This is a genomic window from Castellaniella sp. S9 (genome assembly GCF_027257175.1).
Classification (GTDB): Bacteria; Pseudomonadota; Gammaproteobacteria; order Burkholderiales; family Burkholderiaceae_B; genus Castellaniella.
This window is the reverse complement of the sequence record NZ_JAPFGD010000008.1, coordinates 167235-224905: the sequence shown is the minus strand read 5'-3', so window position 1 is coordinate 224905 and position 57671 is coordinate 167235. Positions and strand designations below refer to the sequence as shown.

The window sequence follows — 57671 nt, the reverse complement described above, 5'->3', positions numbered from 1 at the left end:
AGGCGCCGGCCACCGGCCTGCCGCAGTATGTCGGCACGGCCTTGCCGCAAGGCTATGCCATTGTTCGCGTCGACGAGGTCCAGGCAGGCACCGCCGACAATCCCGCGCTGGATGGGCTGGGTGCGCAATTGGCGCAGGTCTGGGCCGGCACCGAGGAACGGGCCGTCATGGCCAGCCTGCGCCGGCAACTCGGCGTCAAGATCACCGAGGACGGCACCCAACTGATCGAGGGCGAGGAACAGCGCTGACGATCCGCGCCGCCCTCAGCCCTTGGCCCGGACGATCTTCTGGACTTGCGGCACGTGGCGGATCGAGCGGATCACCTGGGCCAGGTGTTTGCGGCTGTCGACCTGGATCGTCAGGTGGATCAGGGCGGTGGAAGCCGCCTCGTCGGGCATCGAGAGCTGGACGATATTCGAGTCGGCCTCGGTGATCTCGGCCGCCAGTCGGCCCAGCACGCCGCGTTCGTTGAGAACGGTGATGTCCAGGCGGGTGGTCAGGTGCCGCGCGGTATTGGCGTCCCACACCACGGGTATCCAGCGCTCGGGCTCGCGCGTCTTCTGGCGCAAGGCGACCGGGCAGTCGGCCATGTGCACCACCAGGCCATGCCCCAGGCGGATGCCGCCCGTGATGGCGTCGCCCGGCAGCGGGCCGCAGCAAGGCGCGAGTTGCACCGCCTGCCCTTCGTTGCCGTGGATGACGATGGGCGCGCTGGTGACCGAATTGAATTCGTCGACCGCGGCCGCGGTGGTGGCCAGCAAGGCGTTTTCGGGGGCGAAGCGGCGGGCGACGACGGCGGCCAGGCGCTTGCCCAGGCCGATGTCGGCCAGGATCTCGTTGCGCGAGGCGGCGCCGGAGCTTTTGGCCAGGCGCTCCCATTCGGCGTCATCGTCGCGCGGGTAGGTCAGGCCCAATTGGTCGAAGGCCTGTGCGAGCAGGCGGCGGCCGAAGGCGACGGATTCCTCATAGCGCTGGGTGCGCAGGTAGTGCCGGATCTCGGATCGCGCGCGTCCCGTGCGCACGTAGTTCAGCCAGTGCGCGCTGGGCCGCGAGGCCGCCGAGGTGATGATCTCGACCGAGTCGCCGCTGCGCAGTTCCGAACGCAGCGGCGAGAATTCGCCGTTGATCTTGCAGGCGACCGCATGGTTGCCCACGTCGGTGTGGATGGCATAGGCGAAGTCGACCGGCGTCGCGCCGCGCGGCAGTGACAGGATCTTGCCCTGCGGCGTGAAGACATAGACCGCGTCCGGAAACAGGTCCACCTTGACGTGCTCGAGGAACTCGCCCGAGTCTCCGGTCTGGCTCTGGATGTCGAGCAGGGATTGCAGCCATTGGTGGGTGCGCTTTTGCAGGTCGTTGAGCGAGGTGGCGTCGTCCTTGTAGAGCCAGTGCGAGGCGACGCCTTCCTCGGCGACGTGATCCATGTCGCGCGTGCGGAACTGGAATTCCACGGGCGTGCCGTAGGGGCCGATCAAGGTGGTGTGCAGGGACTGGTAGCCGTTGATCTTGGGAATGGCGATGTAGTCCTTGAACTTGCCGGGCACGGGCCGGTAGAGCTGGTGCAGCGTGCCCAGTGCCAGGTAGCATTCCGGCAGAGTGTGGACCACCACCCGGAAGCCGTAGATGTCGAGCACGTCGGAGAACGACTTTTTCTGCTCGACCATTTTCTTGTAGATGCCGTAGAGGGTCTTTTCGCGACCGGTGACCTCGGCGTCCAGGCCCGCCGCCGGCAAGGCCACGCGCACGGCCTCGGCGATGCGCGAGATCACTTCGCGGCGATTGCCGCGCGCGGCCAGCATCGCCTTGTGCAGGACCGCATAGCGGTTCGGGTGCATGGCCTTGAAGCATCGATCCTGCAGTTCGCGAAACAGCGCGTTGAGCCCCAGGCGATGGGCGATGGGGGTATAGATGTCCATGGTCTCGCGTGCCACGCGCCGGCGCTTTTCCGGCGAGACCGCATCCAGCGTGCGCATGTTGTGCAGGCGGTCGGCGAGCTTGATGAGAATGACGCGCACGTCGCGCGCCATGGCCAGCAGCATCTTGCGGAAGGATTCCGCCTGCTGCTCGGCCTTGGTGGCGAATTCGAGGCGTTCGAGCTTGGACAGGCCGTCGACGATCTCCGCGACCTCGGTGCCGAATTTCTCGGCGAGTTCCTGTTTGGCGATCCCTTGGTCCTCGATGACGTCGTGCAGCAAGGCGGCCATCAGGGAATCGGCGTCGAGCTTCCAGCCGGCGCAGATTTCGGTGACGGCGATCGGGTGCGAGATGTAGGGTTCGCCGCTGGCGCGGAACTGGCCCAGGTGGGCGCTGTCGGCAAAGCGGTAGGCCTCACGCACGCGCTCGATGTCGCGGGCGCTGAGGTAGGTGCCGATGATGCGGGTGAGCTCGGCGAGCGAGGCGACTGGACTGGGGGGCGTTTCGGGTGCCGGGGCGGATGCCGCTGCGCGCGGCTTGCGGCGCCTGAGCCGGGGGCCTTTTTTCAGGACCGCCAGCAGGCCGGAGGAAGCGCCGCGTAGACCCGGAAACGCCATGGGCCGCCTCCGGTCAGGTCGGGACCTTGCGCAGCATCTCGGTCCCGACCAGGCCCGCGGCGATCTCGCGCAAGGCGGTGACGGTGGGCTTGTTGTGGGTTTCGATGCGGGATTCGTGGCCTTGGGCCAACTCGCGCGCACGGTAGGTGGCGACCAGCGTCAGGTCGAAGCGGTTGGGGACTTGTTCGAGGCAGTCTTCTACGGTGATGCGGGCCATAAGTGTCTTGTCAGGGGTTGGTTGAGGGCAAGGGCGTCTTGCGGATGCCCAGTTGGGTGAAGAGCTCGGCATGGCGGGCGGCCTGCGTGGCATAGCGCAGCCGGGTGGCGGCGACGATATGGCAAAGCTGCTCTACCGCAAGGCTAAATTCTTGATTAATAATAACATATTCGCAATCGGACGCATGCGCCATTTCGCCTCCGGCCGCCAGCAGGCGGCGTGCAATGACTTGGGGGGCGTCCTGCCCGCGTGTCTTGAGGCGCGTCTCGAGGGCTTCGATCGACGGCGGCAGGATGAATATGCCGACCGCCTGCGGATAATGGTCGCGGATCTGGCGCGCGCCCTGCCAGTCGATCTCGAGGATGACGTCCGTGCCGGCCGTCAGCGCGCGTTCGACGGGCTCGCGCGGCGTCCCATAGAAGTTGCCGTGGACCTCGGCCCATTCGAGCATGCCGCCCTCATCGCGCAATGACTGGAATTCTCCGTGCCCGACGAATAAATAATGGCGCTTGTCCTGCTCGCCGGGCCGCGGCGTGCGTGTGGTGCAGGAGATCGACAGCGCCAGGGATTCGTCCCGGGCGAGCAGGGCGTTGACCAGGCTGGATTTGCCGGCGCCGCTAGGGGCGACGATCATGAAAATGTTGCCGGAGCGCTGCGTCATGAGGAGGCGTTCGGTGATTGGAAGGGAGGGTGCGTCACGCCCAGTTCCGCCAGCGCGTCGCGGTAGGCGTCGGGGCCGGTGCACAGAAAGACGATCGTATCGCCCGGGTTCAGGTTGAACAGCACGTCCTGGATTTGTTCGGAGGCGTCGTCATCGTCATCGATCGCAGCCACGTGCACGTCGCCGTCCCGCTGGAATCGTTCCGGCGGCACGAGGCCGGCGACGTGCTCGACGTCGGCCTCGCGCAAGGCGACGTAGACGCGGAAATCCAGGTCTTCGAGGGTGATGTCGAGTACATAGCCCTGGTCGATGCGGTCGACCAGGCGGCTGTCCAGGGGCATGGGTCTGTCTTTTGCGGCGGCGATGCGTGGAAATTATAACGGCGTGGGGCGCCTCGTGTAGGCGCGGCGCGTGTCGCGGCCCGCCGCAAGGGCCGCGCGCGGTCAGGGGATGGCGAACTCCGCGATCACCGGCGCATGGTCCGAGGGCTTGTCCCAGCCCCGCGGCGCCTTGTCGACGACGCAGGATCGGCATTGCGGCGCGAGGGAGTGCGAGGCGAGGATATGGTCGATGCGCAGGCCCGCGTTGCGCCGGAAGGCGAAACGCCGGTAATCCCACCAGGTGAAGGCTTTCGGCGGCTGCTCGAATTGCCGGAAGGTATCGGACAGGCCCAGCCCGAGCAGGGCCTCGAAGGCCGCGCGCTCGGGCGCCGACACCAGGACGTCGCCCTCCCAGGCCGCGGGATCGTGGACGTCCTCGTCGGCGGGCGCCACGTTGTAGTCGCCCAGGATCGCGAGGCGCGGATAGCGGCGCAATTCGTCGCCGAGCCAGTCGCGCAGCCGCGCGTACCAGTCGAGCTTGTAGGCGTACTTGTCGCTGCCCACCGACTGGCCGTTGGGGCAATAGGCGCTGATGACCCGCAAGGGCCGGCCGTCCGCGCAGGGCAGGGTGGCGGCGATGATGCGGCTTTGCGGATCGCCGTGGTCGGGCATATTGCGCTGGATTTCGACGCCGGCGGCGCGGCTGACGATGGCGACGCCGTTGTAGGTCTTCTGGCCCACCCAGCAGGCCTGGTAGCCGCGCTGTGCAAAGGCCTCGGCCGGGAACTTCTCGTCGGGCAGCTTCAGCTCCTGCAGGCACAGCGCGTCGACCGGATTGGCGTCCAGCCAGTCCAGCACGTGCTGCAGGCGCACGTTCAGGGAGTTGACGTTCCAGGTGGCGAGTTTCATGGCTTGAAGGATTCTTTTGATGGCGCAGGGGCCACCATGTTATCAGCGCCCGGTCCCTCGCGTCCGGGCGCGGGCGCCCCGCAGCCGGCGGTGGGAACGCCTCTTGCTGCCCGCTGGTTCAATCCGTCAACGCGAGACAGGAGGACACACCATGGCCGCCCCCAGCAAGCGCATCCTGTGGAAAGGCGCCATTTCGTTCGGCTTGGTCCACATACCGGTCGCCCTGCATTCCGCCACCGAGACGCAGTCGATCGATTTCGACTGGCTGGACCGGCGCAGCATGGAACCGGTGGGCTACAAACGCGTCAATAAGGCGACCGGCAAGGAAATCGCCAGGGAAGACATCGTCAAAGGCATCGAGTACGAGGACGGCCGGTACGTGGTGCTGTCGCGCGAAGAAATCGCCGCGGCCTATCCGGAGGCCACGCAGACCGTCGAAATCGAGTCGTTCGTGCCCTTGAAGGACATTCCGTTCGTCTATCTGGATCGGCCCTACTACATGTCGCCCATCAACAAGGGCGCAAAAGTGTATGCCTTGCTGCGCGAGGTGCTGCGCAAGACGAACAAGGTGGGTATTGCCAAAGTCGTGATCCAGACGCGGCAGCACCTGGCCTTGCTGCTGCCTTGCGGACCCGCCCTCATCCTCAATCTGCTGCGCTGGGGCGATGAGATCCGCCCGTGGGAGGACCTCGAGCTGCCGGCCGAAGACAGCCGGTCCACCGGCCTCACCGACAAGGAGATGGCCATGGGCACGCAGTTGGTCGAGGACATGAGCGGGCCGTGGAACCCCGACGCTTTCACGGATTCTTTCAAGGAGCAGATCCTGCGGTTGGTGCAGGAAAAAGTGGAGGCGGGCCAGATCGAAGTCGTCAGCGAGCCCGCAACGCAGGACGCCGGTCCGGGCAGCGCCAAGATCCTGGACCTGACGGAGATGCTGCGCCGCAGCCTCCAGAAGGGCGGCAAGCCGGAGCGTTCACCGGCGAAACCGCAGGCCAGGAAAGCCGCGCCCAAGAAGCCGGCGCCCAAGAAGTCTACCCGGAAAACGTCGACCGCCAAGACCGCCGCGCGCAGCAAGACCGCCAGGAAAGCGGCCGCCAGGCCCGGCAGCAAGGCCGCCTAGGCATGTCGGTCCACCCCGTGCCCAAGGCGGACGCGCTCGCGCATTACAAGGCCAAGCGCGACTTCAGCATGACGGCCGAGCCGGCCGACGGGGGCCGGGCGGACGCGTCGGCCCCATCCTTCGTGGTGCAGAAGCACTGGGCGCGACGCCTGCATTATGACTTTCGCCTCGAACTGGATGACGCCATGAAAAGCTGGGCGGTGCCCAAAGGGCCCAGCTATGATCCGGCGGACAAGCGCATGGCGGTGCATGTCGAGGACCATCCCATCTCGTATGGCGGCTTCGAAGGCGAGATCCCCGCCGGGCAATACGGGGCGGGCAAGGTCGTCATCTGGGACAAGGGCTTCTGGCGGCCGCTGGGCGATGCCCGCGAGGGCTACCGCAAGGGCAAGCTCGTCTTCGAGCTGCATGGGCACAAGCTCAAGGGACGGTGGGCCCTGGTGCGCATGAAAGGCCGGTCCGGCCGCCAGGACAGCTGGCTCCTGATCAAGGAAAAGGACGAGTTCGCGAGGCCGTCGGCGGACTTCAGCGTGGTGGATGAGATGCCCGGCAGCGTGGCGCATCTGCGCAGCCCTCGACCGCCTGCCGCGCGGCGTCGCGATGCCGGGGCCGGTCCGGTCGCGGGCACGAGATCGGCGCTGCCGGCGACGCTGAAACCGCAGCTGGCCACGCTGGCCGACGGCCCTCCCGCCGACGCCGAGGCCTGGCTCTATGAGATCAAGTTCGACGGCTATCGACTGTTGGCGCGCGTCGACACCGGCGGGGCGCGCCTGTTCACGCGCAACGGCAATGACTGGACGGCACGCCTGCCGCATCTGGCCGCGGAGTTCCGGCGCCGCGGCCTGCCCCCCGGCTGGTATGACGGTGAGATCGCCATGCTGGATGCGCACGGACTGCCCGACTTCCAGGCCCTGCAGGGCGCCTTCGATACGGCACGCACCGGCCGCATCGTATATTACCTGTTCGACCTGCCCTACAGCCGGGGGCGCGACCTGCGCACGGTGCCGCTGTCGATCCGACGCGGCATGCTGGCCGACCTGTTGCAGGGGACGGATGGGGACGAGGGTCCCTTGCGATACAGCGCCACGTTCGAGACGGCACCCGCCGACATCCTCGTCTCGGCCTGTCGTCTGGGACTGGAAGGCGTCATCGGCAAACGCAAGGCGTCGCGCTACACCTGCGGGCGCTCGGGCGACTGGATCAAGCTGCGCTGCGGCCTGCGGCAGGAATTCGTCATCGGCGGCTACACGGATCCGCGCGGTGCGCGTGTGGGCATCGGATCGCTGCTGCTGGGCGTGCATGATGCCCGGGGCCGCCTGCTTTACGCCGGCAATGTGGGCACGGGCTTCAATGGCCGCAGCCTCGCGGATATTCGCGGGAAACTGGATGCGCTGGCAGCGGATGTCCGGCCCTTCGCGCAGCCGACCGGCATGGACGGCAAGGCGCACTGGGTCAGGCCGGAGCTGTTGGCCGAGGTTTCATTCGGCCAGTGGACACGCAGCGGACGCATACGCCACGCCGTGTTCCATGGGCTGCGCAGCGACAAGCCGGCCCAAGCCATCATCAGGGAGAACAGCATGCCGATCGCAGCTCAAGGACGCCGGAAGGCATCCGGCGACAATCCACGGGCGGCCGACAGCCCGCTGGGCACCCTCAAGGTCACGCATCCGGAACGCGTCGTCGACGCCGCCACCGGTACGCGCAAGATCGATCTGGTCCGCTATTACGCGCTGGTCGGCGAACTGATGCTGCCGCACTTGAAGGGCCGCCCGGTTTCGCTGGTGCGCACCCCGGACGGCGTGGGCGGCGAGGTCTTCTTCCAGAAACACATGGACGGGCCGGCACTGTCCGGCATGAGGCTGCTGTCGCCCGAGCTGGACCCCGACCACGACCCGCTGATGGAGGTGTCGGCGGCACGGGGCCTGCTGGCGGCGGCGCAAATGAACGTCATGGAATTCCACACCTGGAATGCGAGGAAGACGCGCATCGACAGGCCGGACCGCATGGTCTTCGACCTGGACCCGGGCAAAGGGGTGGAGTGGGCCGCGATGCAGGAGGCTGCCGTGGTGCTGCGGACATTCCTCGAGGAACTGGGCCTTGCCGCCTTTGCCAAGACCAGCGGCGGCAAGGGCTTGCACGTCGTCGTGCCGCTGAAACGCCATCACGAGTGGGATGTGGTCAAGGGCTTTTCGCGGGCGATCGTGCGGCACCTGGCCGGAACCTTTCCCAGGCGTTTTGTCGCAAAGAGCGGCCCGCGCAACCGCGTGGGCAGGATATTCATCGATTATCTGCGCAATGGTTTCGGGGCCACGACGGTGGCGGCGTGGTCCTTGCGGGCCCGGCCCGGCCTGGGCGTGTCGGTGCCGGTCGCCTGGCCCGAAATCGATGGGCTGCAGGGTTCCGCCCAGTGGCACATCCGCAATATTCACGAGCGCCTGGACCGAGGCAACACGCCGTGGCAGGGTTACGAGGGCGCCGCGCGCACGCTGACCGCCGCCATGAAGGCCCTGGATTTCGAGCCCCCGGCATGATTCGCGGCGCCCCGCGCATCGAGGGCGCGCTACTATAGGCCATGAACGCTCCGCCGGCATGCTTCGTGCCGCGCGGGAATCCGCATCTTTTCAGGAGTCTCACCATGCACGACGTCGTCATCGTCCAGGCCTGCCGCACCGCCGTCGGCGATTTTGGGGGCGGCCTCAAGGACGTGTCCCCCTGCGAGCTGGGCGCCACGGTCGTGCGCGCCGTGCTCGAGCGCGGACAGGTGCCCGCCGCCGATGTGGGACACGTGGTGTTCGGCCACGTCATCAACACCGAGCCGCGCGACATGTACTTGTCGCGCGTGGCCGCGCTGGATGGCGGGATCGGCGAGGCGACGCCGGCCTTCAACGTCAATCGCTTGTGCGGCTCGGGCCTGCAGGCGATCGTGTCGGCGGCGCAGGCCCTGCGGCTGGGCGACGCCGAGATCGCCATCGGCGCGGGGGCCGAGAGCATGAGCCGCGCCCCGTATTCCGCGCCCGCCCACCGCTGGGGCGCGCGCATGGGCGACGATCGCCTGGTCGACATGATGGTCGGCGCGCTCTCGGATCCGTTCGAGCGCCACCACATGGGGGTGACCGCCGAGAACGTCGCCCGCCGGTATGGCGTCAGCCGCGAGGAACAGGACGCGCTGGCGCTGGTGTCCCACCAACGCGCGGCCCGGGCCATCGCCGAGGGCCGCTTCGAGGCGCAGATCGTGCCGGTCGTGCGCCGCACCCGCCAGGGCGAGGTCGTGTTCGACCAGGACGAGCATGTGCGCACGGACGCCTCGGTCGAGGGCTTCGGCAAGCTCAAGCCCGTGTTTGCCAAGGACAACGGCACGGTCACCGCGGGCAACGCCTCGGGCATCAACGACGGCGCGGCGGCGGTGCTGATGGCCACCGCCGAGGCGGCGCGCGCCCGCGGCCTAGAGCCGCTGGCGCGCCTGGTCTCGTACGCCCACGCAGGGGTCGATCCGCAATACATGGGCATCGGCCCGGTGCCCGCCACCCGCCTCGCGCTGACGCGGGCGGACCTGTCGCTGGACCAGATCGACGTGATCGAGGCCAACGAGGCCTTTGCCGCGCAGGCCTGCGCCGTGGCACGCGAACTCGGCTTCGATCCGGAAAAACTCAACCCCAACGGCAGCGGCATTGCGCTGGGCCATCCGATCGGCGCCACCGGCGCCATCCTCACCGTCAAGGCCGTGCACGAACTGCGGCGCACCGGCGGGCGCTATGCGCTGGTGACCATGTGCATCGGCGGCGGGCAGGGCATCGCAGCCATCTTCGAGCGTCTCTGACCGTGGCGCGGCGATCGGCGGGGGGCGCGGCGACGGCCGACATCCCCACGCTTTCCGAGGAAGCCGGGATCCGCTACCTGCATCTGGGTTCCGAATGGATCCAGGGCGCGATGCGGATCGGCCGGCCCTCCGAACTGGTCCTGGCGTATACCCAGCAGATGATGGCCTGGCTTTTGTTCCTCGCTCCGCGCGCGCGGGATCAGGTGGGCATCCTGGGCCTGGGCGCGGGCTCCTTGCTGCGCTTCACCCTGGCGCACACGCCCGCGCGCGTGCGCACCGTCGAGTACAACCCCATGGTGACGGCGATGTGCCGCGCGTTCTTCCGCCTGCCCGGCGCGGCGCGCTCGGCGATCGACCACGAGGACGCCCTGGAATGGGTCGCCCGCCCCGAACAGGCCGACCGCTATCGTGCGCTGATGGTCGACCTGTACGACTCGCAGGCCCGGGGGCCGGTATGCGACAGCCTGTCCTTCTACCAGGATTGTCATCGGGCGCTGGCCGATACCGGCGGCATCATGACCGTGAACCTCTTTGGCCGCCACGAGAGCTACGCGCGCAACATACGGCATATTTCCGAGGCCTTCGGCGGCCGCGTGCTCGGCCTGCCGGAGGTCGACGAGGGCAATCTGGTCGTCCTGGCCTTCAAGGGTCCGCCGCTCGAGGTCGGCCGCCAGGCGCTGCTGGACCGGGCCTCCGATCTGGAACGGACTTGCGGCCTGCCGTGCACGCGCTGGGCGCGCGCGCTGCTGGCGGAAGGGGGCGGAAATGCGTCCGGGCACGTTAGAATATGAGCCCGCCCCCCGGAATGCGCGATCGGGCGACGCCGGCAGGGATATCCCCTGAAGACCGTCACGGCCGTCCAGGGGTAGACTGACGCCGGTCCGCGCGGCGACCCGCCGCCGCGGCCAGTGCGCCCTTGTCCACAGGAGCTCTTCCATGACGTTGAACCCTTCCATCCGCAAGCTCGCCGGCGTGGCCGCGATCGCGGGCATGCTGGCTGCGCCGGCCGTTTTCGCCCAATCGGTGGCGGTCACCTCGATCGTCGAGCACCCGGCGCTCGACTCGGTCAAGGACGGCGTCCACGAAGCGCTCGCGGCCGCGGGCTATACCGAAGCCAAGGGTCTCGAGTGGCAATTCCAGACCGCGCAGGGCAATACCGCGATCGCCGCCCAGATCGCCCGCAAGTTCATCGGCGACAAGCCCGACGTGATCGTCGCGATCGCCACGCCCTCGGCCCAGGCGGTGGTGGCCGCCACCAAGGCCGTCCCGGTGGTGTACTCGGCGGTCACCGATCCGGTGGCGGCCCAGCTCGTGCCTACGATGGAGGCCTCGGGGACCAACGTCACCGGCGTGTCCGACGCATTGTCCCTGGAAAAGCAGATCGAACTCATTCAGAAGGTCGTGCCCAACGCCAAGAAAATCGGCATGGTCTACAACCCCGGCGAAGCCAACTCCGTGGTGGTGGTCAAGCGCCTGCGCGAACTGCTGCCCAAGGCCGGCATGACCCTGGTCGAGGCCTCGGCGGCACGCACCGTGGACGTGGGCGCGGCCGCCCGCAGCCTCGTGGGCAAGGTGGACGCCATCTACACCAATACCGACAACAACGTGGTCTCGGCCTACGAGGCCCTGGTCAAGGTGGGCGAGTCGGCCAAGATCCCGCTGATCGCCTCGGACACCGACAGCGTGACGCGCGGCGCCATTGCCGCCCTGGGCGTGAATTACCACGACCTGGGGTTGCAGACGGGCAAACTCGTCGTACGCATCCTCAAGGGTGAAAAGCCCGGCGCCATCGCCTCGCAGACCAGCGACAAGCTCGAGCTCTACGTCAATCCCGGCGCGGCCCAGCGCCAGGGCGCGACGCTGTCCGACGCGCTCATCAAGTCCGCGACCAAGGTCGTCGAATAAGGGCCTGCGCCAGGCCTTCCCGGGGTGGGCCGCCGATGGGGCGGCCCACCCGCTTTGATCTTCCCGGCTCACATGTCCATCTATTCCGTATGGGGCGCCCTTGAAATCGGACTGATATTCGGTCTGGTGGCACTGGGTGTGCTGATTTCGTTCCGCATCCTGAACTTCCCCGACCTGACCGTCGACGGCAGCTTTCCGCTGGGCGGTGCGACTGCCGCCATATTGATCCACAACGGCATGGATCCGTTCCTCGCCACGCTGTGCGCGACATTCGCCGCCGGGCTGGCCGGCATGATCACCGGCTGGCTGAACGTGAGCCTCAAGATCATGGACCTGCTGGCCAGCATCCTGATGATGATCGCGCTGTATTCGATCAACCTGCGCGTGATGGATGCGCCCAACATCCCCCTGATCAATGATCCGACGGTGTTCACGGTGCTGCAGCCCGAAGGGCTCGAGGACTACATCGCGCGCCCCCTGATCCTGCTGGCACTGGTGATCGCGGTCAAACTGCTGCTGGACTGGTTCTTTGCCACGCAGATCGGGCTGGCGATGCGGGCCACCGGTTCGAATCCGCGCATGGCGCGCTCGCAGGGCATCGCCACCGGCAGCATGATCCTGCTGGGCATGGCGATCTCGAACGCGCTGTGCGGGCTGGCCGGCGCCCTGTTTGCGCAATCGCAGGGCGGCGCCGACATCTCGATGGGCATCGGCACCATCGTCATCGGGCTGGCCGCGGTGATCGTGGGCGAGAGCATCCTGCCGTCGCGCCGGCTGGTGGTGGCCACGCTGGCGGTGATCCTCGGTGCGGTGGTCTATCGTTTTTTCATTGCGCTGGCGCTGAATGCCGATTTCATCGGCCTCAAGGCCCAGGACCTGAACCTGGTCACCGCCGTGCTGGTGACGGTCGCCCTGGTGATCCCCTTGCTCAAGCAGCGCCTGCGCCGCAAGGGAGCCTGATGCCATGCTGAGCGCACAGAACCTGCACATCACCTTCAATGCCGGCACGCCGATCGAGACGCGCGCCCTGCGCGGCATGTCGCTGGATATCCCCACCGGGCAGTTCGTCACCGTGATCGGCTCGAACGGGGCGGGGAAATCGACGTTCCTGAATGCGATTTCGGGCGACCAGGCCGTCGACGACGGCCTCATCCTGCTCGACGGCGAGGACGTCACGCGCCAGCCGGTCTGGACGCGCGCCCACAAGGTCGCCCGCGTCTTCCAGGATCCCATGGCCGGCACCTGCGAAAACCTCACCATCGAGGAAAACATGTCGCTGGCCCTTGGGCGCGGCCAGTTCCGCAGCCTGCGCAGCGCGCTGCGCACCGAGATGCGCGATCTGTTCCGCGAGCGCCTGGCCATGCTGGGCCTGGGTCTCGAGGGGCGCCTGACCGACCGCATCGGGCTATTGTCCGGCGGCCAGCGCCAGGCCGTCAGCCTGCTGATGGCGGCGCTGCGGCCCTCGCGCATTCTGCTGCTGGACGAACACACCGCGGCCCTGGATCCGCGCACCGCGCAGTTCGTGCTCGAACTCACGGCGCGTATCGTATCCCAGCACCGCCTGACCACCATGATGGTGACCCACAGCATGCGCCAGGCCCTCGACGTGGGCGACCGGACCGTCATGCTGCACCAGGGGCGCGTCGTGCTCGATGTCGAGGGCGAGGCCCGGCGCGGGCTGGGCGTCCCCGACCTGCTGGCCATGTTCGAGCGCGTGCGGGGTGAGACCATCGCGGACGATACCTTGCTGCTGGGATAGGGCGCCGTCGCGCCGACGGCCGCCGCTGAAAAAATCTAATTGACAAAAAATGCTCAAATTGTCAAAATGATTTTTTCCTTCCATGAACACACCCGATGTCGGCCACGCTCAGCAAGGATGCCAGCGCCGCGAGGCACGCCCAGATTCTCGAGGCCGCGCGCTGGTGTTTCCTGAATTTCGGCTTTTCCAAGACCTCGCTCGAGGACATCGCGCGCCGGGCCGGCATTTCGCGCAGCCTGCTGTATCGCTCCTTCAAGGACAAGGAACATCTTTTCGTCTGCGTCTTCGAGGACTTGCTGATGTCGGGCATGCCCGCGGCCCGCGCCGCGGCCGAGGGGCGGGGTTCGCGCGCCGAACGGCTGCTGGGCGTGTGCCAGGCGGTCCTGCTGCGGCCCTGGGCCGAGATGGCCGGTGCCCCGATGGCCCGGGAATTCCGTGATGCCTGTTCGCGCCTCAGCCCCGAGGTCGCGGCACAGCAAAGGGGCGAAATCCTGCAATGCGTCGACGATATCCTCGAGGACACTTTCGCTTCCCAGGTCTTTCTGGTGGCGCTCGAGGGCTTTCTGGCCGACCAGCCCTCGGCCGACGAACTGGGCCGGCGCGTTGCGGTGCTGGTCGAGCGTTTCGCCGATTTCCAGCCGGATCGCCGGGCATGAGGCGCCATCGGTCCGTCTTTTGGGTGAAGGAATTTGACCTTATACTCACTGATTGCTTTGCCGGGTGGTTGATTCCGTATCCCGCCGACCTCCGTTCGTCGCCGGCGTATCGGTGCTCGTTTTCTCGTTTTTCTCAGAATACTTAAAACTCAGGAGCTTTTTATGGCTTTCTTGCAATCGCCCTCGGGACGGATGTCATGGCCGGTTCTGTTCGTACTGGCCGTCTCGCTGGCGGCCTGCGGCGAAAAACCCCAGGAAGGCGGCATGCAAGGCATGAAGGTTCCGGTCAGCGTCGTCCAGGTCCAGCCGGCCCCCACCCCCGTCTTTACCGAGTTGCCGGGGCGGGTGCAGGCCATCGAGGATGCCGAGATCCGCGCACGGGTCACCGGAATCGTCCAGGACATCGAATTCGAGCAGGGCTCCACAGTCAAGGCCGGCCAGTTGCTGTTCACCATCGACCCCGCGCCCTACCAGGCGGCGCGCGACCAGGCGGCCGCGCAGCTGAAAAGCACCCAGGCGACCGTCAAGACCGCAAAACTGCTGGCCCAGCGGTATGCCAAGCTGATCAAGGAACACGCGATCAGCCGGCAGGAATACGACAATGCGGTGGCGCAGGCCGACGAGGCGAGCGCCGCGGTCGCGGCCGCGCAGGCCGCGCTGGACGCCGCCGAGATCAACCTGGGCTATACCCGCGTGACCTCGCCCATCGACGGCACCACGGGCAAGTCCCTGGTCACCGTGGGCGCTTTGGTCAGTGCCTCCTCGGCGACGCACATGGCGACCGTACAGCGCCTGGACCAGGTCTACGTGGACGTCACCCAGTCGACCACCGAACTGTCCGACATGCGTCGCAGAATCGCCGACGGCGACCTCACCCCCGACGCCAACGGGGCTGCGCCGGCGCAAGTGCTGCTCGATGACGGCGACGTCTACCAGCATGAGGGCAAGCTGCTGTTTTCCGGCGTGTCGGTCGATCCCGGCACCAGCCAGGTCACTCTGCGGGCGCAGTTTCCCAATCCGGACCAGATCCTGTTGCCCGGCATGTATGTGCGCGTGCGCCTGAAGCAAGGCGTCGACGAGCAGGCCCTGACCGTGCCGGCGCAGGCCGTTCAGCGCGGCGGCGACGGACAGAGCGCGCTGATCGTGGTCAAGGACGGCAAGGCGGTGATCACGCCGGTCTCGATCGGGCCCTTGTACCAGGGCCGCTACATCATTTATCGCGGCATCAAGGCGGGCGACCAGGTCGTGGTCGAGGGCTTCCAGAAGATCCGTCCGGGCGCGCCGGTGCAACCCATGCCCTGGAATCCGGACGCCAAGGGCGGCGCGCCGGGGGCCGCGCCAGGCGGCCACGCAGGCCAGCCGGGCGCTCAGGCGCCGGGCGCAGCGGGCCAGGCGGGGCCGCAATCCGGCCAGCAGTCTCAGCAGAACGGTGAATCGGCGGGTTGACGGCCACGCTGACGCATGCGCGACATCAACCTGGATTCATAGCGAGTACTCATGCCACAGTTTTTCATTGATCGACCGATCTTCGCCTGGGTGGTTGCCCTCGGCATTGCGCTGGCCGGCATACTGGCGATCCCCAACATGCCTGTCTCGCAGTACCCCGACGTGGCGCCGCCCACTATTTCGGTGCTGGCGACCTACCCAGGCGCCTCGGCCAGCGAGGTCGCCACCACGGTCGCCAGCGTCATCGAAAACGAGCTCAACGGCGCCAAGGGGCTGCTGTACTACGAATCGGTCAGCGACTCGAACGGCATGGCCGAAATCAGCGTGACCTTCGAGCCGGGCACGGATCCCGACCTGGCGCAGGTCGACGTCCAGAACCGGATCTCGAACGTCACCGCCAAACTGCCGGCGGCCGTGATCCAGCAGGGGCTGAAGGTCAGCCAATCGACGTCGAACTTCCTGCTGGTGGTCACGGTGTCGTCCAAGGACGGCTCGATGAAGGACGTCGAACTGGCGGACTACATCACACGCAACCTGCAGAACCCCATTTCCCGCGTCAAGGGCGTGGGCAAGTTCCAGTTGTTCGCCTCGGCGCGCGCCATGCGGGTCTGGGTGGACCCGCAAAAACTCGTGGGCTACAAGATCAGCATGGCCGAAGTCAGCGCCGCGATCTCGGGCCAGAACATGGTGATTTCCGGCGGCATGCTGGGTTCGCCGCCCAATCCGGATGCGCAGCGGGTGACCGCGCCGTTGGTCGTCAACGGCGAACTGTCGACGCCCGAGGAATTCGGCAACATCATCCTGCGCGCCAATGCCGACGGCTCGGCCGTCCGCATCCGGGACGTGGCCCGCGTCGAGCTCGGCTCGGACAACTATCAGTTCGGCGCCCGCTTGAACGGCAAGGCGACCGCCGCCTTCGCCATTTCCCTGACGCCGACCGCGAATGCGCTCGAGACCGCGAAGCTGGTCAAGGCCAAGATGGCCGAGCTCTCCGAGTTCTTTCCCGACAACATCACCTACGCCATTCCCTACGACACCTCGCCCTACGTCGAGGTCTCGATCGAACAAGTCGTCCACACGCTGATCGAGGCCATGGCCCTGGTGTTCGTGGTGATGTTCCTGTTCCTGCAGAACGTCCGCTACACGCTGATCCCGGCGCTGGTGGTGCCGGTCGCCATCATGGGCGCCTTCGCCGTGATGCTGGGCCTGGGATTCTCGATCAACGTGCTGACCATGTTCGCCATGGTGCTGGCGATCGGGATCCTGGTGGATGACGCGATCGTGGTGGTCGAGAACGTCGAGCGCATCATGGTCGAGGAGGGGCTGCCGCCGCGCGAGGCCACCAAGAAAGCCATGCCGCAGATCAGCGGCGCCATCGTGGGCATCACGCTGGTGCTGACCACCGTGTTCCTGCCGCTGGCCTTCATGTCGGGCTCCGTAGGCATCATCTATCGCCAGTTCTCGGTCGCCATGGCCGTGTCCATCCTGTTCTCGGCCTTGCTGGCGCTGACGTTCACGCCGGCCCTGTGCGCAACGATACTCAAGCCCATCCCCAAGGGCAGCCACGAGGCCAAGCGCGGCTTCTTCGGCTGGTTCAACCGCTCGTTCGAGCGCACCACCAACGGCTATACGGGATGGGTGGGCCGCAGCCTCAAGCGCGGCGGGCGCATGATGCTGGTCTTCCTGGTGCTGGCGGGCGTCATGGCCTGGATGTACATGCGCCTGCCGACCTCTTTCCTGCCCGAGGAGGACCAGGGCTACGTGATCGCCAATATCGAGCTGCCGGCGGGTTCGTCGGCCAACCGCACGATCGAGGTCATCGAGAAAGTCGAGGCCTACTTCCAGCAGCTGCCGCAGGTGGCCAACATCGTCACCGTGCAGGGCTTCAGCTTCAACGGCAACGGCCTGAATTCCGCCATCGCCTTCGTGCCGCTCAAGGATTTCTCGGAACGCCAGGGGGAGGGCGACTCGGCCATGGCGATTTCGGCGGCGGCCATGGGCAAGCTGCTCTTCGGCATTCCGGACGCCATGGTGTTCTCGATCGTGCCGCCGGCGATTTCTTCCCTGGGCAACGCCTCGGGTTTCGACTTGCGCCTCGAGGATCGCGGCGGTATCGGGCATGATGCCTTGCAGGCGGCCACCCAGCAGCTCCTGCAGCTGGCCTCGCAAAGCTCGATCGTCACCGATGCGCGGGTCACCGGACTGGGCGCGGGGCCGCAGCTCAAGGTCTCCATCGACCGCGACAAGGCGGCTGCCCTGGGCGTGGATTTCTCCGAGGCGGCCTCGCTGCTGTCGGCGTCGCTGGGCTCGGCCTATGTGGGCAAGTTCACCAATACGGGGTGGGTGCAGAATATCTGGGTGCAGGCCGATGCCAAGGACCGCATGAACCCCGACGACATCCTCAAGCTCAACGCCCGCAACCAGCAAGGCGACATGGTGCCGCTGTCCGCCTTCGTCTCGATGGAATGGACGCGCGGGCCGGTGCAGGTGGTGCGTTACAACGGCTATGAGTCCATCCGGATCGGCGGATCCGCCGCGCCGGGCTATTCCACGGGCGAGGCCATGGCCGAGATGGAGCGCCTGATCACGCAGCTGCCGCCGGGCCTGGGCTATGAATGGACGGGCTTGTCCTATCAGGAGATCCAGGCGGGCAACCAGACCGCCATCTTGCTGGGGCTGTCGGTGCTGGTGGTGTTCATGGTGCTGGCGGCGCTCTACGAGAGTTGGGCGATTCCGCTGTCGGTCATGCTGGCGGTGCCCCTGGGCATGCTGGGGGCGGTGATGCTCAGCAGCCTGATGGGCAAGGCCAACGATGTGTATTTCCAGGTGGGGATGGTGACCGTGATCGGCCTATCGGCCAAGAACGCGATCCTGATCGTCGAATTCGCCAAGGACTTGTACGCCAGCGGCGCAGGCTTGATGGAATCCGCGGTCGAGGCCGCGCGCCTGCGCTTCCGGCCCATTCTGATGACGTCCTTCGCCTTCATCCTGGGGGTCGTGCCGTTGGTGCGCGCCGACGGTGCCGGCGCCGCGAGCCAGAACGCGGTGGGCCTGGGCGTGCTGGGCGGCATGCTGGCGGCCACGCCGCTGGCCGTGATTTTCGTGCCGACTTTCTTCGTGGTGATTCTGAAAGTGTTCAAGACCAAGCCTAAGCTGCTGGGCCACCAGGCCCCACACATTCCGACACGCGCCGAGGACCGGACGCAAGGGGAGTCGTCATGAGCCGCCTTCGCTATCCGCGTCTGCTGCTGAGCGCGGGCCTGGCCCTGGCGCTGGGGGCCTGCTCGCTGGCGCCGACCTATGAACGGCCCGCCGCTCCCGTGCCCGACCGGTTTCCCGATGCGGGCGCGGCCAGCGCCCCGGCGCTGCCCGAATGGCGGGCGTTTTTCAAGGACGAACGCCTGCACGCCCTCATCGAACTGGCGCTGGACAACAACCGCGACCTGCGCATTGCCGTCGAGCGCATCGAAGAGGCGAGGGCGCAGTACGGCATCACCTCGAGCGACCGCCTGCCGACCATCGGCCTGCTGGGCACCGGCCAGAGCACGCGCAACCCGCCCGACATGCGAAATGGCGGCGTGAATTCGCCGTCGGTCAGCCGGGCCTACATCGCCGGCATCGGCATGACCTCGTTCGAACTCGATTTCTTCGGACGGGTGCGCAACCTCAGCGAGGCGGCCTACGAGCAATACCTGGCGACCGATCAGGCGCGCCGCACGGTACAGATCAATCTGATCGCCCAGGCGGCCGAGGCCTACTTCCGCCTGCGCGCGTCCAACGAGCTGCGCGCCCTGATGGAAAAGACGCTGGAGGCCCGCGAGGGTTCGCTGCGCCTGGTGCAGGCCCGCTTCGACATGGGCGTGGCCTCGGAACTCGATCTGTCGCAGGCGCGCGGGCAGCGGGACACGGTCCAGGCCGACCTGATCGCCATCGAGCGCCAGACGGCTCAGGCCGCCAATGCGCTGCAGCTCATCCTGGGAACGCCGATCCCGGCGAACCTGCCGGCGCCGGCGACCTTCGGGCGCGACCAGCTACTGGCCTCGGTGCCCGCTGGCCTGCCGTCGCAACTGCTGGACCGGCGGCCCGACATCATCGGCGCCGAACATGCGCTCAAGGCCGCCAACGCCCAGATCGGCGCCGCGCGCGCGGCGTTCTTCCCCAATATTTCCATCACCGGCCTGCTGGGCTTTGCCAGCCCCGAACTCAATGCGCTGTTCGGCGGCAGCCACCGGTATTGGCAGTTCTCGCCGCAGATCCAGATGCCGCTGTTTGCCGGCGGCATCAAGGGCAACCTGGATCTGGCCGAGGCCCGACGCAACATTGCCGTCTCGACCTACGAAAAAACCATCCAGACCGCGTTCCGCGAGGTGGCCGATGCCTTGGCGGGCGAGGCCACGTACGCCCGCCAACTGGACGCCTTGCGCGAGACCGAGGCCTCGGCGATCAAGACGCTCGACCTGTCCAAGCTGCGCTACGAGACCGGCGTGGACAGCTTCCTGCAGGTCCAGACCGCCGAGGTCAATCTGTACGGCATCCAGCAGGCCTTCGTCCAGCTCGGCACGGATGCGCTGTTCAATCGCGTCGAGCTCTACAAGGCGCTGGGCGGCGGCTGGCAGCAGGACACCCCGGTCCAGGCGGGGGCTCAAGACGGGCAGGCACCCATGCAGGCCTCATGATGGAACTGGGCGTCAATATCGACCACGTGGCCACGCTGCGCCAGCAGCGCATGACCCGCTATCCGGACCCGGTGCAGGCGGCCCTGCGCGCCGAGGACGCGGGCGCCGATCTCATTACCCTGCATCTGCGTGAGGATCGCCGCCACATCCAGGATGCGGACGTGTGGGCGATACGCCCGGTGCTGCGCACGCGCATGAACCTGGAATGCGCGATCACGCCCGAAATGCTGGACATCGCCTGCCGGCTGCGGCCCGACGATGTGTGCCTGGTGCCCGAGAACCGCCACGAACTCACGACCGAGGGCGGGCTGGACGTGCTTGGGCATTTCGCCGAGGTGCGCGCCGCGGTCGATCGGCTGCACGATGCCGGCGTCCGCGTGTCGCTGTTCATCGATCCCGAGGCTGCGCAAATCGATGCGGCCGCGCGTGCGGGGGCGGGCATTGTCGAATTGCACACCGGCGCCTATGCCGACGCCGCCGAGGACGCGCGCGAGGCGCAGCTCCAGCGCCTGCGCACGGCGGTCGCCGAGGGTGTGCGCCAGGGCCTGCGGATCAATGCGGGCCACGGCCTGCATTACGACAACGTCACGCCTGTCGCGGCCATGCCCGGCATCTCGGAACTCAATATCGGCCATGCGATCGTCGCCCAGGCGGTGTTCGATGGCTGGGAACCCGCCATCCGCCAGATGAAGGCGCTGATGGTGGCCGCGGCCCGCGCCTGAGCGCGGCGCCCGATCGCATCTCCGGAGGACCTTGCATGATTCCCGATACCCTGAACACCCTCTTGTCGCGCCGTTCCGTCAAGTTCGTGCAGGCGCCGGGCCCGACGGACGAGCAACTCGACCTGATCCTGCGCGCCGCCATGCGCGCGCCGGACCATGGCGCCGTGCGGCCCTGGCGCTTCGCCCTGGTGCGTGGCGCCGATGTCCCCGCGCTGGTGGACGTCGCCGTGCGGGCCGGCGAGGCGGCGGGCACGCCGCTGCCCGAGGCCAAGGCGGCCAACGGCCGCAAATGGCTGTCGCGTGTGCCGCTGGTCATTGCGATCGCCTGCGTGCTGGATCATGACGGGCGCATCCCCGATCACGAGCGGATGCTGGCGACCGGCACCGCGGTGGGCAATATGCTGAACGCCGCGCATGCCCTGGGCCTGGGCGCGTTCTGGAGCACCGGCGTGGGCACGTACATCGACGGCGTGGGCGAGGCGCTGGGCTTCGACGCGCTGGATTACCGGTTCATGGGTTATTTGTCCATCGGCACACCCATCGATCCGGTCGAGGCCGTCGAACGGCCCGACTATCGCGATTTCGTATCGGAGTGGCACGCCGCCTGATCCGCCGGCCCCTGCGGCGGGACGGACGATACTAGCGCTAGCGCAGCAGCGGCCGCAGCGCGGCCAGCAAGTCCTCTTGCGATTCGCTGTCCGAAGCCAGCCAGCGCGCGCGGCCCTGCTGGTCGAAGCAATAGATTCCACGGCTGTGGGCGACCTCATAGGGCGCCCCCGGTTCGGTCGAAGCGGGGCGTTCGATCTGATAGGCGACCCGGTAGCGCCTGGCCAGGTCGGCAATCGTCTTTTCGTTGCCGGTCAGGCCGATGGCGTGGGGATCGAACTGATCGACATAGGCCTGCAGGATGTCGGGCGTGTCCCGATGCGGATCGACGCTGACGAACAGAATCCTGACCTGGTCGGCCTGCGGCCCCAGCGCCTCGGTCACCTGGGCCAGTTGCGCCATGGTGGTGGGGCAGATGTCGGGACAACTGGCATAGCCGAAGAACATCAGCACGACCTTGTCGGCGAAATCGGCCTGCGTGACGGTGGCCCCGCCCGCGCCTTGCAGCGTGAACTTCAGGTCGGGCAGGAAGCCGCGCACCGGATGGACCTCGGCGGCGGCGGGACCCAAACCGAGGACCGCCAGGCAGAAGGCGGCGGCGCAGCGCGCCAGCAGGCGGCGGAGGGCGGCGGGCATCATGCCGTCTCCAGGCCGCTGTGGCGCAGCAGTGCCTCGATGCTGGGCGGCCGCCCGCGAAAGGCCTCGAAGGATCGGGCGGCAGGGCGCGAGCCGCCCACCGCGATGATCTCGTCCAGATAGCGCCGGCAGGTGGCGGGATCGAAAATATCGCGCTGCCCCTCCGCATCCCGGGGGGCGGCTTCCTCGAAGGCCGCGAAGGCGTCCGCCGACAGGACCTCCGCCCATTTGTAGCTGTAATATCCCGCACCGTAGCCACCGGCGAACAAATGCGAGAATGCGTGCGGAAAACGGTTCCAGTCCGGCGGGATCAGCAGGGCCACTTCACGGCGCACCGCATCCAGTGTATCCAGCACGCCGCCGATCGGCAGGCCCTCGGCGCGCGTGTGGATGAGCATGTCGAACAACGCGAACTCCACCTGCCGCAGGGTCTGCAGGCCGCTTTGGAAATTGCGGGCGGCCAGCAGCTTGTCGAAGAGTTCCCGGGGCATGGGTTTGCCGGTGTCCGCATGGCGGGTCAGGTTGCGCAGCACCCCCCATTCCCAACAGAAGTTCTCCATGAACTGCGAGGGTAGCTCGATGGCATCCCACTCGACCGCGGCAAAGGCCGAGGCGCCGGGCTCGTCCACCCGCGAGAGCAGGGTATGCATCGCATGTCCGCTTTCGTGGAACAGGGTGATGACGTCGTCATGGCTGAGCAGCGCCTCGCGCCCGCCCTGCGGCGGCGCGAAATTGCAGGTCAGCCAGGCCAGGGGCGTGTGCAGGCGCGCGCCGCGGCGGCGGCGGTCGCGCTCGCTGTCGACCCAGGCGCCGCCTTGCTTGCCGGTGCGCGCGTAGAGGTCCATGCCGAGGCGGCCCAGTTCGCGGCCGTCGGCGTCGCGCACGCTGTAGATCCGGGCGTCCGGATGCCAGACGGGCGCTTCGCAGGCGACCAGGCGCACGCCGAACAGGGTGTGGATGACGCCGAACAGGCCGTCGAGGACGCGGGATTCGGTGAAGTATCGGCGCACCTCGTCGTCCGAATAGGCATAGCGCTGCTCGCGCAGGCGCTCGGAGGCGTAGGCGATGTCCCAGGGCTGTAGGTCCGGGAGGCCGAGTTCGGCGGCGGCGAAGGCGCGCAGTTCCTCCAGATCGCGTTGGGCACTGGGCCGCGCGCGGGCCGCCAGGTCGCGCAGGAAGGCCAGCACCTGCTCCGGGTCATCGGCCATGCGCGTTTCCAGGCGCAGGCCGGCGAAATCGCGGTATCCGAGCAGGCGCGCTTCCTCGGCGCGCAGAGCGAGCAGGGATTCGATTTGCGCGGAGTTGTCGTAGCGGGTGTCGCCCTGGTCCGAGGCGCGCGTGGCGTAGGCGCGATAAAGGTCGTGGCGCAGCTCGCGGTCGTGCGCATGCTGCATGGCCGGCAGGTAGCACGGCATGTGCAGCGTGAGCTTCCAGCCCTCGGCGCCGTCGGCGCGCGCGGCCTCGCGGGCGGCTGCCGTCACATCCGCCGGAATCCCCGCCAGGCGGGCCTCGTCGGCGATCAGCAGCGACCAGTGATCGGTCGCGTCCAGAACGTTCTCGGAAAATTTCTGGGACACCTGGGCCTGGTGTTCGGCATTGCGGGCGTAGGCCTCGCGTGCCTCGCCCTCGAGTTCCACGCCGCTCAGGCGGAAATCCCGCAGCGCCAGATCCACGATGCGGCGGCGCGTCGGGCTGAGGGCCTCGTACGCCGGCCCCGCCGCCAGTTCCCGATAGCGTCGATACAGTCCGGCATGCAGGCCGACCCAGGTCGAAAATTCGCTCATGAGGGGCAGGCAGGCGTTGTAGGCCTCACGCAATTCGGGCGTATTGACCACGCTGTTCAGATGGCCGGCGACCGACCAGGCACGATGCAGGCGCTCGGACGGATCCTCGATCGCCTCGACGAGGTTTTCCCACGTGGGGGGCCGGGTGTCCGCGGCAGCGGCATCGATCGCCGCGCGGGACTCGGCGACCAGCTCGCGCAGCGCCGGCTGGATGTGCTTGGGGCGTACGGCCGCGTAGTCCATGATTGCATCGGCCGGGACGAGCAGGGGGTTTCCGGCGGGAGTGACGGTATTCATGCGGGCAATGATGGGGGCGAGGCCCCGGAATTTCAAGTCGCGGCGCTGCGCTCGGCCGCCTCCAGGGTGTTGACCAGCAGCATGGCAATGGTCATCGGTCCGACCCCGCCGGGCACCGGTGTGATTGCCGAGGCCGCTTGCCGCGCGGATTCGAAGTCCACGTCGCCGGCCAGTGAACCGTCCTCGAGGCGGTTGATGCCGACGTCGATGACGACGGCGCCCGGTTTCACCATGTCGCCCGTGACGATGCCCGGCCGGCCGGTGGCCACCACCAGGACGTCGGCGCGGCGCGTCTGCGCGCCCAGGTCGCGGGTCTTGGAGTTGCACAGCGTGACCGTGGCGCCGGCCGCCAGCAGCAGCATGGCCATGGGTTTGCCGACGATGTTGCTGGCGCCCACGATCACCGCCTCGGCGCCGCGCAGCGCGACGCCTTCCGATTCCAGCATTCGCATCACGCCGTAGGGCGTGCAGGGACGAAACAGCGGCCGCCCGGTCATCAGCAGGCCGGCGTTGCTGACGTGAAAGCCGTCGACGTCCTTGCCGGCGGCGATGGTTTCGATCACCAGGCCGGTGTCGATGTGGCCCGGCAGCGGCAGCTGCACCAGGATGCCATGGATGGCGGGATCGGCGTTCAGGTCCTCGACCACGTTGAGGAGTTCTTCTTCGGGCGTGTCGGCGGCCATGCGGATGACGCGCGAGACCATGCCGGCCGCCTCGCAGGCGGCGGCCTTGTTGCGGACATAGACTTGCGAGGCGGGGTCGTCGCCCACCAGCACCACGGCGAGTCCCGGCGTGACACCCTTGGCCCCCAGGGCCTGGACGCGTTCGCGGACCTGCTCGCGGACCTGCGCCGAGAGGGCCTTGCCATCGATGATGCGTGCGCTCATGGGCTTATTCCTCTTCGGTCTTGGCCAGTGCGATCTTCATCAGATCGGCCACGGTGGTGACTTCGAGCTTTTCCATGATGTTGGCGCGGTGCGCCTCGACGGTCTTGATGCTGATGTTCAGGTCGCCGGCGATCTGCTTGTTCAGCCGCCCCGCGACGATGCGTTCGAGCACTTGCTGCTCGCGGGCGGTCAGCCGGTTGAGCACGGCCTGCTGGTTGCGGTGCGCCTGCGCCTCGCGCACCCGCTCGGCGGCCTGGGCGAGCATGCCGGCGACGATGTTGCGCAGGTCGGCCTCGTTGAACGGTTTTTCGAGGAAGTCGACGGCGCCTTTCTTCATCGTCGACACCGCCATCGGCACGTCCCCGTGCCCGGTGATGAACACAATGGGCAGCGGCGCCTTGCGCGCGATCAGGGCTTCCTGGAGCTCGAGGCCGCTCATGCCCGGCATGCGCACGTCGGCGATCAGCACTCCGACCATCTCCGGATCGTAGGCCTCGAGGAATTCCTCGGCGGCGGCAAAACTGCGGACCTGGTAGCCATTGGCCTCGAGAAGCCAGCGCAGGGAATCCCGGACGGCTTCGTCGTCATCGACAATGTAAATGGTGCTGGGCGCTTGGGCTTGGGTCATGCGTACTGCTCCTCTGTGGTTTCGTCGGGTTGCGGCCTTGGCGGCGCCTTGGGCAGAGTGAAGCGGAAGATCGTCCCGCCCTCTGGATTGGCGCTGGCCCACAGGCGGCCGTGGTGCGATTCTATGATGGTGCGACAGATGTTCAGACCCATGCCCAACCCTTCGGACTTGGTGCTGTAGAAGGGCTCGAACAGCCGTTCGGGGCTGCGCAGGCCGTGGCCGCGGTCGATCACCGCGATTTCGACCTGGGGGTCCTGGTCGGTGACCGTCAGGTGCAGGGTACGATACTCGCTTTGCTCCATGGCTTCCACACCGTTCTTCAGCAGATTCAGCAGCACCTGCTCGATCAGGATCGGATCGGCCAGCACCTCGGGCAGAGGATCGGGCAGGTTCTGGGCGATGTCGATGCGGCGCTTGCGGGCGTCGATGTCGGCGAAGCTGACGGCGTTCTCGAGGATGCGCGCCAGGGCCACCGCCTGGCGCCGGGGCTCGCTGCGCTTGACGAATTCCCGGATGCGGCTGATGATCTTGCCCGCGCGCTCGGCCTGCGCCGAGGCCTTTTCCAAGGCCTCGAGCAGGGCCTCGGGCCGTCCCTTGCCCGATTTCAACATCGCGGCGGCCGCCATATTGTAGTTACTGATGGCGGTCAGCGGCTGGTTCAGTTCATGGGCCAGCGACGAGGCCATCTCGCCCATGGTGGTCAGCCGGCTGGTCAGCTGGGCTTTTTCCTGCTGTACCCGCAAGGCTTCTTCGTGTTTGCGCCGTTCGGTGATGTCGCGCGCCACCTGCAGGCGCACCCGGCGCGAATCGGTCCAGGCCAGCATGCGATGGTGAACCTCGAACCAGCGCTGGGCCGACTGCGAGAACAATTCCATGGTCTCGTCGGTGAAACGGCCCAGGCGCCCGCCCAGCAGTTCGGCGTGGCCGCTGGCCTGGGCGCCGAACAGCCGGCGGTAGGTGCGGTTGGCGAACAGCAGCTCCAGGCCCTCGGGCGTGTCGGCGACCACCGAAATCGCGTCGTCCAGGCCCTCGAGCACCGTCATGAAGCGTTCGTGCGCCGCGGTCAGCGCCTCGCGGATGCGTTTGGGCTCGGTGATGTCGGTCATGGAGGTCATCCAGCCGATCTGCTCGCCGTTGGGGTCGCGCAGCGGCGAGACGTACATGCGGGCGGTGAAGCGCGAGCCATCGCGGCGCTGGGCCTCGATTTCCAGCCCACTGCTGGGGGTGCGTCCGGACAGCAGCTGCGCGAGGACCTCGCGGTGATGATCGTGACGGCCGGGCAGCCAGTACGGAAACGGCGCCGTGCGGCCGATCAGGTCGGCCTCGTTCCAGCCGATCATGCGGCAGAACGCCGGATTCACATAGGCGATGCGCCCCTGCATGTCGAAGACCCGCATGCCGGTGGACATGGAATTTTCCATCGCCCGGCGAAAGCCGGTCTCGGCGATCAGCGCGGATTCGGCCTGCGTGCGGAAACGCGTATAGCGCCAGAGCGCCAGCAGGCTGAACACGATCACCAGGGACAGCGCCGCCACCACCATCAGCAGGCGCTGCTGGCGGGTTTCCTGATCAATGGTCACGAACATCACGCTGTCGCTTTGCAGGCGCTGCAGCCAGATGAAAGCGCCCATCACGCACAGATACAGCACCAGGACGACGACGGGCGTCAGCCAGTACAAGCCCCGCCGGCTGTGACGGGCGTGCTCGTAGAATGTCGTGGGAATCAAGGACTTGCGATTCGGGATGGCCATGGCGGGGAGCTTAGCGCGATTGCGTCATTTTAGTCGGGAAAAGGGCTTCCAATTTTTCACATAATAAAAATTCATATCATAGAATGAAATTTTACTTGTACTATCCGGGGGTGTTTCCTAGAATGACGCAGAGATGCCCGGCAAACCCGCCAGCCGCGGGCGCTGTCGCGCGTTCCTAGGCACCGAATACCAGTCGTCGACGCGATGCGTGGTCGCGTCCTGAATCACTACACCGGAGACACACGATGTCCTCTCTCGACCAAGACAAGGCGGCCGCCACCCCCGCGGACACCGACAAACAGGAAACCCAGGAATGGCTGGACGCGCTGGAAGCGGTGCTCGACCGCGAGGGCGCGGAACGTGCGCACTTCCTGATTGAACGTCTGATCGATCTGGCGCGCCGCTCGGGCGCCCACATCCCGTATTCCTTGAATACGGCTTACGTGAATACCATTCCCCCGGGGCTCGAGCCCCCGCACCCGGGCAATATGGTCCTCGAGGAACGCATCCGCTCCTATATCCGCTGGAACGCCATGGCCATGGTGGTCAAGGCCAACAAATTCGAGCCTGCCGACGGCGGCAGCCTGGGCGGCCACATCGCCTCCTTCGCCTCGCTGGCGACCATGATCGAATGCGGCCAGAACCACTTCTGGCATGCCGAGTCGCCCGACCACGGCGGCGACCTGGTCTACTTCCAGGGCCATTCGTCCCCGGGCATGTATGCGCGCGCCTACCTGGAAGGCCGCCTGACCGAGGAAAACCTCAATTATTTCCGCCAGGAGGTCGGCGGCAAGGGCAAGGGGCTGTCCTCCTACCCGCACCCGAAACTGATGCCGGATTTCTGGCAGTTCTCGACGGTGTCCATGGGCCTGGGACCCATGATGGCCATCTACCAGGCCCGCTTCCTGAAATACCTGCACGCCCGCGGGCTGGCCGACACGACCCAGCGCAAGGTCTGGGTCTTCGTGGGCGACGGCGAGATCGACGAGCCCGAAACCCTGGCCGCCATCGGCCTGGCATCGCGAGAAAAGCTCGACAACCTGATCTTCGTCGTCAACTGCAACCTGCAGCGCCTGGACGGCCCGGTGCGCGGCAACGGCAAGATCATCCAGGAACTCGAGGGTGCGTTCCGCGGCAACGGCTGGAACGTGCTCAAGCTGATCTGGGGCGGCTACTGGGATCCCCTGTTCGCCCGTGACAAGGAAGGCATCCTGCGCCGCGTCATGGAGGAAACCGTCGACGGCGAATACCAGGCCTACAAGGCCAACGACGGCAAGTTCGTGCGCGAGAAATTCTTCGGCAAACACCCCAAGCTGCTCGAGATGGTCAGCCGCATGAGCGACGAGGACGTGTGGCGCCTGAACCGCGGCGGCCACGACCCGCACAAGGTCTACGCCGCCTTCGCCGCGGCCGCCAACCACAAGGGCCAGCCGTCGGTGATTCTGGCCAAGACCATCAAGGGCTATGGCATGGGCCACGTCGGCCAGGCCAAGAACCCCACCCACCAGCAGAAAAAGCTCGACATCGATTCGGTGCGCGAATTCCGCGACCGTTTCAACATTCCCATTCCCGACGACAAGGTCGACGAGATCCCGTACTTCAAGCCGGCCGAGGATTCGCCCGAAATGAAGTACCTGCACGAACACCGCAAGGCGCTGGGCGGCTATCTGCCGCACCGCCGCGTGAAGGCCGACCATTCGCTGCCGGTGCCGCCCCTGGACGCCTTCAAGGCCGTCCTGGAACCCACGGCCGAGGGTCGCGAGATCTCCACCACCCAGGCCTTCGTGCGGGTGCTGAACCAGATCCTGCGCGACAAGGAACTGGCGCCGCGCGTGGTGCCCATCCTGGTCGATGAATCGCGGACCTTCGGGATGGAAGGCCTGTTCCGCCAGATCGGCATCTACGCGCCCGAGGGCCAGAAGTACGTCCCGGTGGACAAGGGCCAGGTGATGTACTACCGCGAGGCCGAGAACGGCCAGTTGCTGCAGGAAGGCATCAACGAGGCGGGCGGCTTCAGCTCGTGGATTGCGGCGGCGACGTCGTATTCCGTCAGCAACTGCATCATGATCCCGTTCTTCATCTATTACTCGATGTTCGGCTTCCAGCGCTTCGGCGACCATGCCTGGGCGGCGGGCGACATGCTGGCGCGCGGCTTCGTGCTGGGCGGCACGGCCGGGCGCACCACGCTGAACGGCGAGGGCCTGCAGCACGAGGACGGCCACAGCCACATCCAGGCGTCGCTGATCCCGAATTGCGTGGCCTACGATCCGGCCTTTGCGCACGAGGTCGCCGTCATCATCCGCAGCGGCCTGCAGCGCATGATGCACGACCAGGAGGACGTGTTCTTCTACATCACGGTCATGAACGAGAACTATGCCCAGCCGGGCCTGAAGGCCGGCGACGAGGAGGGCATCCTCAAGGGCATGTACAAGCTCCAGTCCAGCGCCAAGCCCTCGAAAAAGACCCACGTCCAGCTCATGGGTTCGGGCACGATCCTGCGCGAAGTCCTGGCCGCCCAGGACCTGCTGGAAAAGGACTGGGGCGTGACCTCGGACGTCTGGAGCGTGACCAGCTTCACGGAGCTGCGCCGCAACGGCCTGGACGTGGAGCGCCACAACCTACTGCACCCGGCCGAACCGGCCCAGGACGCCTACGTTACCCGCCAGCTGAAGGACACCCAGGGGCCCATCATCGTCTCGACCGACTACATCAAGGCCTATGGCGACATGATCCGTCCATTCGTGCCCGAGGGGCGCCGCCTCAAGGTCCTGGGCACCGACGGCTACGGCCGCTCGGACTTCCGCTCGGAATTGCGCAAGCACTTCGAGATCGACCGCCACTTCGTGGTGCTGGCCGCCCTGCGCAGCCTGGCCGACGACGGCGTCATCGACATCAAGAAGTGCGCCGAGGCGATTGCCAAATATGGCATCGACGCCGACAAGGCCAATCCGCACTACGCCTGAGGAGGACACAACATGAGCACTATCGTGGAAATCAAGGTCCCCGACATCGGCGATTTCGATGCGGTCGAGGTGATCGAGGTCCTGGTGGCCCCGGGCGACACGATCGAGGCCGAGCAAAGCCTCATCACCGTCGAGTCCGACAAGGCCTCGATGGAAATTCCCGCCTCCGAGGGCGGCGTGGTCAAGACCGTCAAGGTCAAGGTCGGCGACAAGGTCAAGGAGGGTTCCGTGATCCTCGAGGTCGAGGCGGCGGGCGAGGTGCCGGCCGCGGCACAGCCCGAGGCGCAGGCCGAATCCAAACCGGCCGAGCCCGCCCCGGCCCCGACCGCCGCCCCCCGGCAGGAGGCGCCCAAGGCCGCCGCCGGCGCCGCCGCGCTGCACACCCTGACGGTGCCTGACATCGGCGACTTCGACGAGGTCGAGGTCATCGAGATCCTGGTGGCCGTGGGCGACACCGTCGAGGCCGAGCAAAGCCTCATCACCGTCGAGTCCGACAAGGCCTCGATGGAAATCCCGGCCTCCGAAGGCGGGGTGGTCAAGTCCGTCAAGGTCAAGGTCGGCGACAAGGTCTCCCAGGGCATGGAAATCGCGGTCGTGGAAGGCGCCGGCGACGCGCCCCAGGCCGGCGCGCCGGCCCAGGAACCCGCCGCGCCGGCCGAAACGCCCGCCGTGCAGCCTTCGGCGCGCGCCGAGCCCGCGCCCGCGGCCGCCCCGGCGTCCGCCGCCGCCATGGCCTCCAGCGCCCCCGAGCGCACCTCGCCCACGGCCGCCTATGCCGAGGCCGCCGTGCCCTTGCACAACCTGCCGCATGCCTCGCCGTCGGTGCGCAAGTTCGCCCGCGAACTGGGCGTGAACCTCACCCAGGTCACTGGCAGCGGACCCAAGAACCGCATCACCGCCGATGACGTGCGGGCCCATGTCAAGCAGGCCCTGGCCACCGGCGGTGCCGGTCCGGTGGGCTCGACCCTGCCGGCGGGCGAGGGCTTCAGCGTGCTGGGCTGGCCCAAGGTCGATTTCGCCAAGTTCGGTGCGATCGAGACCAAGCCGCTGTCGCGCATCAAAAAGATCTCGGGCGCCAACCTGCACCGCAACTGGGTCATGATTCCCCACGTGACCAACAACGACGTGGCGGACATCACCGAGCTCGAGGCCCTGCGCCAACAGCTCAATGCGGAAAACAAGAAATCCGGCGTCAAGGTCACGATGCTGGCCTTCCTGATCAAGGCGGTGGTCGCCGCCCTGAGGAAGTTCCCCGAGTTCAACGCCTCGCTGGATGGCGACAACCTGGTCCTGAAGCAATACTTCCACATCGGCTTTGCCGCCGATACGCCCAACGGCCTGGTGGTCCCGGTGATCCGCGACGCCGACCGCAAGGGCGTGCTCGAACTGGCCGCCGAGACCGCCGAGCTCGCGGCCCTGGCGCGCGACGGCAAGCTCTCGCCGTCGCAGATGCAAGGCGGATGCTTCTCGATCTCGTCGCTGGGCGGGATCGGCGGCACCGATTTCACGCCCATCATCAATGCGCCCGAAGTCGCCATCCTCGGCGTCTCCCGTTCGGCGATGCAGCCAGTCTGGGACGGCGCGACTTTCCAGCCGCGCCTGATGCTGCCGCTGTCGCTGTCCTATGACCACCGGGTGATCGACGGGGCGGCTGCGGCCCGCTTCAACGCCTACCTGGCGGGCCTGCTGGCGGACTTCCGCCGCATCATCCTGTGAGGCGCCCATGAGCATCGTAGACCTGAATGTGCCCGACATCGGCGACTTCGACGAAGTCGAGGTGATCGAAATCCTGGTGGCCGTGGGCGACACCATCGAGGCCGAGCAAAGCCTCATCACCGTCGAGTCCGACAAGGCCTCGATGGAAATCCCGGCCGAGCAGGGCGGGGTGGTGCGCGAAATCCTCGTCAAGCTGGGCGACAAGGTTGCGCAGGGCAAGACCATCGTGCGCGTCGAGGCCGCGGCCGGCGAGGCGGCGCAAGCACCGGCCGCTCAGGCTGCGGCGCCTGCCGCATCGGCTGCGCCGGCGGCCCCGCAGGCTCCCGCATCTGCGTCCGCACCCGCGCCCGCCACATTCGGCGGCACGGCCGACGGGGAATACGACGTCCTGGTGCTGGGTGCGGGCCCCGGGGGCTATTCCGCCGCGTTCCGCGCCGCGGACCTGGGCTTGAAGGTCGTCCTGGTGGAACGCTATACCACCCTGGGCGGGGTCTGCCTGAACGTCGGCTGCATCCCGTCCAAGGCCCTGCTGCATACCGTCAGCGTGCTGGAAGAGGCCCGGTCCCTCGCGGCCCACGGCATTGCGTTCGGCGACCCCTCGATCGACCTGGACAAGCTGCGCGGCTACAAGGACTCCGTGGTCGGCAAACTGACCGGCGGTCTGGCCGGCATGGCCAAGGCCCGCAAGGTCACGGTGATCCAGGGGGTGGGCACCTTCGCCGATCCCCATCATCTGGCGGTGGCCAAGGCGGACGGCGGCCAGGCCACGATCAAGTTCTCCTCGGCCATCATCGCCGCCGGCAGCCAGTCGGTGAAACTGCCGTTCCTGCCGGACGATCCGCGCATCGTGGATTCCACGGGCGCGCTCGCCCTGAAATCCGTGCCGCAGCGCATGCTGATCGTCGGTGGGGGCATCATCGGGCTGGAAATGGGCACGGTCTATTCGGCGCTCGGCGCGCGCCTGGACGTAGTGGAAATGCTGCCGACCCTGATGACCGGCGCCGACCGTGACCTCGTCAAGGTCTGGGACAAAATGAACGCCCGGCGCTTCGACCACGTCATGCTCAACACCAAGACCGTGGGAGCGCAGGCCAAGGAAGACGGCATCTGGGTGACGTTCGAGGGCGAATCCGCACCCGGCGAACCCCAACGCTACGACCTGGTGCTGCAGGCCGTGGGCCGCTCGCCCAACGGCAAGGCCATCGGCGCGGACAAGGCCGGCGTGGCGGTGTCCGACCGCGGCTTCATTGCCGTGGACAAGCAGATGCGCACCAATGTGCCGCACATCTACGCCATTGGCGACATCGTCGGACAGCCCATGCTGGCGCACAAGGCGGTGCACGAGGGGCACGTCGCCGCCGAGGTCATCGCCGGCGAAAAATCCTTTTTCGATGCCCGCGTGATCCCGTCGGTGGCCTATACGGATCCCGAAGTGGCCTGGGTCGGCCTGACCGAGGAGTCCGCCAAGCAGGACGGCATCGCCGTCAAGAAAGGCTTGTTCCCCTGGCAGGCCTCGGGCCGCGCGATCGCCAACGGCCGCGACGAGGGCTTCACCAAGCTGCTGTTCGACGCGGAATCCGGGCGCATCCTCGGCGGCGGGATCGTCGGCACCCACGCCGGCGACCTGATCGGCGAGGTGGCGCTGGCCATCGAGATGGGCGCCGACGCGGTGGACATCGGCAAGACCATCCATCCCCATCCCACTCTGGGCGAATCGATCGGCATGGCCGCCGAGGCGGCCGAAGGCCATTGCACGGACCTTCCCCCGGCGCGCAAGAAGTAAACGCCGTAGGGTTGTCCGCCGGGATGCGGGCGGCGGGTGCTAATATCGGCACCTGCCGTTCCTTCCTTTTGCGCAAGACGCCTCCCGCCATGTCCTCACTCCGTCCCGCCCAGGGCGCACCGCTCGCCGCCTGGCTCGCCTATCTCGAAACCCTGCATCCCAAGGCCATCGACCTCGGCCTGGATCGGGTCCGCGCGGTCGCGCAGCGGCTGGCGCTGTCGCTGGACTGCATCAAGATCACGGTGGCGGGCACCAACGGCAAGGGCTCGACCTGCGCCATGCTCGACAGCATCCTGCTGCAGGCCGGCTATCGGGTGGGCACGTACACCTCGCCGCACCTGCTGCACTTCAACGAGCGCATCCGCATCAACGGCGAGTTCGCCGGCGACGAGCAGATCGTCCAGCAGTTCGAGCGCATCGAGGCCGCGCGCGGCGACACGACGCTGACCTACTTCGAGATGGCGACTCTGGCCGCGCTGCTGCTGTTCCAGGACCGGAAGCTCGACGTGGTGATCCTGGAAGTCGGCCTGGGCGGGCGCCTGGATGCCGTCAACATGATCGATGCGGACTGCGCGATCCTGACCAGCGTGGACCTGGACCACATGGCATACCTGGGGAACACCCGCGAGGCCATCGGCCTGGAAAAAGCCCACGTGTTCCGCCCCGGCGCGCCCGCCATCTGCGCCGACCCCGTGCCCCCCGCCACGGTGATCGAGCATGCGCGGCGGATCGGCGCCGACCTCTGGCGCTTCGGCCACGATTTCAATTATTCGGGCGATCGCCAGCAATGGGCATACGGCGGCCGCGACCAGCGCCGCAGCGCCCTGGGATATCCCGCACTGCGCGGCGCCAACCAGCTCATCAATGCCTCGGCGGCGCTTGCGGCGCTCGAGGCCCTGCACCCGCGCCTGGTGGTCACCCAGCAGGACGTGCGCCAGGGCCTGCTGCACGTCAGCCTGCCGGCGCGCATGCAGATCCTGCCAGGCCTGCCGGCGACGATACTGGACGTGGCCCACAACCCGCACGCGGTGGCGGCGCTGGGCCAGAACCTGGACAGCATGGGCCATTACCCGCACACCTATGCGGTGGTGGGCATGCTGCACGACAAGGACATCGCGAACACGCTTGCGCGCATTTCCCGCCGCATCGACCGCTGGATGTGCGCCAGCCTGGACGGCCCCCGCGGCACCACGGCCGACGAGCTGGCCGCCATCATCCGCGGCCTGACGCAAGGCGAGGCGCCCGTGGACCCCTTCATCCAGGGCGCCACGGAAGTCGGCCGCGCCGCGGGCGAGGGCTCGAAGAAACCCGGCGTGCGGGCGGCGCCGCGTCCGGCGGTGCCGGCGCGCGACGTCATCGTATCCACTTTTGATGATCCGGTACAAGCCTTTACAGAGGCTCGAAACCTGGCGACCGACAATGATAGAATTCTCGTGTTCGGGTCGTTCGCCACCGTCGGCCCGGTGCTCGAGGCCCTCAGGCTCGAGGGCAGAGACGTCATTTAATCATCGGGCGGCGCCGCCGGCCTGTATGCTTGATCCGCATGCGTGGATCGAACAAACAGGCACTGAGCCGCCCGCTCCAGACGGGTTTCAGCGCGATGTTTTTTCGGAAAGCCCCGGATTCAGCCTCCGAGCGACGGACTTCGGGCCGTGGCGCAAGCTCCAGCGAAGCCCAGCTCAAGGAATTGCGCAACAAGGCCAGACGCCGCCTGATCGGCGCCTTGGCGCTGGTGCTGGCGGCGGTCATCATCGTCCCGCCGCTGTTCGACGCGCCGCCGCCCGAGCCGCGCGAGCCCATCGTCGTTCCGGCAACCTCCTCGGGCCTGGTCAGCGCCGGCGACGCGGATCCGGCCCTCGATGCCGCCGCGCTGCCGGCGCCGCCCCAGGTCGCCCCCGAGGCGCCGGCGGACCAGGCCGCGCCACCGCCCGCCGACACCAGCCCGCAGGCCGCCGGCGCGGGCGATACGCCCGCCGCGCCGCCGCCCGCTGAACCGGCGCCCGCCGCGCAGCCCCCGCGTGCCGAGCCCGAGACCCCCGCGCCCGCGGCGCAGCCCAAGCCCGATCCCACCCCCAAGCGCACGGACGATGGTTCGGTCGCGCTGGCCCTGCTGGCCGGCAAGATGCCCGACAACGATGCCGCGGCCCCACAGCCCAAGGCGCAGGGCAGTTTCATCCTGCAGGTGGCGGCCTATACGACCGAGCAGGATGCGCGCCAGCGCCGCGACAGCCTCGTGGAATCCGGCGTGACCAACGCCTATGTAGAGCGGGGCCAGTCCGGCGACAAGACCGTCTACCGGCTGCGCGTGGGCCCGTTCCCGACCCGCGAGGCGGCCCAGGCCGCCCAGACGCGGCTGCGGGCGCTGGGCTACCAGAACGGCTTGATCTCCGGCAAGTGACCAGCTTCGACTACATTGTCCTCGCCGTCCTGGTGCTGTCGGCGCTGATCGGCCTGATGCGCGGCTTCGTGCGCGAGGTCCTGTCCCTGGTCGCCTACGTCGTCGCTTTCGTGTCGGCGATCTGGTGGGGGCCGGGGCTGTCGAACTGGCTGGTGCAATACATCGAAAACGGCTTGCTGCGCACGATCACCGCCTACGGGGCGATGTTCCTGATCGTGCTCATGCTCATCGGCCTGCTGAACATGGCCCTGGGGGCCCTGCTGGACCGCACCGGCCTGACGCCGGCGGACCATGGCCTGGGCGCGGCCTTCGGCACCATCCGCGGCGTGGTCATCGTCCTTGCGCTGGTGGGCCTGGCGGGATACACCGAATTGCCGCGCGAGCCCTGGTGGCAGGACGCGCGGACGTCGGGGGCCGCGGTGCGCGGCTTCCAGCAAATCAAATCGCTGCTGCCGCCGTCGCTGGCGCAATGGCTACCCTACTGAGGCGGGATACGGATCATGTGCGGAATCGTGGGCGTGATGGGGCAAAGCCCCGTCAATCAACTGATCTACGACAGCCTGCTGCTGCTGCAGCATCGCGGCCAGGACGCGGCGGGCATCGCCACCGCCCATGACCAGTTCTTCAGCATGCACAAGGCGCACGGCCTGGTGCGCGACGTCTTTCGCACACGCAACATGCGTTCTTTGCCCGGCAACAGCGGCCTGGGCCAGGTGCGCTATCCGACGGCCGGCTCCAGCGCCAGCGTCGACGAGGCCCAGCCTTTCTACGTGAACGCGCCGTTCGGCATCACCTTCGTGCACAACGGCAACCTGACCAACTGGCGTGAACTGCGCGAGGCGCTGTTCAAGCACGACCGGCGGCACATCAATACCAATTCCGACTCCGAGGTGCTGCTCAATGTCTTTGCGCACGAGTTGCAGCAAGCCTCCAACGGCGTGACTCTGGACGAGCATGCCGCCTTCGAGGCGGTGCGGGCGGTGCATCGCCGGGCCAAGGGCGCCTATGCGGTGATCGCCCACATCTCCAGCTTCGGCATGGTGGCGTTTCGCGATCCCCACGGCATCCGCCCGCTGTGCCTGGGGCGCCACGACACCGACGCGGGCACAGAATGGATGCTGACCTCCGAATCGGTGGCGATCACCGGCTGCGGCTTCAACCTGGTGCGCGACGTCGCGCCGGGCGAAGCCATCGTGATCACCGAGGACGGCCGGGTCAGCAGCCGCGCCTGTGCCGAGGACGGCCGCGAACACACGCCCTGCGTATTCGAGTACGTGTATTTCGCCAGGCCCGACTCGGTGATGGACGGCGTATCGATCTACGACGCCCGGCTGCACATGGGCGAATACCTGGCCGACAACGTGGCCAAGTCCCTGCGCCTGGGCGACATCGACGTGGTCATGCCGATCCCCGATTCGTCACGGCCCTCTGCGATGCAGTTGGCCGCCCGGCTGAACCTCTGCTATCGCGAGGGCTTCATCAAGAACCGCTACGTGGGCCGCACCTTCATCATGCCGGGCCAGGCCGTGCGCAAGAAATCCGTGCGCCAGAAGCTCAGCGCCATCGACCTCGAGTTCCGTGGCAAGAACGTCCTCCTGGTCGACGATTCCATCGTGCGCGGGACCACCAGCCGCGAAATCGTCGACATGGCGCGCGCGGCGGGGGCGCACAAGGTGTTCTTTGCCTCGGCGGCCCCGGCGGTGCGCTATCCCAACGTCTACGGCATCGACATGCCGACCCAGTCGGAACTGATCGCGACGGGACGCGACACCGGGCAGGTCGCGCGCGAGATCGGCGCCGACGGCCTGGTCTACCAGGCGCTGAGCGACCTGGAGCAGGCCCTGCGGGACCTGAACCCGGCCATGCAGCGGTTCGAGTCCTCGTGCTTCAACGGGGAATATGTCACCGGCGACATCGATGCCGCCTACCTCCAGCGCCTCAGCCTCAGCCGCGGCATGCCGGCGTGCTCCGGCGCCATGGCCGCCGAGGGCGAGGACGGCTGATCCCCGCGGGGCGATCCTTCAGCCGCGGCGCGCGCGGCGCAAGGCCCACGCCGCCAGCGCCAGGCACACGGCGAACAAGGCCAGCGCCCATAGCGCGTACTCGATGCCCAGCACGCTCACGCGCGCGTCCATGCAGGTCGCATAGATGCCGAACAGCCAGGGCAGGGCGGCGTCCAGCCCGCTGCCGGCGATGAACTTGTCGGCAAAGGTCTGGTCGCAGGAAAACAGGTGGGCGGCGACCGTGTATTGATACCAGGCGGCTGCGATCCCGCAGGCCGACAGGATCGCCGCGAGCGCCGCGCCCAGGGCATGGATGCGCGCCGAGCGCCAGCCCGCCGTGGCCAGCCCGCAGACCGCCGCCACGGCCAGCAGAATCAGGCGCTGCAGCACGCACCAGGCGCAGGGCTGCATGTCGAACACGTATTGCGAGACCAGGGCGACGCCGACGCCCGCCAGGCACAGCAGCGCGATGCCGCGCAGGATGGATTCCGAGGATGGGTTCTTCATCATGAATGAGAAAGCGAGGGCGGATGAGGGGTGACTATACCGCAGGCACGGTGCCCGGCGCGGCGGGATCGCGCGCATCGGCCAAGGCCCCGCCGCCCAGGACGCTCAGGACGTCCTGTTCGAACCGCATCTGTCCCCGCGGATGATCCAGGGCCGGACCCTCGAGGATGAAGATGTCCTCGACCCGGTCCCCCAGCGTCATGATCTTGGCCATCTTGAGGTCGATGCCATGCCGCACGAAGACCTGCGCCAGATCGTGCAGCAGGCCCACCCGGTCGGCCGTGGTCACCAGCAGGCGCCAACTGCGGTGGTTGTCGTCCGCCTGCAAGGTGATGCTGGGCATGATGGGGAAGGCGCGCGAGCGCCGCGATCCCGGCCGCGGGGCCTGGCGCGCGGTGCGTGGCGTGCCGTTTCCGGCCAGTTCGTCGCGCAATTCGTGCTCGACCAGCGTGGCGTGGGAACGGTAGTCCTTTTCATGGTCGGGCAGCAGCACGATGAAACTGTCCAGCGCCCAGCCCTTGCGGGTGGTATGGATGCGCGCATCCTGCACGCTGAGGCCGTGGGCATCGAAATACGCGCAGATCGTCACGAACAGATCGTCGCGATCCGGGGCATGGGCGAGGATCTGCAAGGCCTCGTTCTGGCCCACGACGCGGGCCTTCACCACCGGATCGGCTTCGTCGCGGCGATGGTACAGGTGCCGCGTATGCCAGGCGATCTCGTGGGCGTCGTGGCGCAGGAAATAGGCCACGTCCAACTGGGACCAGAAGGCCTCGCGGCTGTCGTCGCGCAGCCCCATGCGGCGGATCTCCGCCGCCGCCGCCTCCTTGCGCTGGGTGAGGATGGTGTGCGTGTCGGGGCGCTCGCCGCCCAGGGCCGCGAGGGTCTGATGGTACAGGTCCTCGAGCAGCTTGCCCTTCCAGGCGTTCCAGACCTTGGGGCTGGTGCCGCGGATGTCGGCGACGGTCAGCAGGTACAGGGCCGCCAGGGTGCGCTGCGAGCCTACGCGGATGGCGAAATCGTGGATCACCTGGGGATCGCTCAGGTCGCGCTTCTGGGCCACTTGCGACATGGTCAGGTGTTCGCGCACCAGGAACTCGAGCAGGTTCGTGTCTTCGGCGCCCAGGCTGTGGGCCACGGCGAATTTGCGGACCTCGACCGCGCCCAGGGCGGAATGGTCGCCGCCGCGGCCCTTGGCGATGTCGTGGAACAGGGCGGCGATGTACAGCAGCCAATGCCGGTCCAGGTCGGCGATCAGTTGACTGGCCAGGGGGTACTCCTGCGCATGTTCCGGCATGGTGAAGCGGCGCAGGTTGCGCACGACCATGAGGATGTGCTGGTCCACCGTGTAGACGTGGAACAGGTCGTGCTGCATCTGGCCGACGATGCGCCTGAACGCGGGCAGGTAGCGCGGCAGGATGTTGAGCATCGTCATGTCGCGCAGGGCGTGGACGATGCCGCGGGGCTGCTTGAGGATCTGGATGAACTGGTGGCGGTTGACGGGATTGTCGCGGAACTGCTTGTCGATCAGGCGCCGCGCATGCCAGATGGCCCGCAGCAGGCTGGCGGACATCCCGTGCAATTCGGGGTGCTCCTGCATCACGAGGAAGACGCGCAGCAGCAGGGCGGGGTTGCGCTCGAAGCCGTCCTCGCGCACCAGGCACAGCCGCTGGCGGCGGACGCAGAAGTGGTCGTCTATCGGTTCGGCGGCGCTGGGCGGCTGGGGAAAGATCGTTTCCTCCAGGCTTTGCATCAGCAGCCGGTTCATTTGGCAGACCACGCGCGCGGCCCAGTAATAGCGCTGCATCAGCAATTCGCTGGCCAGGCGGTTGGCCTGGGGGGCGAAGCCATAGACTTTTGCCAGCCGGGGCTGCAGGTCGAAGAGCAGGCGATCCTCGCGCCGGCCCGTCAGCAGGTGCAATTCGATCCGCAGCCGCTTGAAGGCGAGCTCGGCGCGGCGCAATGCCCGGAACTCGGTGGCGGTCAGCAGATCGGTGCGCGCGACTTGGGGCCAGCTCGATCCCAGGCCGGCGGCGCGCGCCAGCCACAGCAGCACCTGCAAATCGCGCAGGCCGCCCGGGGACTCCTTGCAGTTGGGCTCGAGGGCGTAGGGCGTGTCCTGGTGGCGCGCGTGGCGCTGATGCATCTCGGCACGCTTGGCCAGGAAGAACGCCTGGGGGTCCAGGTCCTCGCGCATCCGCTCCTGCAGGTGGCCGAACAGCGTCTTGCTGCCGGTGAGCCGGCGCGCCTCCAGCAGCGAGGTGCGGACGGTGATGTCGCCCGCCGCCTCGTTGCGGCATTCCTCGATGGTGCGCACGCTGTGGCCCGGCTCGAGGCCGACGTCCCACATGGCGGCGATGAGCGCCTCGATCCGGCTGCGCTCGGACGCATCGGGCGCGCGTTCCAGCAGGATCAGGACGTCGATGTCGGAATGCGGGTAGAGTTCGCCGCGCCCGTAGCCGCCGACGGCGGCCAGGGCCGCGCCTTCGGGGATCGGAAACAGCAGGATCAGCTCGCCCAGGAGCTCGTCGGCGATGCGCCGCAGCGCGGTCAGCAGGGTTTCGGCGCGCAAATGCCTGCGGTAGGCCGCCACGGCTTGCGCGCGCAGCTCGGCGTGGCGGGCGCGCAGGGCGCCCAGCCCCGCGTGCCCCGGGTTCATGCGGGCTGGGCCGCTTTGGCGAATGCGGGAGGTTGCGGCATGCCCGGCGACACGGTGAGAACCTCGTGGCCCGTATCGGTCACGAGGATGCTGTGCTCCCACTGGGCCGAGAGGCTGTGATCGCGGGTGACGACGGTCCAGCCGTCGGCCAGCGTGCGGATCTCGCGCCGGCCGGCGTTGATCATGGGCTCGATGGTAAAGATCATGCCCGGTTCCAGGCGCACGCCGGTGCCGGGCTTGCCGTAATGCAGGACCTGGGGGTCCTGGTGGAACTTGCGCCCCACGCCGTGGCCGCAGTATTCGCGCACGACCGAGAATCCCGCGCCCTCGGCATGCCGCTGGATGGCATGGCCGATGTCGCCCAGCGTCGCGCCCGGGCGGACCTGCTGGATGCCCAGCCACATGCATTCGTAGGTGGTGTCGATCAGCCGCCGCGCCAGGATGGAGGGCTCGCCTACGCAATACATGCGGCTGGTGTCGCCGAACCATCCGTCCTTGATGACGGTGACGTCGATGTTCATGATGTCGCCGTTCTTGAGGACCTTGTCGCCCGGGATGCCGTGGCAGATGACGTGGTTGACCGACGTGCAGATCGAACCCGGGAAGGGCGGGTAGCCGGGCGGGGCGTAGCCGACCGTGGCGGACTCGACCTGCAGTTCCTGGCTGATGTAGTCCAGGCACAGGCGGTCCAGCTCGCCCGTCGTCACGCCGGCGCGCACGTGCGGCGCGAGGTAATCGAGTACGCTGGCCGCCGCCTGGCAGGCGGCGCGCATCTGGTCGAGTTCGGCGGTGTCGGTGATGAGTTGGCTCATGGAAACTTGCTGTGCTTATGGAATAAATAGTAGAATTATAGGCTTACTTCGAATTTGCCCAGATTCATCCGGATTCGGTTTGCCGAATGGTTGACGAATATCTGCCCAATCGGTTTGACGGATATCTGCCCAATTCGAAGAATCGCGTGCATGGCCTTCCAGGGTGCCCGGCGCATGAAAGAGAACCGAAGAGAACCGTCTTTTTCATGTTAGTCCCGGATACTGGCCATGTACAGGACCCAACCCTCAGGAGAACCTCATGTCCCTCATGCGTGAAATGCTGGAAGCCGGTGTGCACTTTGGCCACCAGACCCGTTACTGGAACCCGCGGATGGCCCAGTACATCTTTGGCCAGCGCAACAAGATCCACATCGTCAACCTGGAAAAGACCGTCGAAAAATACATCGAGGCCAGCCAGTTTGCCCGTCAGCTCGCGGCCCGCGGCGGCAGCATCCTGTTTGTCGGCACCAAGCGCGCGGCGCGCGAACTCGTGGCCGCCGAGGCTCAGCGCTGCGGCATGCCCTACGTCGACAACCGCTGGCTGGGCGGCATGATGACCAACTTCAAGACGGTCAAGACCTCGATCAAGCGCCTCAAGGACATGGAGGCTCAGCAGGCCGAAGGTGCGACCGAGCACATGACCAAGAAGGAAGCCCTCATGTTCGAGCGCGAGCTCGACAAGCTCAACAAGTCGATCGGCGGCATCAAGGACATGAACACCCTGCCCGACGCCTTGTTCGTCATCGACGTGGGCTATCACAAGATCGCCGTGGCCGAGGCGCGCACCCTGGGGATTCCGGTGGTCGGCGTGGTCGACACCAACCACTCGCCCGAGGGCATCGACCATGTGATCCCGGGCAACGACGACTCCGCCAAGGCGATCGCGCTGTACGCCCGCGGCATGGCCGACGCCGTGCTGGCCGGCCGCGAACAGAGCATCAACGGCCTGGTCGAGGAGCTCGCCGAGGGCGAGGAATTCGTCGAAGTCGAGCAGGACCAGGATCAGGAATAAGCAATCGGGAGAATCACAATGGCACAAATCACTGCATCGATGGTCAAGGAACTACGCGAAAAGACCGATGCTCCCATGATGGAATGCAAAAAGGCCTTGATCGAGGCCGAGGGCGACTTGGCGCGCGCCGAGGAACTGCTGCGCGTCAAGCTCGGCAGCAAGGCCAGCAAGGCCGCCAGCCGCGTGACCGCCGAAGGCCTGATCGGCTTGCACATCGCCGTCGGCGCCAAGGTCGGCGCCGTGGTCGAGGTCAATTGCGAAACCGATTTCGTCGCCAAGAACGAGGACTTCATCGGCTTCGTGAACCAGGTCGCGGTACTCGCGGCCGAACGTGCGCCGGCCGACCTCGAGGCCCTGAACGCGCTGCCGATGGGCGAGGGCACGGTCGAGACCACGCGCTCGGCGCTGGTGGGCAAGATCGGCGAGAACATCTCCGTGCGCCGCTTCCAGCGCTTCGAGACCAATGACGTGCTGTCGAGCTACGTGCATGGCGGCAAGATCGGCGTGATGGTCGATTTCGCGGGCGCCGAGGACACCGGCAAGGATCTGGCGATGCACATCGCCGCCACCAAGCCCCGTGCGCTGGACGCCGGCGGCGTGTCTCCCGAGGACATCGCCACCGAGCGTTCCGTCGCTCAGCAAAAGGCAGCCGAGTCCGGCAAGCCCGCCGAGATCGTCACCAAGATGGTCGAGGGCGCAGTCCAGAAATACCTCAAGGAGGTCACGCTGTTGTCGCAGCCCTTCGTCAAGAACGACAAGCAGTCCGTCGAGCAGATGCTCAAGGAAAAAGGTGCGCGCATCAATCGCTACGCCCTGTTCGTGGTCGGCGAGGGCATCGAAAAGAAATCATCCGATTTCGCCGCCGAGGTGGCCGCCGCCGTCAGCGGTTCCTGATCCGCATCAATTTCGGGTACGATGGCATCGCGCTGCCCGCGCGATGCCATTCCACGTTCGTCACCCAGCCCCGCGCGCCTGCGCCGCGGCGGCGAATCGGCGGGGCGCGGCACTGACGGGCACATCCTTTCGATCCATTTTTCCGGGAATCAGGTCCATGTCGAATCCGGCCTATCGGCGCGTGCTGCTCAAGCTATCTGGCGAAGCCCTGATGGGCAGCGACGCCTACGGCATCAACCGCGCCACCATCCTGCGCATGACCGAGGAGATCCACGGCATCGTCTCGCTGGGCGTGCAGCTCGCGGTGGTGATCGGCGGAGGCAACATCTTTCGCGGCGTGGCGCCCGGTGCGCAGGGCATGGACCGGGCGACGGCGGACTACATGGGCATGCTGGCGACCGTGATGAACGGCCTGGCCTTGCAGGATGCGCTCAAGAATCACGGCGTCGAGACGCGGGTGCAGTCGGCCTTGAACATCGACCAGGTGGTCGAGCGCTACATCCGGCCCAAGGCGCTGCGCTATCTCGAAGAAGGCAAGGTCGTGGTGTTCGCGGCCGGCACCGGCAACCCGTTCTTCACCACCGACACGGCGGCCGCGTTGCGCGGCGCCGAGATCGGCGCCGAAGTCGTCCTGAAGGCCACCAAGGTCGACGGCATCTACAGCGCCGATCCCAACAAGGACCCCAACGCCACGCGCTACTCGAGCATCAGCTTCGACGAGGCGATCGTCCGGCGCCTCGAGGTCATGGACGCCACGGCGTTCGCGCTGTGCCGCGACCAGAAACTGCCCATCAGGGTTTTTTCGATCAATAAACCGGGAGCCCTGCGGCGCGTCGTCTGCGGCGAGGACGAAGGTACCCTGGTCCAGGTGTAAGGAGTCATCATGAGCACATCCGAAATCCGCAGTTCCGCCGACGCACGCATGGCCAAGTCCATCGAGTCGCTCAAGGCGGGCCTGTCCAAGATCCGCACCGGACGCGCCCACGCGGGCATTCTCGATCACGTGATGGTCGAGTACTACGGCTCGCCGGTGCCCGTGAGCCAGGTCGCGAACGTGAACCTGGTCGATGCGCGTACCCTCAGCGTCCAGGTCTGGGAAAAGACCATGGCCGGGCCCGTCGAAAAGGCGATCCGCGAATCGGACCTGGGGCTCAACCCGATCGCCATGGGCGACAACATCCGCGTGCCGATGCCCGCGCTCACCGAGGAGCGTCGCCGCGACCTCACCAAGGTCGTGCGCGGCGAGGGCGAGGATGCCAAGGTGGCCATACGCAATCTGCGCCGCGAGGCCAACGACGCCCTCAAGAAGCTCGTCAAGGACAAGGACATCTCCGAGGACGACGAGCGCCGCAGCCAGGACGAGGTGCAGAAGCTCACCGATCGTTATGTCGCCGAGGTCGACAAGCTCGTCAGCCAGAAAGAAGCCGAGATCATGACCGTCTGAGGCGGGCTCGATCCAGGCCACCGGCCATGAAGACATCCTCGACCAGTTCCACCCAGGCCATTCCGCAGACCGGGGACGCGCCCGTCCACGTGGCCATCATCATGGACGGCAATGGCCGCTGGGCCAAGCAGCGCATGATGCCGCGCACCGCGGGCCATGTGCGCGGCGTGCAGGCGGTGCGGCGCACGGTCGAGGCTTGCGGCCATCGCGGGGTGCGCTACCTTACGCTGTTCGCCTTCAGCTCCGAGAACTGGCGGCGTCCCCAGCAAGAAGTCTCGCTGCTCATGCGGCTGTTCGTGCAGGCTCTGGAGAAAGAGGTCGACAAACTGATCGAGCAGGGCGTGCGCCTGCGCGTGGTCGGCGACCTGGGGGCCTTCGACAGCCACCTGCGCGGACTCATCCACGAGGCCGAACGCCGCACCGAGCACTTGTCGGCATTGACCCTCACCATCGCGGCAAACTACGGCGGGCGCTGGGACGTCCTGCAGGCCATGCGGCGGCTGCTGGCCGCGCATCCCGAACTGGCCGGCCGGCCCGACGAACTCGACGAATCGGCGCTGGATCCCTACCTGGCGATGGCCTACGCTCCCGAACCCGACCTGTTCATCCGGACCGGCGGCGAACAACGGATCTCGAACTTCCTGATCTGGCAACTGGCCTATACTGAGCTGTACTTCACCCGGACGTACTGGCCGGACTTCGGCGCCGCCGAACTCGACGAGGCCTTCGAATGGTACCGGGGCCGCGAGCGCCGGTTCGGGCGCACCAGCGAACAGCTCAAGGCGCATTAGCGTCGACCGACCCTAGGGAACGGCATGCTCGGACAGCGTATCCTCACCGCGATCGTTCTGCTGCTCATCGTGGCGGGCGCGCTCGCCGCGCCCAGCCCCTGGCCGGTCCTGCTTCTGCTGGCCGCGGCCGCGGGCTGCGCACTGTGGGAATGGATCCGGCTGGTCCTGAGCTCGGCATGGCCAAGACGGCTGGTGCCGCTGCTGGGCGTCCTGCTGATGCTGGGGCTGTCGGCGTCGTGGCTGCAGGCCGGCCCCGGGCAGGCGCCTGCCTGGACGGCGTGGTTCCAGCGCGGCCTGGTGCCCCTGGCCGTGCTGTTCTGGGCGCTGCCGGCGCCCGCCATGGTGCTGCGCGTCCAGCCGCTGTCGTTCTTCGGTCCGCGGGTCCTCGCGGGCTGCGCCGTGCTCGCGCTGCTGGCGGTCTGGTATGCGCTGGCGCGGATCTATCTCGAATTCGGCGCCCAGTGCCTGGTGAGCCTGCTGGCACTCATCTGGTGCGCCGACATCGCGGCGTACTTTACCGGCCGCGCCCTCGGGCGCCGCAAGCTCGCGCCGCGCGTCAGCCCCGGCAAGACCTGGGAAGGCGCCGCGGGGGGCGTCGCGGCGGCGACCGCATGGCTGGTCGCCACCGCCTGGTGGTGGCCCCAGAGCTATGGCGCGCGCCTGCTCGAGACCGGTTCCACGGCCTGGGTGATCGCCGCGGGCATCCTGCTGGCGGCCTGGTCGATCATCGGCGACCTGTTCGAGTCCCTGCTCAAGCGGCGCGCCGGGGTCAAGGACTCCAGCCGCCTGCTGCCGGGGCACGGTGGGGTGTATGACCGGATCGACGCCGTCCTGCCCGTGGCGCCCGCCGCCTTGCTGCTCCTGGCATTCTGATCATGCACGCCACGCATCGCCTCTGCATCCTGGGTTCGACCGGCTCGATCGGCGTCAGCACGCTGGACGTCGTTGCGCGCCACCCGGACCGCTTCCAGGTTCATGCGCTCAGCGCCCACAGCCGCATCGAAGCCCTGGCCGAACAGGCCTGCCGGACCGGCGCGCGTGTCGTGGTCGTGCCGGACGACGCCGCGCGCGCACGCTTCATGGCGGCCTGGCCGGCGGGCCGGCCGCCACCCGAACTGCGCCAGGGGCCGCAGGCGCTGGCCGATACGGCGGCCGACCCCGAGGTCACGGCCGTCATGGCGGCCATCGTGGGCGCCGCCGGCCTGCCCGGCGCGCTGGCGGCGGCCCGCGCCGGCAAGCGCGTGCTGCTGGCCAACAAGGAAGCCCTGGTGGCCGCTGGGAGCCTGTTCATGCGGGCCGTGCGCGAGGCCGGCGCCGAACTGCTGCCCATCGACAGCGAGCACAACGCGATTTTCCAGTGCCTCCCGCGCGGCACGGGGCATGCGCACGCGCCCGCCCAGCCGGCGGCCGGCGTGCGGCGGCTGCTGCTGACCGCCTCGGGCGGCCCGTTTCGCTGCGTGGCGCTGGACCAGCTCGAGCAGGTCACGCCCGAGCAGGCCTGCGCCCATCCGAATTGGCGCATGGGCCGCAAGATCTCCGTCGACTCGGCCACCATGCTCAACAAAGGCCTGGAGGTCATCGAGGCGCACTGGCTGTTTTCCATGCCCCTGGACCGCATCCAGGTGGTGATCCATCCGCAAAGCGTCGTCCATTCCATGGTCGAGTACGAGGACGGCTCCATCCTGGCGCAGCTCGGCCAGCCCGACATGCGCACGCCCATTGCCTACGGCCTGGGCTTCCCCGAGCGCATCGACAGCGGCGTCGGCCTGCTCGAGCTCTCGCGGCTCGGGCGCCTGGATTTCGAGGAGCCCGACCTGCGGCGCTTCCCCTGCCTGCGCTTGTCGCTCGACGCCCTGGGCAGCGGCCAGGCCGCCTGCATCGCCCTGAACGCGGCCAACGAGATCGCGGTGGACGGCTTCCTCAACGGCCGCATCCGCTATACGCAGATTCCCCACATCATCGAGCGCTGCCTGGACGATTCGGCCGCCCGGGCCGGCTCCGACCCGGGCACGCTGGACGACATCCTCGCGCTGGACGCCCGCACGCGGCGCGTGGCCGCGGATCTGTGCCACGCCGCGGATTGAGGGGCGCCCCATGGTGCTGACCCTGCTCGCCTTTGCCTTCGCCCTGGGCCTGCTCGTGACCTTCCACGAGTTCGGCCATTACTGGGTGGCACGACGCTGCGGGGTCCGGGTGCTGCGCTTTTCCGTGGGTTTCGGCCGGATCCTGTGGCAGCGCACCGACCGCCACGGCACGCAATGGGCCCTGTCGGCCATCCCCCTGGGCGGCTACGTCAAAATGCTCGACGAGCCGCCCGCCGGTGCGGACGAGGCCGCCAGCCGCGAGGCATTCAACCGCAAGAGCCTGGGCCAGCGCAGCGCCATCGTCCTGGCCGGCCCCCTCGCGAATCTGCTGCTGGCCATCTTGCTGTATGCCAGCCTGGGGCTGATGGGGACGCTCGAGCCCGCGGCCATCCTCTCGACGCCCGCCGCCGGCACGCCCGCGGCCCGGGCCGGCCTTGCCGGGGGGGACGAATTGCTGCGCGTCGACGGCGTGCCGGTGCGCTCATGGACCGATGCGCGCTGGCGTCTGCTGGATCCCTTGGTGCGCGGCGGCGACATCGCGCTGGACGTACGCCCGGCCGGCGGCGGTGCACCGCGTACGCTGCAGTTGCGCGTACGCGGCGGCGACGCCGCGCCGGACGGCCCGGATCCGCTCGCCGAGGCCGGCCTGGGGCTTGTCGAACCCCGGCCCATGCTGGGGGAGCTCATTCCCGGAGGCGCCGCCGAGGAGGCCGGACTGCGAGCGGGAGATCTGGTGGAGGCCATCGGCGGCGTCGAGCAGCCCAGCGTGTCGGCCATGGTCGACATCATCAGCGCCCATCCCGGCCAGGCCCTGCCGGTGCGCGTGCGCCGCGACGGCGCCGAGCTGTCGCTGTCGGTCACGCCGCGCATCCAGCCGGACGGGGAGGGCGCCCCCGTCGGCCGTATCGGCGTCCTGGTGCAGGGCGAGCGCCCCATGGTCGAGGCGCGCCTGGGGCTCCTGGACAGTCTGCGACAAGGGGTGGTGCGCACCGTGGACATGACCGGCTTCAGCCTGCGCATGATGGGACGCATGGTCCTGGGCGACGTGTCTCTCCGGAACATCAGCGGGCCGGTGACGATCGCGGACTACGCGGGCCAGACCGCGCGCCAGGGCCTGGAGCCCTATATCGGGTTCCTGGCCCTGATCAGCATCAGCATCGGCGTGCTGAACCTCCTGCCCATCCCCATGCTAGACGGCGGGCATCTGCTGTTCTACCTGATCGAGGCGATCCGTGGGCGGGCAGTGCCCGACCGAATGCGCGAGGCCGGCCAGCGCGTGGGCGTCGCACTGCTGTTCGGGCTGATGTCCCTGGCCTTTTTCAACGATCTGGTTCGCCTTTTCAGTTAGCGCCGTTGTGTCTTACAATCCCGCATCGCTTGCGCGTTGTCCCTTTCACGGCTGACCAAGGATTCACCAGGATGTCGTCTCGCCCGCAGTCCCGTCTCGCAAAACGCATTTTGCCGCTCGTCCTGGCCGCGCTGATGACCCCGGCCGTCGCCGCCGCCTTCACGCCTTTCGTGGTGCGGGACATCCAGGTCAAGGGCATCGAACGCGTCGATCCAGGCACGATTTTCACGTACCTGCCCGTCAAGATCGGCCAGACCTTCACCGAGGACCAGGCGGGCGAGGCCATCCAGAAACTCTACGGCACGGGCTTCTTCAACGACGTCAAGATCGACGCGCAGGGCGACGTGCTGGTCGTCACCGTCGAGGAACGCCCCACGATCGCGTCCATCAGCTTCAACGGGATGCGCGAATTCGATGCCAAGGCGCTGACCAAATCACTCTCGCAGGTCGGCTTCGGCCAGGGCCGGATCTTCGACCAGGCCATGCTCGAGCGCGCGGTCTTCGAACTCAAGCAGCAATATCTGTCCAAGGGCAAGTACGGCGTCGAGGTCAGCCCGATCATCACGCCGCTGCCGCGCAACCGCGTGGGCGTCGCCTTCGACATCTTCGAAGGCGACGTGGCAAAGATCGCCCGCATCGACTTCATCGGCAACAAGGCGTTTTCATCGAGTACGCTGGCCGACCAGATGGAGCTCACCACGTCGGGCATGATGACCTGGTACACCGGCACCGACAAATACTCGCGCGAGAAACTCGAGGGCGACGTCGAGCGCATCCGGTCGTACTACCTGGACCGCGGCTACCTGGAATTCGCCATCGAGCCGCCCCAGGTCAGCATCTCGCCCGACCGGCGCGAGATCTACATCACCATGACCGTCCACGAGGGCGACCCCTATACCCTCGGGCCCGTCCAGCTGGCGGGCGACCTGCTGGGCCTGGACGACAAGCTCCAACCCTTGGTGACCATCAAGGAAGGCGAGGTGTTCTCCGCCGAAAAGACCAACGCCGTGGCCAAGTCGATCACCGACTATCTGGGCGGTCTCGGATATGCCTTTGCCAACGCCAACCCGAACCCGGAGCTCGACCGCGAAAACCACGTCGCCAAGCTGACCTTCTACGTCGACCCGGGCCGCCGGGTCTATGTGCGCCGGATCCAGATCGGCGGCAACACGCGCACGCGCGACGAAGTGGTGCGCCGCGAGATGCGCCAGCAGGAGGCCGCCTGGTACGATGCCGGCAGCATCAAGACCTCGCGCGACCGCATCGATCGGCTGGGCTATTTCAACGAGGTCAACATCGACACCGCGCCGGTGCCGGGTTCCCCGGACCAGGTGGACGTCAACGTCGACGTCAAGGAAAAGCCCACCGGCATGATCAACCTCGGCGTGGGCTACGGCTCGACCGAAAAGCTCATGCTGTCGGCCGGCATCAGCCAGGATAATGTCTTTGGCAGCGGCAATTCGCTGTCCTTGCAGGTCAACACCAGCAAATCCAATCGCGCGGCCGTGATCAGCCACACGAACCCGTACTGGACGCAGGACGGCATCAGCAAGACCACGTCCCTCTACTATCGCCGCATTACGCCGTACGACGTCTCGGATACCGACTCCCTCGGTTGGTACAAGATCGAATCCATGGGGCTGGGCTTGAATTTCGGCGTGCCGATTTCCGAGGTCGACCGGATCTTCGCCGGCCTCACCTTCGAGCGCAATTCGCTCCGGGACATCCGCCGCACCGGCGACAATCCCGCGCCGCAGGCCTACCAGAACTTCGTCGACGAGTACGGCGAGACCACCAATGCCGGGATCTTCACCGTGGGCTGGTCCAAGGACACCCGCGACAGCGCGCTGGCACCCCACAAGGGCGGCTACACGCGCCTGTCGGCCGATTTCTCGACGATGGACCTGCAGTACTACAAGCTCTCGGGGCAGCAGCAATACTACTGGCCGCTGGGCCGGTCCTACACCTTCGCGGTGAACGGCCAGGTCGACTGGGCCAGGGCCTACGGCGGCAAGACCTTCCCGGTGATCAAAAACATGTATGCCGGCGGCATCGGCTCGGTGCGGGGCTACGAGGGCGCATCCCTGGGCCCGCGCGACACCCTCACCGACACCTTCCTGGGCGGCTCGCGGCGCATGTACGCCAATGTCCAGCTCTATCTGCCGTTCCCGGGCGCCTCCCGCGACAGGACCCTGCGCTGGTTCATGTTCACGGACATCGGCCAGATCGCGAACACCGACGGATCCGAGTGCGCCCGCGGCATCGGCGGCAGTGTCGAGGACCCCTGCGGCTGGAAGTACTCCGCGGGCCTGGGCCTGTCCTGGGAATCGCCGTTGGGTCCCCTGCAACTGTCGATCGCCCGGCCGCTGAACGCGAAGGAAGGCGATCGGAAACAGGTGTTTCAATTCCAGATCGGCACCGGTTTCTGATTCGCGCCGTTTGATGGCACAATAACTATTTCGCATCGCATTCTTTGCAAGGTAGACCCTTCATGTTCCTTTCAGGTTTGAGTTTTTCAGGATTGATCGGGCAGGCCGTACGCGGCCACCGGACGCTGGCCATTGCCGCTGTGCTGGGGATGGGGGCCTTGTTCGTCGCGCCGTCGTATGCGCAAGGCACCAAGATCGGCTTTGTCAGCACCGAGCGCATTCTGCGCGATTCCAAGCCGGCCAAGGCCGCGCAGGCCAAGATCGAATCCGAGTTCAAGCGTCGCGACGAGGAATTGCAGAAACTCGCCAACAACCTGCGCGCCCAGGCTCAAAAGCTCGACAAGGACGCGCCGGTCCTCTCCGAGAGCGAGCGCATCAAGCGCCAGCGCCAACTCGCCGACCTGGATTCCGACCTGCAGCGCAAGCGCCGCGAGTTCCAAGAGGACTTCAACCGCCGCCGCAACGAGGAATTCTCCGCCATCGTCGAAAAAGCCGATGCCGCCATCAAGACGATCGCCGAGCAACAGAATTACGACCTGATCATCCAGGACGCCGTCACCGTCAGCCCTCGCGTGGACATCACCGACCAGGTCATCCAGGCGCTGGGCGGCTGATTTGCGATGCCGGTATTGCTCGCGCCGGATCAGGCGCCGGACTTGCCTGAACTCCTCGGTGCGGCCAATACTGTAGGCCTGGACTGGTCGCTGGCCGGCCCGGGCGACGGGCGCGGCATCCGGATCGCCGGCATCGGATCCCTGTCCGCCGCCGGTGCCCAGGAAATCAGCTTTCTCTCCAACCCCAAACTGGCCGGCCGGCTGGCCGCCTCGCGGGCGGCCGCCGTGATCCTGCGCCCGCAGGACTGGGAAGCCTTCCGGGCGGATGAGGGCGGTGCGGCGCCTGGCTGGACCGCGGTCCTGTGCAGCCAGCCCTACCTGCTGTATGCCTTGCTGGCCCAATGGTTCGACCAGCGGCGCATGGCGGGCCTGCCGACGGGCGTGCACCCCTCGGCCGTGATCGCCGTGGATGCGGAGATCGCGCCGGGGGTCCATATCGGGCCGCTCACCGTCATCGATGCAGGCGTGCGCGTCGGCGCCGGCACGCGCATCGGTGCGGGCTGCGTGATCGGCGCGGGCAGCACCATCGGCCGCGACGCCATTCTGCACGCCCGCGTGACCCTTTACCATGGGGTGCGCATCGGCGACCGCGCCATTCTGCATTCGGGGGTCGTCCTCGGGGCCGACGGATTCGGATTCGCGCCTGATCCCAGCAAGGACACCGGCGCCTGGTCCAAGATCGCGCAGCTGGGCGGCGTGCTGCTGGGCGACGACGTCGAGATCGGCGCCAACACCACGGTGGATCGCGGCGCCATCGAGGACACGGTCCTGGGCAACGGCGTCAAGCTCGATAATCAGATCATGATCGGCCATAATTGCCTCATCGGCGACCACACCGCCATGGCCGCCTGCGTGGGTGTCGCCGGGTCGACCACGATGGGCAAGCGCTGCATCATCGGCGGCGCCGCGATGTTCGCGGGGCACTTGACACTGGGCGACGACGTGCACATCTCGGGCGGCACCGCCGTCACCGGTGACATTCTCCAGCCGGGCCGATACACCGGGGTCTTTCCCGCTGCCGGGCATGCCGACTGGCAGCGCAACGCGGCGGTCATCGGGCAGCTCGCGCAATTGCGCAAGCGACTGCGGGCCATCGAGCGCCAAGGGCAGGGCTGATTCCTCTGCGGGACGTCGATATGGACGCTTTGATTGCGAATTGTTAGCAGGACAAGAAAAAAGATGGAACTTGATATCAAAGACATCATGGAGCGCTTGCCGCATCGGCAACCGATGCTGCTGGTCGACCGCGTGCTCGAGATGGACCCCGGAAAAAGCATCGTGGCGATCAAGAACGTCACCTACAACGAGCCTTTTTTCCAGGGTCATTTCACCCATCACCCGGTGATGCCGGGGGTGCTCATCATCGAGGCCCTCGCACAGGCCGCGGCGCTGTTTTCCTTCGCCGACGCGGGCGCCCCCAACCTCGCCAGCACCAAGATCGCCTATTACCTGGTGGGGGTGGACGGCGCGCGTTTCCGGCGGCCGGTGGTCCCCGGCGACCAGCTGCGCATGGAGGTCAGCGCCGACAAGCTCAGCCGCTCGATCTGCAAGTACACGGCGGTGGCCAAGGTCGACGACCAGATCGCGGCCGAGGCCAAGATCATGTGCGCGGTCCGCATCCTGGAGGAATAATGGGGGCGCAGATCCACCCCACGGCCATCGTGGCGCCGGGAGCCCGGCTGGACGAAGGCGTCAGCATCGGCCCCTACAGCATCATCGGCGAGCACGTGAGCATCGGCGCGGACACCCGCGTCGGCCCGCACTGCGTGATCGACGGGCGCACCACGATCGGGCCGGGCAATCATTTCTACCGGTTCTGCTCGATCGGCGGCATTCCGCAGGACAAGAAGTACCAGGGCGAACCCACCCGCCTCGAGATCGGCGCGGGCAATACGTTCCGCGAGTACGTGACCGTCAACCTCGGGACCCGGCAGGACATCGGCACCACGCGCCTGGGCGACGACAACTGGATCATGGCCTACGTCCACATCGCCCATGACTGCCAGGTCGGCAGCCACGTGGTGATCGCCAACAGCGTCCAGCTCGCCGGCCACATCCACATCGGCGACTGGGCCATTCTGGGCGGGCTGTCGGCCGTGCACCAGTTCGTGCGCATCGGCGCCCATGCGATGATCGGCGGCACCAGCTCGGTGCGCCAGGACGTGCCGCCCTACATGATCGGCGCGGGCGACCCTTTCCGTCCGGTCGGCATCAATTCCGAGGGCCTGGGCCGGCGCGGCTTCACGCCCGCCGACATCCTCGCGCTGAAAGAGGCCTACAAGATCCTCTACCGGCGCAAGCTCAACGTCGAGCAGGCCATCGAGGCCCTGGGCGAACTGCAATCCACCCAACCCGGCGAAGCACCCGCCGTCCAGACCCTATTGGATTTCCTCCTGGCATCCAGCCGGGGCATCGTGCGTCCATGAGCGCTTCGGGGGTGCGTGTGGGCGTGGTGGCCGGCGAACCCTCCGGCGATCTGCTGGCCGCGCGCATGATCCAGGGGGTGCGGGACCGGGTCCCGGATGCCCGCCTGATGGGCATCGGCGGCCCCGCCATGGCGCGGGCCGGATTCGAGGCCTGGCATCCCATGGATGCGCTGTCCGTGTTCGGCTACGTGGATGCCTTGCGCCGCGCGCCGCGCCTGTTGCGGACCTATCGCGACACCCGCAGCCGCCTGCTGGCGCAGCGCCCCGACGTGTTCGTCGGCGTGGATGCGCCGGATTTCAATTTGCGTCTCGAGGGGCAACTGCGGGCCGCGGGCATCCCGACCGTGCATTTCGTGGGCCCCTCGATCTGGGCCTGGCGCTTCGAGCGCATCCATGCGATCAAGCGCGCCGTGTCGCACATGCTGGTGCTGTTTCCCTTCGAGGTCGACATCTATCGCGCGCATGACATACCGGTGACCTATGTCGGCCATCCGCTGGCCGAGCTGATTCCGCTGCAACCCGACCGCGAGGCGGCGCGCCGCCGATTGGGCATCGAGCCCGGGCGCCGCGTGCTGGGCCTGCTGCCCGGCAGCCGTGAATCCGAGATCCGGCTGCTGGCCCCGCGCTTTCTCGAGGCGGCGCGCCGCCTGATGCGCGAAGACCCCCGACTGTTGATTCTCGTGCCCATGGTGAATCCCCAGCGCCGCACCCAGTTCGAGGCGGTGCTGCGCGCGCATCCGCTGCCCGCGTGCCGAGTGCTGGACGCCGTGCCGCCGTCGGACGATCCGGCCGATGCCCGGACGGCCGCCTGGCCGGTGGCCTGGCATGTGATGGAGGCGGCGGACGCGGTGCTGGCGGCCAGCGGCACGGCCACCCTCGAGGCCGCCTTGTTCAAGCGGCCCCTGGTGATTTCCTACGTGATTTCGCCCTGGATGCGACGCATCATGGCGTGGAAGTCCGGCCAGGATGCGCCCAGCGTCCCCTGGGTCGGCCTGCCCAATGTGCTGGCGCGGGATTTCGTCGCGCCCGAGCTGCTGCAGGAGGCCGCCACGCCCGAGGCGCTGGCCGCCCATGCCTGGCGGGCGCTCAGCGACCGGGCACACGGCGAGGCGGTCGCGCGCCGCTTCCTGGAGATCCACGAGTCGCTGCGCCGGGATACGCGCGGCTTGGCCGCCCAGGCGATCCTGGAGGTTTGCGGTGACCGTGCAGCCTGATCTGTTCGATCGCCCGCCGCTCGAGGGCATGCTCGTGGCCGGTGTGGACGAGGCCGGGCGTGGGCCGCTCGCGGGCCCGGTATTCGCCGCCGCCGTGATCCTGGACGCGCGCCGGCCCATCGCGGGCCTGGATGACTCCAAGAAGCTGACCGCCGGCCGCCGCGAGGCCCTGGCCCTGCAAATCAAGGCCCAGGCCGTCGCCTGGCGCATCACCTGGTCGGCGGCGGCCGAAATCGACCGCGTCAATATCCTGCAGGCGACGCTGGCGGCCATGCGCGAGGCCTGCCGGGGCTTGGCCGTGCCGCCGGGTCTGATCCTGGTCGACGGCAACCGCCTGCCCACGGGCCTGCCGTGCGAGGCGCACGCCCTCATCGGCGGCGATGCCCGCGAACCGGCGATCTCGGCGGCCTCGATCCTGGCCAAGACTGCGCGCGACGCCTGGTGCCTGGCGCTGCACACGCGCTACCCGCTGTATGCCTTCGATCGCCACAAGGGCTACGGCACCGCGCTGCACCTTGATCGCCTGGCCGAGCACGGGCCCTGTCCGGAGCATCGGCGCAGCTTCGCGCCCGTGCGCCGCAGCTTGCAGGACCGATGAGGCGCGGGGCCGCCATGCGTCACATTGCGTCTCGCGACAATCCCGATTTCCGCCTGTGGCTGCGGCTGGCTCAGGGTCGCGGACCGCGCGGCGAGTCACGCGTCCTGCTCGAAGGCGAACACCTGTGCCGCGCCTGGGTCGCGCACCATGGGCCGGCACCCCTGGCCATCCTGGACGAGCGGGCCGCGGACACCGCCGCAGGCCGCTGGCTGATGGGCGCGGGCGGCCGGCGCTGCGTCTTGCTGCAGTCCACCTTGAGCGAGGCCCTGACCCAGGTCGCACACGGGCCGCCGGGGCTGTTCCTGCTGGTCCAGCCGCCGTGCCCCCCGCCGCCTGCGCGGATCGCCGAATCCTGCCTGTGGCTCGACCGGGTCCAGGACCCGGGAAACCTCGGCGCGCTGCTGCGTACGGCGGCGGCGGCGGGCTTGCACGCCGCCTACCTGTCGACGGGTTGCGCCTCGGCCTGGTCGCCCAAGGTCTTGCGCGGGGGGCAGGGCGCCCACTTCGCGCTGCGCATCCACGAGCGCGTGGACCTGCGTGCCGCCCTCGCGCGGCTGGAGCTTCCCCTGGCGGCGACAGCCCTCGATGGGACGCAGGACCTGTACGCCCTCGACTTGCGCGGACCCTGCGCCTGGGTGTTTGGGAACG

General features: G+C 67.5%; 50 protein-coding genes (2 of these 50 cut by a window edge). 37 read left to right on the top strand and 13 right to left on the bottom strand.

The features are described 5' to 3' along the window. Positions 1–248, top strand: partial view of a SurA N-terminal domain-containing protein gene (locus OOZ48_RS14455; protein WP_269499517.1) — the 3' end only. The gene continues 1711 nt to the left of window position 1, outside the view; only the last 248 of its 1959 coding nucleotides appear in the window; the start codon falls outside the window, past its left edge; it ends in the stop codon at positions 246–248. 15 nt (positions 249–263) lie between these two features. Here the strand turns inward: OOZ48_RS14455 and OOZ48_RS14450 are convergent, their stop codons facing one another. The 5 genes from OOZ48_RS14450 to xth all read right to left on the bottom strand — a co-directional run bounded on the left by OOZ48_RS14450 (position 264) and on the right by xth (position 4638). After that, the gene (locus OOZ48_RS14450) at positions 264–2531 is read right to left on the bottom strand and encodes a RelA/SpoT family protein (RefSeq protein WP_269499515.1); all 2268 of its coding nucleotides are present in this window, start codon (positions 2529–2531) and stop codon (positions 264–266) included. 13 nt (positions 2532–2544) lie between these two features. After that, entirely contained in the window at positions 2545–2748 is a 204-nt protein-coding gene (gene rpoZ, locus OOZ48_RS14445; protein WP_269499513.1) for a DNA-directed RNA polymerase subunit omega, read from the bottom strand. Between the two features lie 10 nt (positions 2749–2758). Then, positions 2759–3409, bottom strand: coding sequence for a guanylate kinase (gene gmk / locus OOZ48_RS14440; protein WP_269499512.1), 651 nt, complete (start codon positions 3407–3409; stop codon positions 2759–2761). Next, the gene (locus tag OOZ48_RS14435; protein WP_269499511.1) at positions 3406–3750 is read right to left on the bottom strand and encodes a hypothetical protein; all 345 of its coding nucleotides are present in this window, start codon (positions 3748–3750) and stop codon (positions 3406–3408) included. Before OOZ48_RS14435 ends, gmk begins: the two co-directional genes overlap by 4 nt. A 102-nt stretch (positions 3751–3852) precedes the next feature. After that, the gene (gene xth / locus OOZ48_RS14430; protein ID WP_269499510.1) at positions 3853–4638 is read right to left on the bottom strand and encodes an exodeoxyribonuclease III; all 786 of its coding nucleotides are present in this window, start codon (positions 4636–4638) and stop codon (positions 3853–3855) included. 151 nt (positions 4639–4789) lie between these two features. On the opposite strand from xth, the gene ku reads away from it, so the two are divergent. The 13 genes from ku (at position 4790) to OOZ48_RS14365 (ending at position 21347) form a co-directional block, all read left to right on the top strand. Beyond that, a complete protein-coding gene (ku, locus tag OOZ48_RS14425; protein ID WP_269499508.1) occupies positions 4790–5758 on the top strand; it encodes a non-homologous end joining protein Ku in 969 nt (322 codons plus the stop codon). A 2-nt stretch (positions 5759–5760) separates the two neighbouring features. After that, the gene (gene ligD / locus OOZ48_RS14420; protein ID WP_269499506.1) at positions 5761–8289 is read left to right on the top strand and encodes a DNA ligase D; all 2529 of its coding nucleotides are present in this window, start codon (positions 5761–5763) and stop codon (positions 8287–8289) included. Between the two features lie 104 nt (positions 8290–8393). Continuing rightward, complete coding sequence (locus OOZ48_RS14415) at positions 8394–9575, top strand: acetyl-CoA C-acyltransferase family protein (RefSeq protein WP_269499505.1); 1182 nt, start codon at positions 8394–8396, stop codon at positions 9573–9575. A 2-nt stretch (positions 9576–9577) separates the two neighbouring features. Beyond that, positions 9578–10366 carry a spermidine synthase gene (locus OOZ48_RS14410; protein WP_269499503.1) on the top strand — a complete coding sequence of 263 codons (789 nt, stop codon included), beginning with the start codon at positions 9578–9580 and terminating at the stop codon, positions 10364–10366. A gap of 145 nt (positions 10367–10511) precedes the next feature. Continuing rightward, the gene (locus OOZ48_RS14405) at positions 10512–11480 is read left to right on the top strand and encodes an ABC transporter substrate binding protein (RefSeq protein WP_269499500.1); all 969 of its coding nucleotides are present in this window, start codon (positions 10512–10514) and stop codon (positions 11478–11480) included. 72 nt (positions 11481–11552) lie between these two features. Further along, entirely contained in the window at positions 11553–12440 is an 888-nt protein-coding gene (locus tag OOZ48_RS14400; protein WP_269499499.1) for an ABC transporter permease, read from the top strand. Positions 12441–12444: 4 nt separating this feature from the next. Further along, on the top strand, positions 12445–13239 hold the full coding sequence (locus OOZ48_RS14395; RefSeq protein ID WP_269499498.1) for an ABC transporter ATP-binding protein: 795 nt from the start codon (positions 12445–12447) through the stop codon (positions 13237–13239). Positions 13240–13334: 95 nt separating this feature from the next. After that, a complete protein-coding gene (locus OOZ48_RS14390; RefSeq protein WP_269499496.1) occupies positions 13335–13895 on the top strand; it encodes a TetR/AcrR family transcriptional regulator in 561 nt (186 codons plus the stop codon). Positions 13896–14057: 162 nt separating this feature from the next. After that, positions 14058–15341 (top strand): efflux RND transporter periplasmic adaptor subunit, encoded by a 1284-nt coding sequence (locus OOZ48_RS14385; protein ID WP_269499495.1) that lies wholly within the window; start codon positions 14058–14060, stop codon positions 15339–15341. 51 nt (positions 15342–15392) lie between these two features. Next, the gene (locus OOZ48_RS14380) at positions 15393–18563 is read left to right on the top strand and encodes an efflux RND transporter permease subunit (protein ID WP_269499494.1); all 3171 of its coding nucleotides are present in this window, start codon (positions 15393–15395) and stop codon (positions 18561–18563) included. After that, positions 18560–20017, top strand: a complete 1458-nt coding sequence (locus tag OOZ48_RS14375) for an efflux transporter outer membrane subunit (RefSeq protein ID WP_269499492.1) — start codon at positions 18560–18562, stop codon at positions 20015–20017. The genes OOZ48_RS14380 and OOZ48_RS14375 overlap by 4 nt, the downstream gene beginning before the upstream one ends. After that, on the top strand, positions 20014–20739 hold the full coding sequence (locus OOZ48_RS14370; protein WP_269499491.1) for a pyridoxine 5'-phosphate synthase: 726 nt from the start codon (positions 20014–20016) through the stop codon (positions 20737–20739). The genes OOZ48_RS14375 and OOZ48_RS14370 overlap by 4 nt, the downstream gene beginning before the upstream one ends. Positions 20740–20774: 35 nt before the next feature. Continuing rightward, positions 20775–21347 (top strand): nitroreductase family protein, encoded by a 573-nt coding sequence (locus tag OOZ48_RS14365; RefSeq protein ID WP_269499487.1) that lies wholly within the window; start codon positions 20775–20777, stop codon positions 21345–21347. A gap of 37 nt (positions 21348–21384) precedes the next feature. On the opposite strand, the gene OOZ48_RS14360 is transcribed toward OOZ48_RS14365, so the two are convergent. The 5 genes from OOZ48_RS14360 to OOZ48_RS14340 are packed head-to-tail and all read right to left on the bottom strand — an operon-like array spanning position 21385 to position 27328. After that, positions 21385–21984 carry an SCO family protein gene (locus OOZ48_RS14360; protein ID WP_269499485.1) on the bottom strand — a complete coding sequence of 200 codons (600 nt, stop codon included), beginning with the start codon at positions 21982–21984 and terminating at the stop codon, positions 21385–21387. Next, positions 21981–24062, bottom strand: a complete 2082-nt coding sequence (locus OOZ48_RS14355) for a M3 family metallopeptidase (protein ID WP_269499483.1) — start codon at positions 24060–24062, stop codon at positions 21981–21983. The genes OOZ48_RS14360 and OOZ48_RS14355 overlap by 4 nt, the downstream gene beginning before the upstream one ends. A 32-nt stretch (positions 24063–24094) precedes the next feature. Further along, positions 24095–24949 (bottom strand): bifunctional methylenetetrahydrofolate dehydrogenase/methenyltetrahydrofolate cyclohydrolase FolD, encoded by an 855-nt coding sequence (gene folD, locus OOZ48_RS14350; protein ID WP_269499481.1) that lies wholly within the window; start codon positions 24947–24949, stop codon positions 24095–24097. A gap of 4 nt (positions 24950–24953) precedes the next feature. Beyond that, positions 24954–25577, bottom strand: coding sequence for a response regulator transcription factor (locus tag OOZ48_RS14345; RefSeq protein WP_269499479.1), 624 nt, complete (start codon positions 25575–25577; stop codon positions 24954–24956). Beyond that, complete coding sequence (locus OOZ48_RS14340) at positions 25574–27328, bottom strand: PAS domain-containing sensor histidine kinase (RefSeq protein ID WP_269499477.1); 1755 nt, start codon at positions 27326–27328, stop codon at positions 25574–25576. Before OOZ48_RS14340 ends, OOZ48_RS14345 begins: the two co-directional genes overlap by 4 nt. Before the next feature lie 245 nt (positions 27329–27573). On the opposite strand from OOZ48_RS14340, the gene aceE reads away from it, so the two are divergent. The 7 genes from aceE (at position 27574) to purF (ending at position 38191) form a co-directional block, all read left to right on the top strand. Further along, positions 27574–30291 (top strand): pyruvate dehydrogenase (acetyl-transferring), homodimeric type, encoded by a 2718-nt coding sequence (gene aceE, locus OOZ48_RS14335; protein ID WP_269499476.1) that lies wholly within the window; start codon positions 27574–27576, stop codon positions 30289–30291. A 12-nt stretch (positions 30292–30303) separates the two neighbouring features. Beyond that, entirely contained in the window at positions 30304–32007 is a 1704-nt protein-coding gene (aceF, locus tag OOZ48_RS14330) for a dihydrolipoyllysine-residue acetyltransferase (protein WP_269499475.1), read from the top strand. 7 nt (positions 32008–32014) lie between these two features. Continuing rightward, positions 32015–33790, top strand: coding sequence for a dihydrolipoyl dehydrogenase (lpdA, locus tag OOZ48_RS14325; protein WP_269499473.1), 1776 nt, complete (start codon positions 32015–32017; stop codon positions 33788–33790). Positions 33791–33879: 89 nt separating this feature from the next. Further along, positions 33880–35295 carry a bifunctional tetrahydrofolate synthase/dihydrofolate synthase gene (folC, locus tag OOZ48_RS14320; RefSeq protein WP_269499470.1) on the top strand — a complete coding sequence of 472 codons (1416 nt, stop codon included), beginning with the start codon at positions 33880–33882 and terminating at the stop codon, positions 35293–35295. A gap of 95 nt (positions 35296–35390) precedes the next feature. Continuing rightward, complete coding sequence (locus tag OOZ48_RS14315) at positions 35391–36188, top strand: SPOR domain-containing protein (protein ID WP_269499469.1); 798 nt, start codon at positions 35391–35393, stop codon at positions 36186–36188. Continuing rightward, positions 36185–36673 carry a CvpA family protein gene (locus OOZ48_RS14310; RefSeq protein ID WP_269499468.1) on the top strand — a complete coding sequence of 163 codons (489 nt, stop codon included), beginning with the start codon at positions 36185–36187 and terminating at the stop codon, positions 36671–36673. Before OOZ48_RS14315 ends, OOZ48_RS14310 begins: the two co-directional genes overlap by 4 nt. Positions 36674–36688: 15 nt before the next feature. Beyond that, the gene (purF, locus tag OOZ48_RS14305; protein ID WP_269499466.1) at positions 36689–38191 is read left to right on the top strand and encodes an amidophosphoribosyltransferase; all 1503 of its coding nucleotides are present in this window, start codon (positions 36689–36691) and stop codon (positions 38189–38191) included. Positions 38192–38209: 18 nt separating this feature from the next. Here the strand turns inward: purF and OOZ48_RS14300 are convergent, their stop codons facing one another. Genes OOZ48_RS14300 through map form a run of 3 tightly spaced genes read right to left on the bottom strand, consistent with a single transcriptional unit; the run spans position 38210 to position 42169 of the window. Continuing rightward, the gene (locus OOZ48_RS14300) at positions 38210–38701 is read right to left on the bottom strand and encodes a disulfide bond formation protein B (RefSeq protein WP_442867593.1); all 492 of its coding nucleotides are present in this window, start codon (positions 38699–38701) and stop codon (positions 38210–38212) included. A 31-nt stretch (positions 38702–38732) separates the two neighbouring features. Further along, positions 38733–41357: a [protein-PII] uridylyltransferase gene (locus OOZ48_RS14295; protein ID WP_269499464.1), complete on the bottom strand. Its 2625-nt coding sequence runs from the start codon at positions 41355–41357 to the stop codon at positions 38733–38735. Then, on the bottom strand, positions 41354–42169 hold the full coding sequence (map, locus tag OOZ48_RS14290) for a type I methionyl aminopeptidase (RefSeq protein ID WP_269499462.1): 816 nt from the start codon (positions 42167–42169) through the stop codon (positions 41354–41356). Before map ends, OOZ48_RS14295 begins: the two co-directional genes overlap by 4 nt. 259 nt (positions 42170–42428) lie before the next feature. On the opposite strand from map, the gene rpsB reads away from it, so the two are divergent. The 16 genes from rpsB to OOZ48_RS14210 all read left to right on the top strand — a co-directional run. Further along, positions 42429–43181 carry a 30S ribosomal protein S2 gene (gene rpsB / locus OOZ48_RS14285; protein ID WP_269499460.1) on the top strand — a complete coding sequence of 251 codons (753 nt, stop codon included), beginning with the start codon at positions 42429–42431 and terminating at the stop codon, positions 43179–43181. A gap of 18 nt (positions 43182–43199) precedes the next feature. Beyond that, positions 43200–44075 (top strand): translation elongation factor Ts, encoded by an 876-nt coding sequence (gene tsf, locus OOZ48_RS14280; RefSeq protein ID WP_269499459.1) that lies wholly within the window; start codon positions 43200–43202, stop codon positions 44073–44075. 157 nt (positions 44076–44232) lie between these two features. Continuing rightward, on the top strand, positions 44233–44949 hold the full coding sequence (pyrH, locus tag OOZ48_RS14275; protein ID WP_269499457.1) for a UMP kinase: 717 nt from the start codon (positions 44233–44235) through the stop codon (positions 44947–44949). Between the two features lie 9 nt (positions 44950–44958). Beyond that, on the top strand, positions 44959–45519 hold the full coding sequence (gene frr / locus OOZ48_RS14270) for a ribosome recycling factor (protein ID WP_269499455.1): 561 nt from the start codon (positions 44959–44961) through the stop codon (positions 45517–45519). A gap of 26 nt (positions 45520–45545) precedes the next feature. Continuing rightward, positions 45546–46310, top strand: coding sequence for a polyprenyl diphosphate synthase (gene uppS / locus OOZ48_RS14265; protein ID WP_269499454.1), 765 nt, complete (start codon positions 45546–45548; stop codon positions 46308–46310). A gap of 24 nt (positions 46311–46334) precedes the next feature. Further along, complete coding sequence (locus OOZ48_RS14260) at positions 46335–47183, top strand: phosphatidate cytidylyltransferase (protein WP_269499450.1); 849 nt, start codon at positions 46335–46337, stop codon at positions 47181–47183. A 2-nt stretch (positions 47184–47185) separates the two neighbouring features. Further along, positions 47186–48394, top strand: coding sequence for a 1-deoxy-D-xylulose-5-phosphate reductoisomerase (locus OOZ48_RS14255; RefSeq protein ID WP_269499447.1), 1209 nt, complete (start codon positions 47186–47188; stop codon positions 48392–48394). Between the two features lie 10 nt (positions 48395–48404). Then, a complete protein-coding gene (gene rseP, locus OOZ48_RS14250; protein ID WP_269499446.1) occupies positions 48405–49742 on the top strand; it encodes an RIP metalloprotease RseP in 1338 nt (445 codons plus the stop codon). 71 nt (positions 49743–49813) lie between these two features. Continuing rightward, a complete protein-coding gene (bamA, locus tag OOZ48_RS14245; RefSeq protein WP_269499444.1) occupies positions 49814–52171 on the top strand; it encodes an outer membrane protein assembly factor BamA in 2358 nt (785 codons plus the stop codon). A 62-nt stretch (positions 52172–52233) separates the two neighbouring features. Further along, positions 52234–52785, top strand: coding sequence for an OmpH family outer membrane protein (locus OOZ48_RS14240; protein ID WP_269499442.1), 552 nt, complete (start codon positions 52234–52236; stop codon positions 52783–52785). Positions 52786–52791: 6 nt separating this feature from the next. After that, positions 52792–53901 carry a UDP-3-O-(3-hydroxymyristoyl)glucosamine N-acyltransferase gene (lpxD, locus tag OOZ48_RS14235; protein ID WP_269499440.1) on the top strand — a complete coding sequence of 370 codons (1110 nt, stop codon included), beginning with the start codon at positions 52792–52794 and terminating at the stop codon, positions 53899–53901. A 63-nt stretch (positions 53902–53964) separates the two neighbouring features. After that, entirely contained in the window at positions 53965–54417 is a 453-nt protein-coding gene (gene fabZ / locus OOZ48_RS14230) for a 3-hydroxyacyl-ACP dehydratase FabZ (RefSeq protein ID WP_269499438.1), read from the top strand. Continuing rightward, entirely contained in the window at positions 54417–55211 is a 795-nt protein-coding gene (lpxA, locus tag OOZ48_RS14225; protein WP_269499435.1) for an acyl-ACP--UDP-N-acetylglucosamine O-acyltransferase, read from the top strand. Before fabZ ends, lpxA begins: the two co-directional genes overlap by 1 nt. Next, entirely contained in the window at positions 55208–56425 is a 1218-nt protein-coding gene (gene lpxB, locus OOZ48_RS14220) for a lipid-A-disaccharide synthase (RefSeq protein WP_269499433.1), read from the top strand. Before lpxA ends, lpxB begins: the two co-directional genes overlap by 4 nt. A 28-nt stretch (positions 56426–56453) precedes the next feature. Continuing rightward, positions 56454–57023, top strand: a complete 570-nt coding sequence (gene rnhB, locus OOZ48_RS14215) for a ribonuclease HII (RefSeq protein ID WP_269499567.1) — start codon at positions 56454–56456, stop codon at positions 57021–57023. 14 nt (positions 57024–57037) lie between these two features. Further along, a protein-coding gene (locus OOZ48_RS14210; RefSeq protein WP_269499430.1) for a TrmH family RNA methyltransferase crosses the window boundary here: on the top strand, positions 57038–57671 show its 5' portion. Its footprint extends 173 nt past the window's final position; 634 of the gene's 807 nt are visible here — the first part of the coding sequence; the start codon lies at positions 57038–57040; the stop codon falls past the right edge of the window.

Bases quoted from the DNA above. Each gene is read 5' to 3' on its own strand.
- xth (WP_269499510.1), bottom strand. From the start codon at position 4,638: ATGAAACTCGCCACCTGGAACGTCAACTCCCTGAACGTGCGCCTGCAG.
- aceF (WP_269499475.1), top strand. From the start codon at position 30,304: ATGAGCACTATCGTGGAAATCAAGGTCCCCGACATCGGCGATTTCGAT.
- OOZ48_RS14260 (WP_269499450.1), top strand. From the start codon at position 46,335: ATGCTCGGACAGCGTATCCTCACCGCGATCGTTCTGCTGCTCATCGTG.
- lpxA (WP_269499435.1), top strand. From the start codon at position 54,417: ATGGGGGCGCAGATCCACCCCACGGCCATCGTGGCGCCGGGAGCCCGG.
- OOZ48_RS14295 (WP_269499464.1), bottom strand. From the start codon at position 41,357: ATGAACCCGGGGCACGCGGGGCTGGGCGCCCTGCGCGCCCGCCACGCC.
- OOZ48_RS14380 (WP_269499494.1), top strand. From the start codon at position 15,393: ATGCCACAGTTTTTCATTGATCGACCGATCTTCGCCTGGGTGGTTGCC.
- lpxB (WP_269499433.1), top strand. From the start codon at position 55,208: ATGAGCGCTTCGGGGGTGCGTGTGGGCGTGGTGGCCGGCGAACCCTCC.
- rpsB (WP_269499460.1), top strand. From the start codon at position 42,429: ATGTCCCTCATGCGTGAAATGCTGGAAGCCGGTGTGCACTTTGGCCAC.
- OOZ48_RS14375 (WP_269499492.1), top strand. From the start codon at position 18,560: ATGAGCCGCCTTCGCTATCCGCGTCTGCTGCTGAGCGCGGGCCTGGCC.
- folC (WP_269499470.1), top strand. From the start codon at position 33,880: ATGTCCTCACTCCGTCCCGCCCAGGGCGCACCGCTCGCCGCCTGGCTC.
- fabZ (WP_269499438.1), top strand. From the start codon at position 53,965: ATGGAACTTGATATCAAAGACATCATGGAGCGCTTGCCGCATCGGCAA.
- OOZ48_RS14370 (WP_269499491.1), top strand. From the start codon at position 20,014: ATGATGGAACTGGGCGTCAATATCGACCACGTGGCCACGCTGCGCCAG.
- OOZ48_RS14395 (WP_269499498.1), top strand. From the start codon at position 12,445: ATGCTGAGCGCACAGAACCTGCACATCACCTTCAATGCCGGCACGCCG.
- rpoZ (WP_269499513.1), bottom strand. From the start codon at position 2,748: ATGGCCCGCATCACCGTAGAAGACTGCCTCGAACAAGTCCCCAACCGC.
- OOZ48_RS14435 (WP_269499511.1), bottom strand. From the start codon at position 3,750: ATGCCCCTGGACAGCCGCCTGGTCGACCGCATCGACCAGGGCTATGTA.
- ku (WP_269499508.1), top strand. From the start codon at position 4,790: ATGGCCGCCCCCAGCAAGCGCATCCTGTGGAAAGGCGCCATTTCGTTC.
- OOZ48_RS14355 (WP_269499483.1), bottom strand. From the start codon at position 24,062: ATGAATACCGTCACTCCCGCCGGAAACCCCCTGCTCGTCCCGGCCGAT.
- pyrH (WP_269499457.1), top strand. From the start codon at position 44,233: ATGTCGAATCCGGCCTATCGGCGCGTGCTGCTCAAGCTATCTGGCGAA.
- map (WP_269499462.1), bottom strand. From the start codon at position 42,169: ATGAGCCAACTCATCACCGACACCGCCGAACTCGACCAGATGCGCGCC.
- lpxD (WP_269499440.1), top strand. From the start codon at position 52,792: ATGCCGGTATTGCTCGCGCCGGATCAGGCGCCGGACTTGCCTGAACTC.
- OOZ48_RS14405 (WP_269499500.1), top strand. From the start codon at position 10,512: ATGACGTTGAACCCTTCCATCCGCAAGCTCGCCGGCGTGGCCGCGATC.
- OOZ48_RS14415 (WP_269499505.1), top strand. From the start codon at position 8,394: ATGCACGACGTCGTCATCGTCCAGGCCTGCCGCACCGCCGTCGGCGAT.
- OOZ48_RS14255 (WP_269499447.1), top strand. From the start codon at position 47,186: ATGCACGCCACGCATCGCCTCTGCATCCTGGGTTCGACCGGCTCGATC.
- OOZ48_RS14390 (WP_269499496.1), top strand. From the start codon at position 13,335: ATGTCGGCCACGCTCAGCAAGGATGCCAGCGCCGCGAGGCACGCCCAG.
- uppS (WP_269499454.1), top strand. From the start codon at position 45,546: ATGAAGACATCCTCGACCAGTTCCACCCAGGCCATTCCGCAGACCGGG.
- aceE (WP_269499476.1), top strand. From the start codon at position 27,574: ATGTCCTCTCTCGACCAAGACAAGGCGGCCGCCACCCCCGCGGACACC.
- OOZ48_RS14315 (WP_269499469.1), top strand. From the start codon at position 35,391: ATGTTTTTTCGGAAAGCCCCGGATTCAGCCTCCGAGCGACGGACTTCG.
- OOZ48_RS14400 (WP_269499499.1), top strand. From the start codon at position 11,553: ATGTCCATCTATTCCGTATGGGGCGCCCTTGAAATCGGACTGATATTC.
- OOZ48_RS14365 (WP_269499487.1), top strand. From the start codon at position 20,775: ATGATTCCCGATACCCTGAACACCCTCTTGTCGCGCCGTTCCGTCAAG.
- rnhB (WP_269499567.1), top strand. From the start codon at position 56,454: ATGCTCGTGGCCGGTGTGGACGAGGCCGGGCGTGGGCCGCTCGCGGGC.
- purF (WP_269499466.1), top strand. From the start codon at position 36,689: ATGTGCGGAATCGTGGGCGTGATGGGGCAAAGCCCCGTCAATCAACTG.
- OOZ48_RS14240 (WP_269499442.1), top strand. From the start codon at position 52,234: ATGTTCCTTTCAGGTTTGAGTTTTTCAGGATTGATCGGGCAGGCCGTA.
- tsf (WP_269499459.1), top strand. From the start codon at position 43,200: ATGGCACAAATCACTGCATCGATGGTCAAGGAACTACGCGAAAAGACC.
- OOZ48_RS14300 (WP_442867593.1), bottom strand. From the start codon at position 38,701: ATGATGAAGAACCCATCCTCGGAATCCATCCTGCGCGGCATCGCGCTG.
- OOZ48_RS14450 (WP_269499515.1), bottom strand. From the start codon at position 2,531: ATGGCGTTTCCGGGTCTACGCGGCGCTTCCTCCGGCCTGCTGGCGGTC.
- OOZ48_RS14385 (WP_269499495.1), top strand. From the start codon at position 14,058: ATGGCTTTCTTGCAATCGCCCTCGGGACGGATGTCATGGCCGGTTCTG.
- lpdA (WP_269499473.1), top strand. From the start codon at position 32,015: ATGAGCATCGTAGACCTGAATGTGCCCGACATCGGCGACTTCGACGAA.
- ligD (WP_269499506.1), top strand. From the start codon at position 5,761: ATGTCGGTCCACCCCGTGCCCAAGGCGGACGCGCTCGCGCATTACAAG.
- gmk (WP_269499512.1), bottom strand. From the start codon at position 3,409: ATGACGCAGCGCTCCGGCAACATTTTCATGATCGTCGCCCCTAGCGGC.
- OOZ48_RS14340 (WP_269499477.1), bottom strand. From the start codon at position 27,328: ATGGCCATCCCGAATCGCAAGTCCTTGATTCCCACGACATTCTACGAG.
- rseP (WP_269499446.1), top strand. From the start codon at position 48,405: ATGGTGCTGACCCTGCTCGCCTTTGCCTTCGCCCTGGGCCTGCTCGTG.
- OOZ48_RS14360 (WP_269499485.1), bottom strand. From the start codon at position 21,984: ATGATGCCCGCCGCCCTCCGCCGCCTGCTGGCGCGCTGCGCCGCCGCC.
- OOZ48_RS14345 (WP_269499479.1), bottom strand. From the start codon at position 25,577: ATGACCCAAGCCCAAGCGCCCAGCACCATTTACATTGTCGATGACGAC.
- bamA (WP_269499444.1), top strand. From the start codon at position 49,814: ATGTCGTCTCGCCCGCAGTCCCGTCTCGCAAAACGCATTTTGCCGCTC.
- folD (WP_269499481.1), bottom strand. From the start codon at position 24,949: ATGAGCGCACGCATCATCGATGGCAAGGCCCTCTCGGCGCAGGTCCGC.
- frr (WP_269499455.1), top strand. From the start codon at position 44,959: ATGAGCACATCCGAAATCCGCAGTTCCGCCGACGCACGCATGGCCAAG.